33 protein-coding genes are annotated in these 41,797 nt (G+C 73.5%); 18 read left to right on the forward strand and 15 right to left on the reverse strand.

Features of this window, described 5'->3' with window-relative positions; all coding sequences use genetic code 11:
• The first annotated feature begins 63 nt into the window (after positions 1-63).
• Complete coding sequence (locus ACFPP6_RS22205; protein ID WP_382045065.1) at positions 64-1,989, forward strand: serine/threonine-protein kinase; 1,926 nt, start codon at positions 64-66, stop codon at positions 1,987-1,989.
• Positions 1,990-2,295: 306 nt separating this feature from the next.
• Positions 2,296-5,691: a protein kinase gene (locus ACFPP6_RS22210; RefSeq protein ID WP_382045068.1), complete on the forward strand. Its 3,396-nt coding sequence runs from the start codon at positions 2,296-2,298 to the stop codon at positions 5,689-5,691.
• On the opposite strand, the gene ACFPP6_RS22215 is transcribed toward ACFPP6_RS22210, so the two are convergent.
• Positions 5,676-7,283, reverse strand: a complete 1,608-nt coding sequence (locus ACFPP6_RS22215) for a class I adenylate-forming enzyme family protein (protein ID WP_382045070.1) — start codon at positions 7,281-7,283, stop codon at positions 5,676-5,678. The two genes, ACFPP6_RS22210 and ACFPP6_RS22215, sit on opposite strands and share 16 nt — an antisense overlap.
• 132 nt (positions 7,284-7,415) lie before the next feature.
• Here ACFPP6_RS22215 and ACFPP6_RS22220 point away from each other — a divergent pair, with 132 nt between their 5' ends.
• The 4 genes from ACFPP6_RS22220 (at position 7,416) to ACFPP6_RS22235 (ending at position 11,742) form a co-directional block, all read left to right on the forward strand.
• The gene (locus ACFPP6_RS22220; RefSeq protein WP_382045073.1) at positions 7,416-8,615 is read left to right on the forward strand and encodes an amidohydrolase family protein; all 1,200 of its coding nucleotides are present in this window, start codon (positions 7,416-7,418) and stop codon (positions 8,613-8,615) included.
• Positions 8,616-8,621: 6 nt separating this feature from the next.
• Positions 8,622-9,791, forward strand: coding sequence for an acyl-CoA dehydrogenase family protein (locus ACFPP6_RS22225; RefSeq protein ID WP_382045076.1), 1,170 nt, complete (start codon positions 8,622-8,624; stop codon positions 9,789-9,791).
• A gap of 2 nt (positions 9,792-9,793) precedes the next feature.
• Positions 9,794-10,858: an acyl-CoA dehydrogenase family protein gene (locus ACFPP6_RS22230; protein WP_382045164.1), complete on the forward strand. Its 1,065-nt coding sequence runs from the start codon at positions 9,794-9,796 to the stop codon at positions 10,856-10,858.
• 413 nt (positions 10,859-11,271) lie between these two features.
• Positions 11,272-11,742: an ATP-binding protein gene (locus ACFPP6_RS22235; protein WP_382045079.1), complete on the forward strand. Its 471-nt coding sequence runs from the start codon at positions 11,272-11,274 to the stop codon at positions 11,740-11,742.
• A 264-nt stretch (positions 11,743-12,006) separates the two neighbouring features.
• Here ACFPP6_RS22235 and ACFPP6_RS22240 read toward each other — a convergent pair whose 3' ends face one another.
• Positions 12,007-12,930, reverse strand: coding sequence for a cyclase family protein (locus ACFPP6_RS22240; RefSeq protein ID WP_382045081.1), 924 nt, complete (start codon positions 12,928-12,930; stop codon positions 12,007-12,009).
• 102 nt (positions 12,931-13,032) lie between these two features.
• Here ACFPP6_RS22240 and ACFPP6_RS22245 point away from each other — a divergent pair, with 102 nt between their 5' ends.
• Genes ACFPP6_RS22245 through ACFPP6_RS22260 form a run of 4 tightly spaced genes read left to right on the forward strand, consistent with a single transcriptional unit; the run spans position 13,033 to position 17,689 of the window.
• Positions 13,033-13,944, forward strand: coding sequence for an SDR family NAD(P)-dependent oxidoreductase (locus ACFPP6_RS22245; protein ID WP_382045083.1), 912 nt, complete (start codon positions 13,033-13,035; stop codon positions 13,942-13,944).
• A gap of 13 nt (positions 13,945-13,957) precedes the next feature.
• The gene (locus tag ACFPP6_RS22250; RefSeq protein ID WP_382045086.1) at positions 13,958-15,121 is read left to right on the forward strand and encodes an acyl-CoA dehydrogenase family protein; all 1,164 of its coding nucleotides are present in this window, start codon (positions 13,958-13,960) and stop codon (positions 15,119-15,121) included.
• Positions 15,118-16,581: an aldehyde dehydrogenase family protein gene (locus ACFPP6_RS22255; protein WP_382045089.1), complete on the forward strand. Its 1,464-nt coding sequence runs from the start codon at positions 15,118-15,120 to the stop codon at positions 16,579-16,581. Before ACFPP6_RS22250 ends, ACFPP6_RS22255 begins: the two co-directional genes overlap by 4 nt.
• A 34-nt stretch (positions 16,582-16,615) precedes the next feature.
• Positions 16,616-17,689 carry a Zn-dependent alcohol dehydrogenase gene (locus tag ACFPP6_RS22260; RefSeq protein ID WP_382045091.1) on the forward strand — a complete coding sequence of 358 codons (1,074 nt, stop codon included), beginning with the start codon at positions 16,616-16,618 and terminating at the stop codon, positions 17,687-17,689.
• Between the two features lie 49 nt (positions 17,690-17,738).
• Here ACFPP6_RS22260 and ACFPP6_RS22265 read toward each other — a convergent pair whose 3' ends face one another.
• The gene (locus ACFPP6_RS22265) at positions 17,739-18,770 is read right to left on the reverse strand and encodes a GlxA family transcriptional regulator (protein ID WP_382045094.1); all 1,032 of its coding nucleotides are present in this window, start codon (positions 18,768-18,770) and stop codon (positions 17,739-17,741) included.
• 83 nt (positions 18,771-18,853) lie between these two features.
• Here ACFPP6_RS22265 and ACFPP6_RS22270 point away from each other — a divergent pair, with 83 nt between their 5' ends.
• Positions 18,854-20,287, forward strand: coding sequence for an MFS transporter (locus ACFPP6_RS22270; RefSeq protein ID WP_382045097.1), 1,434 nt, complete (start codon positions 18,854-18,856; stop codon positions 20,285-20,287).
• A gap of 91 nt (positions 20,288-20,378) precedes the next feature.
• Complete coding sequence (locus tag ACFPP6_RS22275) at positions 20,379-21,410, forward strand: DUF4395 domain-containing protein (protein WP_382045100.1); 1,032 nt, start codon at positions 20,379-20,381, stop codon at positions 21,408-21,410.
• A gap of 74 nt (positions 21,411-21,484) precedes the next feature.
• Here the strand turns inward: ACFPP6_RS22275 and ACFPP6_RS22280 are convergent, their stop codons facing one another.
• From ACFPP6_RS22280 to ACFPP6_RS22290, 3 genes are read right to left on the reverse strand one after another with little or no spacing between them, the layout of a single operon-like run.
• On the reverse strand, positions 21,485-22,135 hold the full coding sequence (locus tag ACFPP6_RS22280; RefSeq protein ID WP_382045103.1) for a flavin reductase family protein: 651 nt from the start codon (positions 22,133-22,135) through the stop codon (positions 21,485-21,487).
• Positions 22,136-22,185: 50 nt separating this feature from the next.
• Positions 22,186-23,064 carry an enoyl-CoA hydratase/isomerase family protein gene (locus ACFPP6_RS22285; RefSeq protein WP_382045105.1) on the reverse strand — a complete coding sequence of 293 codons (879 nt, stop codon included), beginning with the start codon at positions 23,062-23,064 and terminating at the stop codon, positions 22,186-22,188.
• Between the two features lie 37 nt (positions 23,065-23,101).
• Positions 23,102-25,327: an acetate--CoA ligase family protein gene (locus ACFPP6_RS22290; protein WP_382045108.1), complete on the reverse strand. Its 2,226-nt coding sequence runs from the start codon at positions 25,325-25,327 to the stop codon at positions 23,102-23,104.
• Between the two features lie 159 nt (positions 25,328-25,486).
• Between ACFPP6_RS22290 and ACFPP6_RS22295 the strand changes: the two genes are divergently transcribed.
• Positions 25,487-26,050 carry a Zn-ribbon domain-containing OB-fold protein gene (locus tag ACFPP6_RS22295; RefSeq protein ID WP_382045111.1) on the forward strand — a complete coding sequence of 188 codons (564 nt, stop codon included), beginning with the start codon at positions 25,487-25,489 and terminating at the stop codon, positions 26,048-26,050.
• Here the strand turns inward: ACFPP6_RS22295 and ACFPP6_RS22300 are convergent.
• Both ACFPP6_RS22300 and ACFPP6_RS22305 read right to left on the reverse strand, forming a co-directional pair.
• Entirely contained in the window at positions 25,989-26,678 is a 690-nt protein-coding gene (locus tag ACFPP6_RS22300) for a pyridoxine/pyridoxamine 5'-phosphate oxidase (protein ID WP_382045114.1), read from the reverse strand. The genes ACFPP6_RS22295 and ACFPP6_RS22300 overlap by 62 nt on opposite strands.
• Before the next feature lie 154 nt (positions 26,679-26,832).
• Positions 26,833-28,011 (reverse strand): thiolase C-terminal domain-containing protein, encoded by a 1,179-nt coding sequence (locus tag ACFPP6_RS22305; protein ID WP_382045117.1) that lies wholly within the window; start codon positions 28,009-28,011, stop codon positions 26,833-26,835.
• A gap of 87 nt (positions 28,012-28,098) precedes the next feature.
• Between ACFPP6_RS22305 and ACFPP6_RS22310 the strand changes: the two genes are divergently transcribed.
• A complete protein-coding gene (locus ACFPP6_RS22310; RefSeq protein WP_382045120.1) occupies positions 28,099-29,448 on the forward strand; it encodes an acyl-CoA dehydrogenase family protein in 1,350 nt (449 codons plus the stop codon).
• A 56-nt stretch (positions 29,449-29,504) separates the two neighbouring features.
• Positions 29,505-29,996 carry a nitroreductase family deazaflavin-dependent oxidoreductase gene (locus ACFPP6_RS22315; RefSeq protein ID WP_382045167.1) on the forward strand — a complete coding sequence of 164 codons (492 nt, stop codon included), beginning with the start codon at positions 29,505-29,507 and terminating at the stop codon, positions 29,994-29,996.
• A gap of 122 nt (positions 29,997-30,118) precedes the next feature.
• On the opposite strand, the gene ACFPP6_RS22320 is transcribed toward ACFPP6_RS22315, so the two are convergent.
• Positions 30,119-30,766, reverse strand: a complete 648-nt coding sequence (locus ACFPP6_RS22320; protein WP_168091090.1) for a TetR family transcriptional regulator — start codon at positions 30,764-30,766, stop codon at positions 30,119-30,121.
• Positions 30,767-31,256: 490 nt separating this feature from the next.
• Here ACFPP6_RS22320 and afsK point away from each other — a divergent pair, with 490 nt between their 5' ends.
• On the forward strand, positions 31,257-33,794 hold the full coding sequence (afsK, locus tag ACFPP6_RS22325; protein WP_382045123.1) for a protein serine/threonine kinase AfsK: 2,538 nt from the start codon (positions 31,257-31,259) through the stop codon (positions 33,792-33,794).
• Between the two features lie 63 nt (positions 33,795-33,857).
• On the opposite strand, the gene ACFPP6_RS22330 is transcribed toward afsK, so the two are convergent.
• The 3 genes from ACFPP6_RS22330 to ACFPP6_RS22340 are packed head-to-tail and all read right to left on the reverse strand — an operon-like array spanning position 33,858 to position 36,386.
• The gene (locus ACFPP6_RS22330) at positions 33,858-34,688 is read right to left on the reverse strand and encodes an enoyl-CoA hydratase/isomerase family protein (protein WP_382045126.1); all 831 of its coding nucleotides are present in this window, start codon (positions 34,686-34,688) and stop codon (positions 33,858-33,860) included.
• Complete coding sequence (locus ACFPP6_RS22335; protein ID WP_382045129.1) at positions 34,685-35,149, reverse strand: Zn-ribbon domain-containing OB-fold protein; 465 nt, start codon at positions 35,147-35,149, stop codon at positions 34,685-34,687. Before ACFPP6_RS22335 ends, ACFPP6_RS22330 begins: the two co-directional genes overlap by 4 nt.
• A gap of 4 nt (positions 35,150-35,153) precedes the next feature.
• On the reverse strand, positions 35,154-36,386 hold the full coding sequence (locus tag ACFPP6_RS22340; RefSeq protein ID WP_382045132.1) for a lipid-transfer protein: 1,233 nt from the start codon (positions 36,384-36,386) through the stop codon (positions 35,154-35,156).
• Between the two features lie 135 nt (positions 36,387-36,521).
• Between ACFPP6_RS22340 and ACFPP6_RS22345 the strand changes: the two genes are divergently transcribed.
• Both ACFPP6_RS22345 and ACFPP6_RS22350 read left to right on the forward strand, forming a co-directional pair.
• Positions 36,522-38,234, forward strand: a complete 1,713-nt coding sequence (locus ACFPP6_RS22345; RefSeq protein WP_382045135.1) for an AMP-binding protein — start codon at positions 36,522-36,524, stop codon at positions 38,232-38,234.
• 147 nt (positions 38,235-38,381) lie between these two features.
• Positions 38,382-38,816 carry a pyridoxamine 5'-phosphate oxidase family protein gene (locus ACFPP6_RS22350; protein WP_382045170.1) on the forward strand — a complete coding sequence of 145 codons (435 nt, stop codon included), beginning with the start codon at positions 38,382-38,384 and terminating at the stop codon, positions 38,814-38,816.
• Between the two features lie 33 nt (positions 38,817-38,849).
• On the opposite strand, the gene ACFPP6_RS22355 is transcribed toward ACFPP6_RS22350, so the two are convergent.
• From ACFPP6_RS22355 to ACFPP6_RS22365, 3 genes are all read right to left on the reverse strand, one after another.
• Positions 38,850-39,158 carry a hypothetical protein gene (locus ACFPP6_RS22355; protein ID WP_382045137.1) on the reverse strand — a complete coding sequence of 103 codons (309 nt, stop codon included), beginning with the start codon at positions 39,156-39,158 and terminating at the stop codon, positions 38,850-38,852.
• 681 nt (positions 39,159-39,839) lie between these two features.
• Positions 39,840-40,079 carry a hypothetical protein gene (locus ACFPP6_RS22360; protein ID WP_382045140.1) on the reverse strand — a complete coding sequence of 80 codons (240 nt, stop codon included), beginning with the start codon at positions 40,077-40,079 and terminating at the stop codon, positions 39,840-39,842.
• Between the two features lie 507 nt (positions 40,080-40,586).
• The coding region (locus ACFPP6_RS22365) for a tetratricopeptide repeat protein (RefSeq protein WP_382045142.1) at positions 40,587-41,797 on the reverse strand (1,211 nt) is incomplete at its 5' end.

Raw genomic sequence — 41,797 nt, forward strand, 5'->3', positions numbered from 1 at the left:
TGAGAGACAATGGTGGCTCTGCCAGGGTCGGTTGGTCGCAGAGCTGATTGCCAGAGGGGACGCATGTCGGAGGCGGAGCAGACGCAGGGCACGGCAGGGCGCCTCCTGGCCGGGCGGTACCGCCTCGGGGACGTCCTCGGCCGCGGCGGCATGGGAACGGTCTGGCGTGCCAGTGACGAGACCCTGGGCCGTACGGTCGCCGTGAAGGAACTGCGGTTCCCGGCCAACATTGACGAGGACGAGAAGCGACGCCTCATCACGCGCACGCTGCGCGAGGCGAAGGCCATCGCCCGGATCCGCAGCGCGGGCGCGGTCACCGTCTACGACGTCGTGCACGAGGACGACCGCCCCTGGATCGTCATGGAGCTCATCGAGGGCCGCTCGCTCGCCGATGTCATCCGCGAGGACGGGCCACTGAAGTGGCGTCGGGCGGCCGAGGTCGGCCTTGCGGTCCTCGACGTGCTGGGCGCGGCGCACCGCCAGGGCATCCTGCACCGCGACGTGAAGCCGTCCAACGTGCTCATCTCGGACGACGGCCGCGTCGTCCTCACCGACTTCGGCATCGCGCAGGTCGAGGGCGACCCCTCCGTCACCTCCACCGGCATGCTCGTCGGCGCCCCCTCGTACATCTCCCCCGAGCGCGCCCGCGGCCACAAGCCCGGCCCTCCCGCGGACCTCTGGTCGCTGGGCGGCCTGCTCTACGCGGCGGTCGAGGGCGTCCCGCCGTACGACAAGGGCTCGGCCATAGCCACCCTCACCGCCGTGATGACCGAGCCGCTCGGCCCGCCGAAGAACGCGGGCCCGCTGGCCGAGGTCATGTACGGGCTGCTCGCCAAGGACCCGGAGAAGCGGCTCGACGAGGCGGGCGCCCGCGCGCTGCTGACCGACGCCGTCAACGCCCCCGACGAGCGCCTGCCCCCCAAGCCGAAGCCGGCCGCGCGGGACCTGGACGCCACGCAGGCCATCGCCGTCCCGCCGATACCGGAGACGGCCGTGCCCGCCCGGCCGCAGGCCAAGCCCTCCGTGCAGCGGGCGGGCGAGCCCGTGGCCAAGGCCGCGCACGCGCCTTCGCCGCAGGGGCCGCCGCGTGCCGCGCCCCCGGTCCACGGCGTACCGCGCGCCGCGGGCGCCGACTCCACCACCCGTCAGTTCTCCGGTGACGCCCCCGGCGGGCGGGGGAGCGAGGGCGGCAGCCTGCTCGGCATGCGACAGGGCGGCGCCGTGCGCAAGCCCCTCCTGGAGACGGTGCCGCGGCGGACGCTGGTCGTCGCGGCGGTCGTCGTCGTGCTGGCCGTGCTCGGCACGGTCCTCGCCTTCGCGCTGAGCGGCGGTGACGACGAAGGCGGCAAGGAAGGCAAGTCCGCGACCAGGCACGCGCCTTCGGCCGGGGCCTCGGGCCGGGCGGACGCCCAGGGCAAGCAGGACGGCCAGGGCAAGGCGGACGCCCAGGGCAAGGAGGGCAAGGACCTCAAGGCCAAGTCCGCTTCCGCCTCCGTTTCCGTCTCGGGTGGTCAGGGCACGGACATCGCCGGGTTCAAGCGGATCGAGAACGACGAATACCACTTCGCGATCGCCGTACCGGAGGGCTGGAAGCAGACCGGCACCGCCGGTGAGCACTCGGGCGCCATCTACAGCGCGTCCGGCGGCTTCCCGCGCGTCCAGGTCGACTTCGGCTCCGACCCGAAGTCGGACGCCGCCAAGGAGTGGCGCGAAGCCGACTCCGGCGCCCGCCACACCATGCCGAACTACAAGGGGCTGTCCGTCCAGGAGATCCGCGGCTGGGAGGGGCACGACTACCCGACCATCGCGGACTGGTCGTTCGAGCGCGACCAGAACGGCAAGCGCGTCCAGGTCCTCAACCGCGGCTTCAAGGTCGACGACGAGCGCGGCTACGCCATCATGATCACGTGCGAGAAGGACAAGTGGGGCGACGCCGAGTGCCGGGCGCTGCGGGACGCGGCGTTCAGGACCTTCTCGCCTGAGGACTGACGTCCTCGCTCCTCTTTCCCAGGTGCCTGGATGCCTGGATGCCTGGATGCCTGGGTGTCCGGATGCCTGGGTGTCCGTGACCCGGGAGGTTGGAGCCGACCTTTCTGACGGGTGTGGCGCGACGGACGACACCCCCGTACATCCCCGTAGCCACGTACTGAGCCGTACGCGCCCGAAGGGGCGGGTTCGGCACGTATCGTGAGGTGTCGTGGACGGTACGCAGCCGCAATAGGCGGCAAATTGACCGCTGTTGGCGGTTGTCCGGGCATTCGGGCGAGGTGCGGATCGCGCGCTTGGGGAGGCGTCGTGGACGACTACGCAGGGCGGATCCTGGCCGACCGGTATCGTCTGCCCCTGCCGCCGTCCGATGTCTTCGAACTCGTCGAGACCCGTGCCTTCGACACCTTGAGCGGGCAGGAGGTCCTCGTCCGGCAGATCCCGCTGCCGGAGGTCGTGGACGCCGAGGTGCTGGAGGGTGCTCCGGGTGCCGCGCGCGGCGGGGCGGGCCGTACGCACGGAGCCGCCGGGACCTCCGGAGCCGCCGGGACCTCCGGAGCTGCTGGGGTCTCCGGCGCCGGCAGCGATCCGGCGGTGAGGCGGGCCCTGGCCGCCGCCGCGGCCGCCGCGCAGGTCCCGGATCACCCCCGGCTCGACCAGGTCTTCCACGTCTTCGCCGAGTGCGGCAGCCTGTGGGTCGTCAGCGAGCTGCTGCCCGCCCGCCCGCTGGCCGCGCTGCTCGCCGAGCGGCCCCTGTCGCCCCACCGCGCCGCCGAGGTCGCCGCCGACGTCCTCACTGCGCTGCGTGCCCTGCACGACCACGGTTGGACCCACCGCAACATCACCACGCGCACCGTCCTCATCTGCGACGACGGCCGCGCCATCCTCACCGGCCTGGCCGCCGGCGCCGCCGAGGAAGCCCTCTGCGGCTACAACCCCGTCCCGGACGGCCAGACCCCACCTGCAGGCTTCGACGGCCAGGGCCAGGGCGGAATGCCGATGCCGCGGGGCTCCGGCGGGTCGGCGGGCCGGGCGGCGCCGAGGGGGCCGGGAGACGGCGGAGCCCTGGGCGCGGCCGGGCGCGGGGCCGGATACGGGCCGGGTGGAGGCGGGCCGGGTGGAGGCGGGCCGGGCTTGGGCACGTCGGGATCGGGCGAGCCGGGCCCGAGGCCCGCGCAGTCGCCGTACCGGGACCAGGGCGCCGCGGGCGGGTTCCTGCCGCCGAGCGGCCAGGGAGCACCGGTCAGGCCGTGGCCGCCGGAGGGTTTCCGCCCCCTGACGACGGGCGGACCGGGCGCGGTTCCGCCGACGCCCGGCCGGAACACCGGGCGCCCGGTGCCGGACGGGCAGGGCTTCGGCCGTCCGGGCGCGCGGAGCGCCGGGCTGCCGGGTGGGCAGGGCACCGGCTATCCGGGCGGACAGAGCGCGGGACGCCTGGGTGCGCAGGGCGCCGGGCAGCCGGGTGGCCAGGAGGCTGAGTCGCCGGGGGCCCAGGCCACCGGCTATCCGGGCGGACGAAGTGCGGGCCGCCCGAACGGGCGGGACGCTGGTTATTTCGGCGGGACGGGCACCGGGTTGCCGGGGCCGGGTGCGCGGGGTGCCGGGCAACCGGGCGGGCGGAGTGCCGGGCTGCCGGGTGGTCAGGGTGGTGCTTATGCCGGGGGGCCGGGCGCAGGCTCGGGCTCGGCGGGTGGGCAGGGCGCCGGTCAACCCGGTGGGCAGAGGACCGGGCCTGCGGGTGGGCAAGGCGCTGGGCACGTGGGCCGGCAGGGTGCCGGTCGGTCGGGTGGACCGGGCGCCGGGCGTCCCGCTGGACAGAACCCCTCCCGGCCCGGCGCGCAAGGTGCCGGGCAGGCCGGGCGGGAAGGCGGGCCACGGCAGGTGCGTTCCGCGGCTATCGCGGCCTATCGCGAAGGGGCCGCCCGCGCTGCGGCCGCCCGCGCGGCAGGGAGGAACGCGTCGTCCGCGACACCGACCGGCTCGTCCACGTGGGGCGGCGGCAGCGCCGCCAGCGGCTCCGCCCCGGTGCCCGCACCCCGGCCCGCGGGCCCCCTCCACGGCGCACCCCCCGGCAGGAACCGGCCCCGAGGCCCCTCCGACGGGGCGAACGCCGCCCGCCCGGACGTCCCCGACGTGAAGCTCCCCGGGACGGCCGCCTCTTGGCCCGGCCTTCCCGGCATGACCCCCGGCCCGACCCCTCCTCGCCCCGCCGTCACCCCGCCGCGCGCCCCTGCCGCACCCGAACCCCCACCCCCGCCCGCAGCCCCGCCACCCCGCCCTGCCGTCAGCTCCCCCGAGGCCTCGGCTGCTTGGGGCGCGCCAGGGCAGCAGCCCGGGAGCGCCCTCGCCGCCGAGCGTGCCCGGCAGGCCCGGATGGTCGTCGTGGGAGCCGTCACCGAGCGGTGGGCCCCGGAGCAGGCGTGGCCCGTGCAGGAGAGCTGGCAGCTGGCGCCCCCGGTCGGCCCCGCGGCCGACTTGTGGGCGCTCGGGGCCCTGCTCTTCCGCGTCGTGCAGGGGCACGCCCCCTACCCGGAGGACAGCGCGGCCGAGCTGGTGCGGATCGTGTGCGCCGAGCCGCCCGCGTTCGCCGAGGAGTGCGGCGCCCTGCGCCCCGTCGTCGAGTCGCTGATGCGCAAGGACCCGGCCGAGCGGCCGGAGTTCGAGGAGCTCCGCGGCTGGCTGCGCTCCCTGATCCGCTCCGCACCGGAACCGGATCCCGGCGGCCGCACGCTCACGGTGCCGCCCGCCGAGCCGGAGCCCGAGCCCCCGGCGGAGGACCGGCACCGGCTCCCGGTCGTCCGGCGCAAGGGCGAGGTCGCGCGCCGCAGGCGCGGCAGCCGTTCCATCACGGCCGTGGACACCGCCCCGGCCGCGCACGGCCGCCACAAGAAGACGGCCAAGGACACCGCCCCCGCCGCCCGCCCCGCGGCCCCCCGCACCGGTCACCTGCAGGAGCAGCGCGGTCGCCCTGCCCGCTCGGCGTACGGCCTGGGCCGGTTGCTGCTGGGCCTGGTCCTGCTGCTTCTCCTCGGTGCCGTGCTGTACGCGATGTTGTTCATGCCGCGCGCCGAGGAGAGCGCGGGTCAGGCGGGCCGGGCGCCCGCAGACCTCACGGGCACGGCCGATGCGCGCAGCACAGCGCCCAGTGCCCCGGCCACCGCGGGCAAGCCGGGCGGGAGCAGCCTGCCGGCGACGTCGGCGGCGCCGGTCACGTCGGCCTCGCCGGAGGCGCGGAGCGCCGGCTCCGGCGGCCTCGCCGAGGGCTTCGCGCTGCGTCAGGATCCCAAGGGCTTCACCGTGGCCGTTGCCGAGGACTGGCGGCGCCGGGGGGAGAACGACCGCGGGCAGGTCGTCTACGCAGGCGGGGGCTATCAGCTCATCGTGGTGCCCGGCCGGGACAAGGTGGCGGAGTTCGGCAGCGACCCGATGGCGTACCAGCAGGAGAAGGAGCCCGAGCTGGCGGCGTACCGCTCCTCGTCGTGGTCCGGGGCCTCCGGGCTGCGCCGCATCGACGTGGGCCGGACGGCGTCGGCGGAGGGCACGTTCAACTGGACGGAGAGCAGCGGCCGCCAGGTCTACGTGCGCAACTCGGCCACGATCCTGGGCGGTCGCTACCACCTGCTGCAGGTGATCGGGCCGGTGAACGAGCAGCGCGCGGTGGACCGCTTCTTCGAACAGGCGGCGGCCGCCTACCGGGCGGACTGACCGGGCTCGCCGCACGCCCCGAAGCGCTCCCGCAGCTTGTGCTTGAGCACCTTGCGCAGGGTGTTGTCGCGGGGGAGCCGGGCGACCAGCTCCAGCTGTTCCGGGATCTTGTGCACGGACAGCCCGGCGCCCGTCAGGTGGGAGGCGAGCTCGCCGAGGGTGAGCGGCGCCGTTCCGGGGGTCTGCTGGACGACTGCGCAGACGCGTTCTCCGCGTACGGGGTCGGGCAGTCCGATCACCGCGGCGTCGTCGACGGCGGGGTGGCGCCGCAGGAGCTGTTCGACCTCCTGGGCGGAGATGTTCTCGCCTTTGCGGATGATGACGTCCTTGGCGCGGCCGGTGAGGACGAGGTGGCCTTCGGCGGTGAGGAAGCCGAGGTCGCCGGTGATGAGGAAGCCGTCGGCGTCGAAGGCCTCGGCGGTCTGGGCGGGGTCGAGGTAGCCCCGGCAGACGGCCTCGCCGCGCAGCCGTATCCCGCCTTCGGTGCCGGTCGGCACGGGCTCGCCGTGCGCATCGGTCACGCGGATCTCCATGCCCGCGGGCGGCCGGCCTTCCGTGCGGGCCAGGTGTTCCGCCGTGTCCTCCGGGTCCCCCATGGTGATCATGGGTGCTTCGGTCATGCCGTAGCCGTGGGCCAGCCGGCACCCGAGCTCGCGGACCACCTCGCCGTAGAGCTCCGGCGGCCTGGGCGCGCCGCCGCCCGCCAGGAGCCGGAGGGTGGGGATGATCTTGCGCCCGGGTTGTTTGCGCTGTTCGGCGAGGAACATCGAATAGAAGGCGGTCGATCCGCCCGCGACGGTGACGCCGTTGCGGCGGTAGGCGTCGAGGGATCCGGGCAGGGAGAAGTGCTCCACGAGGAGGGCGGGGAATCCGCGCAGGAGGAGCATCACGGTGTAGTCGGGGCCTGCGACGTGTGCGTAGGGGAAGGCCATGGACCCGACGTCCTGCGGGGTGAGCCGCAGTGCGGCGGCCAGGCAGACGCCGGCGGTGATGAGCCCGCGGTCGGTGTGCAGGGCGCCCTTCGGGGCGGAGGTGGTGCCGGAGGTCCAGTGGATCCAGCGGACTGCGGTGCCGTCGGCGGGCGGGGGCGGGAGCGCCGCGGGGTCCCCTTCGGGCAGGCTGGCGTGGGCGGCGAGGACGAGGGGCGGCACGGGGAGCGCGAGGGCGAGCCGGCAGGCCATGGCGGAGTGGTCGAAGCCCCGCCATATGCCGGGGACGGCGAAGAACCCGGCCTCGGTGGCCCGTAGCGCGTGGCCGACCTCGTGGTCGCGGTAGGAGGGGATGAGGGGCGTCTGCACGGCGCCGAGGCGGGCCAGCGCGAAGGACAGGACGACGGTCTCGATGCGGGTGGGCAGCTGCCAGGCCACCCGGCTGCCGGGGCGCACCCCGAGCGCGTACAGCCCGGCGGCGGTGCGCTCGGCGCGCGTCCGCAGCTCTCCGAAGGTCGTCGTGCGGTCGCCCGCCCCGGGCCCGGTGCCGTCCGGCTCGTCGGCCTGGATGAGGGCCGGTGCGCCGGGGGTCAGCTCCGCGCGGCGGTCGAGCAGCTCCCACAGGGTGCGGGAGGCGGACAGGTCGTCGGCGGCGCGGGTCATGGCGGGCCCTCCATGAAACTGACTGTGCGTCAGAGAAGTGCCGCGAAGCGTAGGCCGTCACGGCTTGTCGGTCCAGGGGGCCGGGGCTAGCCTCATAACTGACTGACCGTCAGATAACGGGAGCGCCCCCCGATGGAACTGCCCCGCATCGTCAGCGTCGACGACCACGTCATCGAGCCCGCCCACCTCTTCGAGCGCTGGCTGCCCGCCCGCTACCGCGACCGCGGCCCCCGCCCCCTGACCGCCGGCATCGGCCGGCTCGAGTACACCGGCGGCAAGTACGCCATCTCCATGGACCCCGACGGGCCGCCCGCCGACTGGTGGATCTACGAGGACCTCCGCTTCCCGTACAAGCGCAACATCGCCGCCGCCGGCTTCGACCGCGACGAGATGACCCTGGAGGGCATCACCCGCGCCGAGATGCGCCCCGGCTGCTGGGACCCCGCGGAACGCCTCAAGGACATGGACCTCAACCACGTCGAGGCGTCCCTCTGCTTCCCGACCTTCCCGCGCTTCTGCGGCCAGACCTTCGCCGAGGCGCACGACAAGGAGGTCGCCCTCGCGTGCGTACGCGCCTACAACGACTGGATGGTCGAGGAATGGTGCGGCGACAGCGGCGGCAGGCTCATCCCCCTGTGCCTCATCCCGCTGTGGGACGTGGACCTCGCCGTCGCCGAGATCCACCGCAACGCCGCCCGCGGCGTCCGGGCCGTGACCTTCAGCGAGCTCCCCACCCACCTCGGCCTCCCCAGCATCCACACCGGCTACTGGGACCCCTTCTTCGCCGCCTGCCAGGAGACCGGCACCGTCGTCAACATGCACATCGGCTCCTCCTCGCAGATGCCCGCCGCATCCCCGGACGCGCCGCCCGCCGTCCAGGCGACCCTGTCCTTCAACAACGCCATGGCCTCGATGGCCGACTTCCTCTTCAGCGGCGTCCTCGTACGCCACCCCCGCCTCAAACTCGCCTACAGCGAGGGCCAGATGGGATGGATCCCCTACGCCCTGGAGCGCGCCGACGACGTCTGGGAGGAACACCGCGCCTGGGGCGGCGTGCGCGACATCGTCCCCGAGCCGCCCTCCACGTACTACTACCGCCAGATCTTCTGCTGCTTCTTCCGTGACAAGCACGGCGTCGCCTCGCTCGACGTCGTCGGCCGCGACAACGCCACCTTCGAGACCGACTACCCCCACGTCGACTCGACCTTCCCCCACACCAGGCAGGTCGCCCTCGAACACGTGCGGGGGCTGGACGACGAGACCGTCCGCAAGCTGATGCGCGGCAACGCCATCCGCATGCTCGGCCTTGACCTCGACCCCCTGGGCGGGTGAGGCGCGATGGACCTCACCCTCACCCGGGAAGAGGAGGACTTCCGCCGGCGGCTGCGCACCTGGCTCCACGACACCCTGCCCGGGCTGCCCCCCGAGCCGCCCGCCGACGACTGGCCCGCCCGCCGCGCCTACGACTGCGCCTGGCAGCGCGCCCTCCACGACGCCGGCTACGCAGGCCTGCACTGGCCCACCGAAGCCGGCGGCCGCGGTGCCACCCCCGCCCAGCACCTGATCTTCATCGAGGAGGCCGAGCGGGCCGGAGCCCCCTACGTGGGCGCCAACTTCGTCGGGCTCCTGCACGCGGGCCCCACCATCGCCGCCGAGGGCACCGCCGCCCAGCGCGCCCGCTGGCTGCCCCCGATCCTGCGCGGCGAGGAGATCTGGTGCCAGGGCTTCTCGGAACCCGACGCCGGCTCCGACCTGGCCTCCTTGCGCACCCGGGCCGTCCGCGACGGCGACTCCTACGTCATCACCGGCAGCAAGATCTGGACCTCCCACGCCGAGGTGGCCGACTGGTGCGAACTCCTCGTCCGCACCGACCCCGCGGCCCCCCGGCACCGCGGCATCTCCTGGATCGCCCTGCCGATGAACGCCCCCGGCGTCACCGTCCGGCCGCTGCGCACCCTCGCGGGGACCGCCGAGTTCGCCGAGGTGTTCCTCGACGAGGTGCGGGTGCCGGCGTCGCACCGCGTCGGCCCCGAGAACGACGGCTGGCGCGTCAGCATGGTCACTCTCTCCTACGAGCGCGGCACCGCCTTCGCCGGCGAGGTCGTCGCCTGCCGCCGCACCCTCGCCCGGCTCGCCCGCACCGCCCGCGCCAACGGCCGCTGGGACGACGCGGTACTGCGCCGCCGCCTCGGGCGCCTGCACGCCGAATTCACGGCGCTGTGGCGGCTCGTCCAGTGGAACGTCAGCGAAGCCGCCCACGCCGCGCGCACCGGCGGCGACGGAGTCCCGGGCGCCGGCGGCTCCGTCTTCAAGCTGCGCTACTCCCAGGCCCGCCAGGAGCTCTACGAGGCCGCCGCCGAGGTGCTCGGACCGGAGTCCCTGGACGCCCGTCAGGAGTGGACGGCGCAGCGCCTGTCCTCGCTCTCCTACACGATCGCCGCGGGCACCTCCCAGATTCAGCGCAACATCATCGCCGAGCGCATCCTCGGCCTCCCCAAGGGGCGATGACCATGGACTTCCGCCTCACCGAAGACCAGCGGGCCCTGCAGGCGGGGATGCGGAGCCTCCTCGCCGCCCGCCACCCCCGCGAGCGGCTGCGTGCCCTGGCCGACCCTCTTTCTCCGGCCGGCCAGGGCGGGCCGGACCCCGCGCTGTGGCGGGCCCTGGGGGAGGCCGGGTTCTTCTCCCTGCGGCTGGCGGAGAAGGACGGCGGGGTGGGGCTCGGCATGCCCGAGGCGGTCCTCCTCTTCGAGGAGGCCGGGCGCGCCCTGCTTCCGGGGCCGCTCGTCGCCACGCACCTGGCCGCGGGTCTTGTCGAGGGGGCGGCCGAGGGCAACTGTGTGGTGACGGCCCTGGACGGTCCCGGAGCGGCCGAGCACCTCGCCTCCGCCGAGGCCGTCCTGCTGCTCGACGGCCCGGCCGCACGGCTCCTGCACACGGGCGCCGGGGGAGCCCCGCGAGCCCTGCGGGCGCGGCCCGTCCGGTGCGTGGACCCCACGACGCCCCTCCACCTCGTACGGCAGCTGCCCCGGGCCCTGGACGGCGGAGCGCCCGACCTGCCCGCCGATGCGGCCCGGATGCGGCGGGAGGCCGCCCTGCTGACCGCCGCGCAGCAACTCGGCAGCGCCTTCCGGGCCGTCGAGCTGGCGGTCTCCCACGCCCGGCACCGCTCCCAGTTCGGCCGCCCGGTCGGCGGCTTCCAGGCGGTGCAGCACCTCTGCGCCGAGATGCTCGTACGCGCCGAACTCGCGCGTGCGGCGGTCTATGCCGCGTCACTCTCGGTGGAGCCCGGCGAACCGGCTGAAATCGCCGCCGCCAAACTGCTCGCTGACAGTGCAGCTGTGCGCAATGCTCGTGACTGTCTGCAAGTGCACGGTGGCCTGGGGTTCACTTGGGAATCCGACGTTCATCTGCACCTCAAACGCGCCTGGCTGAGGCTCCGTCAATGGCAGTCCTCCACTGATTCCGAGGAATTGCTTGCGAATACCCTGCTCGGCGATGCTTCACACATCCCGGGGCACTCTCCGGCGAATGATGCAACGGATGTTCTGGACGCAGAGAATGTCACGGCGTAATGGTCATGGGTGAAATGCCGGGCATGTCATGCCGAACCGCTCGCAGCATGTCGATATCAGGCTGTGTCCCGGACGTTACTCGTGACAGGGCGGAGTCGGGTCCGGGCTCGGGTACCCTCCCTTGAATGCGAGAGGTTCAGAAGCGCGACGGGGCGGAAGTTGCCCATGTGGCGTCGCCGGGCGTGCACATGTCTGATGCTCGTCCCGGAACGGGTCCGAAAGGCCCTCGGTGTTCGAGTCTCCGCAGCACGCGTCGCACAGTATGCAGCAGCCATACTCCTTTGCGCCGGAATATGCCCGAAGCGCTTGTTGGGGTGACTGTGCGTCAACCATGCTGTCTCGGAAAGAGATCACGTTCCGTGATCCCTCGGAGACGCGAGGCGTTGTGTCCGCCGGTACGGATGGTGTGAGCGGTGCAGGTGCTTCAGATGCAGATGGAGGTCCGGGCCGATCCCGCGGAGGTGGGGCGCGCCCGTAGGTGGGCGAGGTCGCGGCTGGCCGGGTCGGGGATAGGCGTCGATGAGCCGCTCGCCGAGACGCTGATCCTGCTGATCTCCGAGCTGGTCACCAACGCCGTGGTCCACACCGGCTGCCCGGCCGTGCTGCGGATGCTCTTCCCGGGTGCCGGCGCCGCCGGGGTCGGCGGCTACGGGGGCACCGTCCGCGTCGAGGTCGCCGACATCAGTGCCCGCCCGCCCCGCCGCAGGTGCGCGGGCGGCGAGGACACCGGCGGCCGCGGCCTGGAGCTGGTCGACGGCCTCGCCGACCGCTGGGGCTGGCAGGCCGAGGGCAGCGGCAAGCGCATCTGGTGCGAGGTCGACCGCACGGGCCCCTCATGGGTCGGCGCTTTCGATGGACCGCGCGCCGTCATAAATCGGGCTTAATCGACAAAGTCCAGACCAGGTGTTGACGTGAAGTGTCCACGTGATCACCCTTGGATGCAGCGATTCGTTGCGAGGGGACGTCGAGAGGCCCACGGTCACCGGGCTGCCTTGGCGAGTACGGGTCGCGGTCCGGCGCAGTCCAGGGCTCCAGCGCCGGAGCCGGCGGCGACGTGCGGTGCCGTGCTCGGGGTGCGCATCGGCACGTCGCCGCCTGCCCACGTCCCTTGGGTCCCTGTCCTGCCGGCCTGTCCGTCCGTCGCGGACTCAGAGCACGGCGACCGGCGCCACGGGCGCCCCCACCCCGCCCTCGAAGGGCTCGGGCGTCGCCGTCAGCAGGAAGGCGTAGCGCTGCTCCTCCGCGCATGCCGCGGAGAGCTCCTCCAGGTTCCAGTTCTGCCCCTGCATCATCCCCATCTCCACGAGGTGGAGTGCGTGCACCGGTAGCCACAGGCCCTCGATCTCCGGTGGGAAGACCTCGAAGCAGAGGGTGTCGTCGGCGACGGCCGCCACGTCCCGGGCGTGGAACCACTCGGGCGTCCGGATCGACAGTCCGGGCGACGAATTCCCGTACGCCCGCCGGTCGCCCGCCAGATAGTGCTGCATGTGACCGGTGCGGACGAGCACGATGTCCCCCGGGCCCACGGCGACCGCTCCCATGGCCTCGGCCGCTTCCAGGTCCTCCGGGGTGACCGCGTGGCCGGGCTCCAGCCGGTCCACGCTCCGGGTGCGCGCCACGTCGAGCAGCACCCCGCGCGAGACGACGTGCCGGGCCTTCTCGATGCCGCTGTAGGCGGCGCGCGTCTGCGCGGTCACCGAGTCCGCGGGCCGCCCGTTGTAGATCCTGCCGCCGTGGGAGACGTGCGGCAGTGCGTCCCAGTGGGTTCCCGCCTGGAGGCCCATGGTGACGGCGTCATCGCTCGTGGCCACTGATTCCGGGGCGTACTGCTGGTTGACGGAGAGCATCGTGTGCAGGGGATTGACCCTGCCGGGAATCAGCCCGGTCTGGATGCCGCGCTGCCGCAGAGGTACGGCCAGGGGCACTCTCCGGCCGGTGAGCACGGTGGCCGCGGCTTCGCGGACGACGGCGTCCGTGATCAGGTTGAGGGTGCCGACCTCGTCCCTCTCGCCCCAACGCCCCCAGTTGTTGACCCGCTTGGCGATCGCGTGGAACTCCGGCGGCAGCGGCATGGACTCCCTCCCCGGATCGGTCCCTGTGCGGGGCTTGTGCCTTCGCGGGCTCTGCCCAAAAATCTAACGGTCCGTCAGATGGAGCGGGAAGGGGCGTGCGCCATGGGGAGCTTCTTGGCCGGAAAGGCGGTCGCCGTCACCGGCGCGGGCCGCGGCATCGGCCGCGCCATCGCCCTCGCCTGCGGGGCCGAGGGGGCGAAGGTCGTGGTCAACGACTACGGCGTCTCCGTCGAAGGGAACGAACCCACGAGCGAGGTCGCCGCCGCAGTGGTCAAGGAGATCGAGGCGGCCGGGGGCGAGGCCGTCGCCGTCGCGGACGACGTATCGGCCATGTCCGGCGGACAGCGGATCGTGGACACCGCCCTCGCCCGCTACGGGCGGCTCGACGGCGTCGTCTGCGCCGCCGGGATCCTGCGCGAGCGGATGCTGTTCAACATGACCGAGGAGGAGTGGGACCCCGTCATCGCCACCCACCTCAAGGGCACCTTCACGGTCTTCCGGGCCGCCTCCGCAGTCATGCGCCGCCAGAAACACGGCACCCTCATCGGCTTCACCAGCGGCAACCATCAGGGCAGCGTCGCGCAGGCCAACTACTCCGCCGCCAAGGGCGGCATCATCTCCCTCGTCCGCAGCGCCGCCCTCGGCCTGCACAAATACGGGATCACGGCCAACTGCGTCGCCCCCGTGGCCCGCACGCGGATGTCCGCCGGCGTGCCGATGGAGCTCGAGGAGATCGGCGACCCCGAGGACGTGGCGGCACTCGTCGTCTACCTGCTCGGCGAACAGGCCCGCGAGCAGGGCGTCACCGGGCAGGTCTACACGGTGGCCGGACCCAGGATCGCCGTGTGGGCTCAGCCCCGCGAACTGCGCTCCGTCTGCGCGGAAGGCCCCTGGACGCCGGAGCGGATCGCCGGCCTTCTACCCCGTACCGTCGGCACCGACCCCATGCCGATGCTCGCCCGCCTGGAGGCGATCGCCGAAGCGGCCGCTGCCAAAGCCCGCCCCAACGCGTGACGGGGAGCCACCCATGGACTTCTCCTTCGGGCCGGAGGACCGGGCCCTCCGGCAGGAGGCGCGCGCCTGGCTCACCGAACACCTCGCCGGGGAGCCGCCTCCCACCGCGGGCCGCGCCTGGGAACGCGAACTGGGCGCCGACGGCTGGATCGGCCTCGGCTGGGACCCCGCAGCCGGCAACTACGGCAACCGCACCGCGCCCCTGACCGGACAGGTCGTCTGGGCCGAGGAGTACTCCCGGGCCGGGGCGCCCGCCCGCCTCGGCCACATGGGCGAGCACCTCCTCGCCCCCACCCTCCTCGCCCACGGCGACCCCGCACAGCGCACCCGCTTCCTCCCCGCCATCGCCCGTGGCGAGGAGATCTGGTGCCAGGGCTACAGCGAACCCGGCGCAGGCTCCGACCTCGCCGCCGTCCGCACCGCCGCCGTCAGGGACGCCGGCGGCCGCACCTACCGCATTACCGGCCAGAAGCTGTGGACCTCCTACGCCCACCGGGCCGACTGGTGCTTCCTGCTCGCCCGCACCACCGTGGGCTCCCACCGGCACCACGGGCTCTCCCTTCTGCTCGTGCCGATGGACCAGCCCGGCCGCATCGAGGTCCGCCCGATCCGGCAGCTGACCGGCGAGGCCGACTTCAACGAGGTGTTCTTCGACGGCGCCGAAGCCCGCGCCGACCACGTGCTCGGCGGGGAGGGCAACGGCTGGCGGGTCGCCATGGACCTCCTCGGCCGGGAGCGCGGGGTGGCCACCCTCGCGCAGCAGATCGGCTTCGCCGCCGAGCTCGCCCGCGTCGTCCGCCTCGCCCGGGAGACGGGAGCCGCAGCGGAACCGGCGGTGCGCGACCGGATCGTACGGCAATGGGCCGACCTGAGGACCATGCGGTGGACGGCCCTGCGGACCCTGGGCGGCACGGGAGTCCCCGGTGCACCCAGCGTCGCCAAGCTGCTCTGGAGCAGCTGGCACCAGCGCCTGGGCGAGCTGGCCATGGACGTGCGGGGCGCGGACGCGGCCCTCGGCCCGCACGACTGGAGCGAAGAGCGGCCCTACGAACTCGACGCGCTGCAGCGGATGTTCCTCTTCTCCAGGGCCGACACGATCTACGGAGGCTCGGCCGAGGTGCAGCGCACCGTCATCGCCGAGCGCGTGCTCGGCCTGCCGAAGGAGCCCCGGCCATGAGGACGTACGGGAACTGGATCGGCGGTAGGTGGCGCACGCCCGAAAAAGGTCACTATTCAGTTGTCAATCCGGCGACCGAGCAGGTCGTCGGGGCGGCGCCGGAGGCGACCCCCGCCGAGGTCGCCGCCGCCGTGACCGCCGCACAGGCCGCGCAGGACGGCTGGTCCCGTACGGATCCGCGCGAGCGCGCGGCCGTACTGGACCGGACAGCGGAACTGATCACCGAACACGGAGCGGAGCTCCTGCCCCTGCTCCAGGCCGAGACGGGCGCGACGGCGCGCGTCACCTCGGCCCTGCAACTGCCCCCGGCGGCGGACCGCTTCCGCCGCTACGCCCGCGGCGCGGTGGAGCCGGCGGTCATCCCGCTGGCGCCGCACCCGGTCCAGGGCAGCCCGCTCGCTCCCGGCGGCCTGGTGGGCGCGGCCGCGGTCCGTCGCCCCGTGGGCGTCGTCGCCTGCATCACCTCCTACAACTTCCCGCTCGTCAACCTCGCGGGCAAGCTCGCGCCTGCCCTGGCCATGGGAAACACGGTCGTCGCCAAGCCGGCGCCGCAGGATCCCCTCTGCTGCCTCCGCCTGGGCCCGATCCTCCGGGAGGCCGGCCTCCCGGACGGTGTCTTCAACATCGTCACCGGCTCGGGACCGGGCGCCGGCCGAGCGCTCGTGTCCCACCCCGGTGTCGACATGATCAGCTTTACCGGCTCCACCACGGTCGGAGGACAGATCGCCGAGGCCGCGGGGAGGTCGATGAAGCGCACCCTGCTCGAGCTGGGCGGTAAAGGCGCGGCCATCGTCCTGGGGGATGCCGACGACGCGGTGCTCACGTCGGCGATCGGGGCGGTCGGTTCGGTCTGGTCCTTCCACAGCGGGCAGATCTGCACGGCGCCGACCCGGGTGCTCGTGCAGCGGGCGCTGTACGAGAAGGTCGTCGCCGGTCTCGAACGTTACGCCCGCGCACTGAAGATCGGGGACCCTGTGGACAACTCCACGGTCGTCGGCCCGTTGATCTCCGCCGCACAGCGCGACCGGGTCGAGGCGTACATCGCCGCGGCCCGCGCGGAAGGCGCCAGGATCGTCGTCGGGGGCGCCCGCCCCGACATCAAGCCGGGTTTCTACGTCGCCCCGACCCTCATCACCGGCGTCTCCCCCGAAAGCCCGGTCGCCCGCGAGGAGTTGTTCGGGCCCGTCGTCGTCGCCCTGCCCTTCGAGGACGACGAGGAAGCCGTCCGCCTCGCCAACAGCACCTCCTACGGCCTCCACGACTACGTCTTCAGCGCCGACTCCGCCCGCGCCTGGGCCCTCGCCGCGCGCCTGCGCAGCGGGAACGTCGGCGTCAACACCCTCCAGCGGCACCCCGAGACACCGTTCGGCGGTTTCAAGGAGAGCGGCGTCGGCAGGGACGGCGGCTCGTTCGGCCTGCACGCGTACAGCGAACTCCAGTCGGTCGTCTGGGCGTCCTGAGCCCGCGCCGCACCCTTCCGAGAGGACCGCAGCCATGCGAGGCGTCATCTTCGACGGAAAGCACCCCCTGGTCGCCGACGATCTGGAAGTCCGCGCACCGGGCCCCGGCGAGGTCCTCGTCGCCGTCGCGGCCGCCGGCCTGTGCCACAGCGACCTCTCCGTGACCGACGGCACCATCCCGTACCCGCTGCCCGTGGTGCTCGGGCACGAGGGCGCGGGTGTGGTCGAGGCCGTAGGGCCCGGCGTCACCCACGTCGCGCCCGGTGATCACGTGGCCCTGTCCACGCTCGCCGCCTGCGGCGCCTGTGGCGAATGCGACCGGGGCCGGCCGACCATGTGCCGCGAGTCGATCGGCAAACCGGCCCGGCCGTTCACCCGCAGGGGTGAGCGACTTTTCCACTTCGCGTCCTGCTCCGTCTTCGCGGAACGCACCGTCGTCAAAGCCGTCCAGGCGGTCAGGATTCCCACCGGCATACCGCTGACCTCGGCGGCACTGATCGGCTGCGGCGTCCTCACCGGCGTCGGCGCCGTCCTCAACCGCGCCCGGGTCGGTCCCGGCGCATCGGTCGTCGTCATCGGCGCCGGCGGGATCGGGCTCAACGTCCTCCAGGGTGCCCGGATCGCCGGAGCCTCGGTCGTCGTGGCCGTCGACGCCGATCCGGGCAAGGAAGCGGCGGCCCGGCAGTTCGGAGCCACCCACTTCGTCGACGCCGCCGCGGTCCCCGACAGCTCGGCCGCTGTCCGCGCGATCCTGCCGACGGGTGCCGACCACGCCTTCGAGTGCGTCGGCGACACCGGACTCGTCCGGCAGGCGATCGACCTGCTCGACCGGCACGGCCAGGCGGTCCTGCTCGGCGTGCCGCCGGCCGGGGCCGAGGCGTCCTTCCGCGTCTCGTCCCTCTACCTCGACAAGGCGATCCTGGGCTGCCGCTACGGATCCTCGCGCCCGCAGCACGACATCGCCCTCTACGCCCGGCTCTACCAGGAGGGGCGCCTCCTCCTGGACGAACTCGTCACCAGGACCTACCCGGTCGAGGACTTCGCGCAGGCCGCGGACGACACCCTGAACGGCCGCGTCTCCCGCGCCGTCCTCACCTTCCGCAGCTGAGCGCGGCCCCCGCCCCGGCCCCGCGCCGGACGCCGCCGCCCCGCCGCACTCAGCGCCGGGCGGCCCGGGTCACCGCACGGAACGTGCGCCGGTAGGCGGTCGGGGAGACGCCGAGCGCCGCCTGCAGGTGCTGCCGCATCGACGCGGCCGTGCCGAACCCGGCGTCCCTCGCGATCTGGTCGACGGAGAGGTCGCTGTCCTCCAGCAGGTGGCGCGCCCGCTCGACGCGCTGCTGCGTCAGCCACTGCCCCGGGCTGATGCCGACCTCTTCACGGAAGCGGCGCGTGAACGTCCGGACGCTCATCGCCTCCTGCTCGGCCATGTCCCGCAGCTGGATGGGCCGGTCCAGCCGTCCCAGAGCCCAGGCGCGGGCCGCAGTGGTCGTCGCGAGCTGGGGTTCGGGAACCGGCCGCTGGATGTACTGCGCCTGGCCGCCGTCGCGGTGCGGTGGGACGACGCTGCGCCGGGCCACCTCGTTCGCCACGGCCGTGCCGTGGTCGCGCCGCACGATGTGCAGGCACAGGTCGATGCCGGAGGCCACGCCTGCCGACGTCAGGACGTCGCCGTCGTCGACGAAGAGCACGTCGGCGTCCACCCGGACGGACGGGAACATCCGCTGGAAGTGCTCCGTGCTGGTCCAGTGCGTGGTGGCGGGCCGGCCGTCGAGGAGGCCTGCGGCCGCGAGGATGTACGAACCGGTGCAGATCGACACCATGCGCGTGCCGGGGCGTATGCGGGCCAAGGCGGCGGCCAGGTCGTCGTCGAGCCGGCCCTCGTCGTACGGCAGCCCGAACTCGTAGGAGGCCGGGACGACAATCGTGTCGGCCTCGGCCAGGGCTTCCGGGCCGAGCTCGACGTTGATCGAGAAATCGGCGTCGGTCTGCACCGGCCCGGCCTCCAGGGCGCAGGTCGTCACCTCGTACAGCGGGTCCCCGGAGGACGTCCTGGCCTTGCCGAAGATCCGGTACGGGATGGACAGTTCGAACGGGATCACGCCGGCCAGGGCGAGCACGGCCACGCGGTGCGGCGGCGCGTCGGGATGCCGGTCGGAGCGGGTGATCCCCGCCGTCTTCTGCGTCATTTCCGGCGCCTCCCGCAAGGCTTCCGTGCTGCTCGGTCCGGCGTGATCGGATCCGGCCGGATCGCGTGGCCCGATCCTAGCGGATGCTGTCCTTTCGGCCACTCGTCCGGCGGGAAGCGCCTCCTGATGCTGATGACGTGACCCACGCAACCGGACTTCCCACCCCACCGGAGAGCCCCTCCGACCGCCCGGAGCCCCCCGTGCGCCCCGAGCCCGCGGTGTCCCCGGGCTCCGCAGCAGGCCCCGGCCGGCGCCGCCCGCGCCTCCACCGCGCGTGGTCCGTGGCCGCCGTCACCTTCGTGACGATCATCGGCGCGGCCGGCTTCGCCTCACTGCCCGGCCTGCTGATCGAGCCGCTCCACGGCGAGTTCGGGTGGTCGCGCGGCACGATCGGCTTCGCCGCTTCCGTCAACCTCGCCCTGTACGGCCTCACGGCTCCGTTCGCCGCCGCACTGATGGACCGGTTCGGCATCCGCAAGGTCGTCGCCTGCGCCCTGACCGTGATCGCCGCCGGTGCCGGGCTGACGGTCTTCATGACCGCCGCGTGGCAGCTCGTGCTGTGCTGGGGCGTGCTCGTCGGCCTCGGCAGCGGCTCGATGGCCCTGGCCTTCGCGGCCACCGTCACCAACCGCTGGTTCACGGCCCGGCGGGGACTGGTCACCGGAATCCTCACCGCCGCCGGAGCGTCCGGGCAGCTGGTCTTCCTCCCGCTGCTCTCCTGGATCGTCGAGCACCACGACTGGCGGCCCGCCGCCGTGACCGTCTCCGTCGCCGCCCTCGTCGTCGTGCCGTTCGTGTGGCTGCTGCTGCGCGACCACCCGGCGGACGTCGGCCTCGCCCCGTACGGCAGCGATGTCCCCGTGCCCAAGCCGGCCCCCGCGCCCGGTGCGGCGCGGCGTGCGGTCAAGGCGCTGCTGGACGCGGCCCGCACGGGGCCGTTCTGGCTGCTCGCGGGGACCTTCGCGATCTGCGGCGCCTCCACGAACGGTCTGGTGAAGACGCACTTCGTGCCCGCCGCGCACGACCACGGCATGCCGATGACGGCCGCCGCGGGCCTGCTCGCCGTGATCGGCGTCTTCGACGTCGTCGGGACCATCGCCTCCGGATGGTTCACCGACCGGTTCGAGGCGCGCAGGCTGCTGGCCGTCTACTACGGGCTGCGGGGTCTGTCCCTGATGTTCCTGCCGATGCTGCTGGCGCCCTCCGTCCGCCCGCCGATGGTCTTCTTCATCGTCTTCTACGGTCTCGACTGGGTCGCCACCGTGCCGCCCACCATCGCCCTGTGCCGCGAGCACTACGGCGAGGACAGCGCGATCGTCTTCGGCTGGGTGCTCGCCTCCCACCAGGTCGGCGCCGCAGTGGTGGCCTTCCTGGGCGGTGTGGCCCGTGACGCCTTCGGGTCGTACGACGTCGTCTGGTACGCCTCGGGTGCGCTGTGCGCCGTGGCGGCCCTCATGGCCCTGGTCATCCGCAGGCGGCCGCATGCGACCGTGCGGGTCGCAGTGGATCCGGCATAAGCTCCTGTATCAGGTCAAGCAGGGGTCAATCGGTCGGCAAAAGCAACCTCTCAGCCCTTGGGGGAATCTCTCCCTGGGGAGAGGGGCAGTGATGACACAGCACACTGAGCCGGACACCGCACCGGACGCGATACCGGACGCCGCACCGGCCGACGCGGAGACGGGGGCCGAGCCCGAGGAGACCCCTCGGGCGCAGAAGCGCGTCATGCACCCGGACGGCTTCGGCGCGGCGTTCTGCACGTCGATGGCCGCGCTGTGCGCAGAGGCCGCCGTCGCCGGGACCATCGGCGTCCTCGTGCTGCTCTCGCGCGAGCACGAAGGCCTGCCGCACGGCCTCCTCGTGATCGCCGGGCTCGTGTTCGCCGTCGCCCTGCTCGGCGTCCTCGTCAGCGGGTTCGTCACGGCCGTCGCCGTGATGCCCGCACTGGCGCTCGCCCGTACGGTCGCCCGCCGCCCGGGCCGCCGCGAGGGCCCGCTGTGGAACGCGGCCGCGGTGCCCTTCGTGTCGGCCGCCGCGGTGGCCGTGTTCGGCGGAGTGTCGGCCCTCGGCAGCCTCTCCCCGGCGGCCCCGCTGAAGTACCTCCTGTGGTGGGCCTGCCTCACGGCCGCCCTGCTGCCCGCCACCCTGATCGCCGGAGCCGCAGGCCGGCGCATCCGGGAAGGCCGGCCTGTGCGCATGGCCCGCAGGGTCGCGCGCGACGGCGTCATCGCATGGCTCGCCGTGGGGGCCGTCGGGGCCGCCGCCTACGGAACCGGAGCGGTCGAGGTCTACCAGCCGCCCAGGCTCGACTCGGCGCAGCTCGCCGGCGTCTGGACCGACGGCCGTGACGGTACGGTCAAGCTGTCCGCCGACGGCACGGCCGTGGCCGACGGCCTCGACAACTACGTGTGGGACGGCACCGGCAAGGACAGGCCGAAGGACTGCGACGGCTCGGGGACGTGGAAGCCGGTCAAGGACAACGGGAAGGTCCGGGGCCTGTCGCTGCGCATCAGCTCGTGCGAGCTCGGTCGCAACTGGAGCGTCAGCGGCACCGGCAAGGAGCCCCGGCTCTTCCACGAAATCGGCAAGCCGGGCTCCGGCAAGCGGTACGTGCTGACAAAGGTCGTCGGGCACAAGAACTGACGAAGATCGTCGGGCACAAGGACCGGCAAAGGCCGTCGGGCACAGGAAGCGACCGCCACGGCGGGGCCCGGCGGTCACGGGTCGAGCGCGGTGAACGTTCCGAACGTGCTCTTGTAGAAGACCAGTGGCCCCTCCTGGGCCGCGGCCGCGGCCTCGTCCGCCCCCAGCGCCTCGACGCGCCCCACGACGATGAGGTGGTCCCCGCCCGTGTGCACGGCGTGCACCGTGCAGTCGGCCCACGCGAGCACGTCCGCGAGCAGGGGCGACCCCGTTGCGGGCGAAGGGCCGTGCCGTACGCCCGTGAACTTGTCCGCAGCCTGCGCGCCGCTCACCGCGAAGGCCCTGCAGAGCGCGCTCTGCCCGGCGCCGAGGACGTTGACGCAGAAGACCCCGGCGCGGGCGATGCGCGGCCACGTGGTGGACGTGCGGCCGACCATGAAGACCACGAGCGGCGGATCGAGGGACAGCGAGGCGAAGGACTGGCACGCGAAGCCCGCGGGCGGTCCGCCGTCGGCGCCGGGGGCGGTGATCACGGTGACGCCGCCGGGGAACCGGCCCAGGACGCGGCGCAGCTCCCGGGGAGCGGGTGGAGGCTGCTCGTCCGCCCGGACGGCGCGCAGCTCCGGCCGGGGCATCGGGTCGGGCGGCGGCGCCGCGGGGGCCGGGGTGCCGGCGGGGCGCAGATAGCGGACGGCGAGGGCGGCCATGCCTGCGTGTCCCATCATGAAGGGCATTGAATCTGATGGCCCGTCAGTTTTGAAGGTTCCCGGGCCCGCTAATGCCCCCGGTAGGCGGGACTGCGGTGTTCGAGGAAGCTCTTGACGCCCTCCCGCGCGTCCTCCGTCGTCATGTTGATCTCCTGGGCGGCGGCCTCCGCGGCGAACGCCGCCGCGCGATCGCTGTCCAGTGAGGCGTTGACCAGCTGCTTCGTGAGAGCGAGGGCCCGCGTCGGCCCCGTGGCCAGCCGCTCCGCCCACGACAGCGCCGTGGCCGTCAGCCCCGCCCCGGCCACGACGCGGTTGACCAGCCCCATCCGCTCCGCCTCGGCGGCGGTGAGCGCGTCGCCGAAGAACATCAGTTCCTTCGCCCGCTGCGGTCCCACCAGCCGCGGCAGCAGATACGCTCCTCCGCCGTCGGGAACGAGGCCACGGCGCACGAATACCTCGACGAAGGTGGCGGATTCGGCCGCGAGGACGAGGTCGCAGGCCAGCGCGAGGTGCGCGCCCAGCCCCGCCGCGGTCCCGTTCACGGCGGCGATCACGGGCTTCTCGCAGTCCAGCACGGCGGCGATCAGCCGCTGCGCGCCCCGGCGGATCGTGCGCGCCACGTCACCGGGCAGCCGGCCCGAGGCGACGGAGGCCGCCGACACGCCCGGAACGGCCGGGTCCATGGCGCTGGACGCGGTGGCGCGCAGGTCGGCGCCGGCGCAGAACGCCGCGCCCGTGGCCGTGATGACGACGGCCCTGACGGCCGGGTCGGCCGACGCCCCGGACAGCTGGGAAATCAGGAGTTCCCGCTGCTCGGGGGCTATGGCGTTCATGACCTCGGGGCGGTTGAGCGTGATCCACGAGACCCCGTTGTCAGTGGTGTGGAGTATCACTGAGTCATCGGGGCCGCCGCGGTCGAGCGGCTTGTCACGGGGGGAGAGGGACATGGGGGTTCTCCTGCTTCCACGCGCTGCCGCGCGCTGTTCAGTGGCAGAAGGCGAGCGCGTCCAGGGCCACGGCGCCCTGACCGCGCTCGAGCACCACCAGGGGGTTGATGTCGAGTTCGGCGAGTGCCCCGCCCAGTTCCAGAGACATGCGCTGGACACGCAGGACGGTCTCCACGAGCGCGTCCACGTCGGCCGGGGGCGCCCCCCGGACGCCGTCCAGCAGGGCGCGTCCGCGCAGCCCTTCGAGCATGGCGCGCGCGTGGTCCTCACCGAAAGGCGGCACGGCCACCGCCGTGTCGTGGAGGACCTCCACCAGCGCCCCGCCCAGGCCGACGGTCACCGTCGGGCCGAAGAGGCTGTCGGGCGAGATGCCGACCACCATCTCGACGCCCCGGCCGACGAGTTGGCAGACGAGGACGCCGTCCAGCGGCAGCCCTTCGTAGCGCGCGATGTCGGTGAGCTCGCGGTAGGCGTCGCGGACCTGGCTGGCCGAGGTCAGGCCGATCTTGACCAGGCCCAGCTCGGTCTTGTGCGCGAGCTGCGGTCCCGAGGCCTTCATCACCACCGGGTAGCCCACGAGCCCGGCCGCCCGCACGGCCGCCGCCGCGCTGGTCACCAGCTGCTCGCGGGGTACGCGTATGCCGTACGCGCGCAGCAGCTGCTTTGCCGCGTGCTCGCTGAGCTGCTCGCCCGGGCGCATGAGTTCCTGCGCCTTGCGCGCCGAGGGGGACGGGGTGCGGGGCGCGGTGTCGAAGGGGGAGCGGTAGGCCGCGGCGAAGCGGTGGTGGCCGAGGTAGGCGCGCACGGCGGTGACGCAGTTGGAGAAGGTGCGGAAGGTGGCCACGCGCGAGGAGCCGAGGAGGGTGGTGCGATAGGCCTCCTCGGTGCCCACGGGGGATCCCCAGACCACGCAGACCAGCTTGTCCGTCTGCTCCGCCGCGTCGGCGAGGTCGCGCACGAGCCGGTCGCTCATGGGCGGGAAGGGCCCCGGGACGGGGCAGATGAGCACGCCGATCGAGGGGTCGTTCAGCAGCGCGTCGATGATCTTGCGTCCGCGCCGGTCGCCGACGGGGTGGCCGCCGCAGTCCACGGGGTTGGCCACGTTCAGGTACTCCGGGATCCACTGGTGGAGCTCGGCCTGCTTGGCGGCGGAGAGGGCGGGGAGCGCCAGGCCCGCGGCCGTGGCCAGGTCGGCGAAGTGGGCGCCGGTGCCGCCGGATATCGAATAGACGGCGACGCCGGGGGCCCGCGGCGGCCGGGCGCGGGCCAGCAGCGCCGCGGTGTCCTGCAGCTCGTCCAGGCTGTCGACGCGGATCACGCCGAACTGCCGCATGGCCGCGTCCACCACGTCGTCCGCGCCGGTCAGCTTGCCGGTGTGGGAGGCGGCGGTGCGGGCGCCGGCCTCCGTCCGGCCGACCTTGACGGCGACGACGGGCACCTTGTGCCGGGCGGCCCGGTCCGCGGCGAGCAGGAAGGCGCGGCCGTCCTTGAGGCCTTCCACATACGCGGCGATGGCCCCGACCTCGGGCCGGGTGGCGAAGTAGGAGATGAAGTCGGCGCACTCCAGGTCTGCCTCGTTGCCCGTGGGCGCCCAGTGCGAGAGCCGGATGCCGAGCTCCTGGAGGGCGAAGACCGGGCGGCCCTGGTGGCCCGACTGGGTGATCAGGGCGATGGCGGGGCCGTCGAGGTCGTCGCGGAAGCGCTCGAAGGCGTTGAGGTTGGTGTTCGGGCCGAGGAGGCGGACCCCCGAGCGCCGGGCGGCATCCGCGAGGGCGGCCTGGGCCGCGGCGCCCGCGGGGCCGGTCTCGGCGAATCCGGCGGCGAAGGCCACGGCGAAGGCGGCTTTCGAGCCGTCCAGCTCCTCCAGGACGGGGAGCGGGTCGCCCACGAGGAGGACGGCGAGGTCGACGCGTTCGGGCAGGTCGCGGACGGAAGGGTGGCAAGGGATGCCGAAGACGGACGTACGGGTGGGGTGTACGGGGTGCAGGCGCGCGCCGACCCGCTCGGACCAGGCGATGAGCTGCCGGGTGATGCCGGTGTTGGGGCGGCCCTCGGCGTCCGAGGCGCCGATGACGGCGACGGTCTCGGGGCGGAAGAGCCGGTCCAGGTCGGGTATGTCCGAGCGCAGTGGCCTGCCGCTGACGTCGGTGTCATCGGTGCCGTCGGCCGTGCCGTGGACGGCGGGGCCCGGACGCTCGCCGCAGGCCACCACGCGGGCCGGACGGGAGGTGGTGGTGAGGGTGCCGTGAGTCGATCCAAGCATCGTGTCTCGTCCACTCCTGCTCAATGGCCGACAAGCTGACGTATAGTCAGGCTACCTAGCTGACGTTCTGTCAGGAATGGCGCTGCGGGCAAACAAACGGAGGGCGGGGACGGGAAAACTCCGGGGGAAACGGGCGCGGAATACAAGGGGGTCGGCGAATTGCACGCGAATCGTCCGCCGGCGTCAGCGGCGCCGCGTTCCGCCGGACCGCCGGTACCGCGGTTCGACGTCCCGGAAGCGGACGCCTTCACCCGGCCCTACTGGGAAGCGGCGGGCCGGGGCCGGCTGCTCATACGCCGCTGCCGCGCGGCCGGCTGCGGGCTGGCCCACCACTACCCCAGGGAGTTCTGTCCGCGCTGCTGGAGCGAGGACGTGGTCTGGGAGGAGGCGAGTGGCCGGGCCGCGCTCTACACCTGGTCGGTCGTCCACGTGAACGACCTCCCGCCCTTCGGCGCGCGGGTGCCCTACACGGCGGCCGTGGTGGACCTCGCCGAAGGGCCGCGGATGATGACCGAAGTCGTCGGGTGCGAGGAGAGCGAGCTGCGGATCGGCATGGCGCTGACGGTCCGGTTCAGGGAACTGGATGGGGCGCGGCCCGCAGGCGAACCTCCCCTGTGCATACCGGTGTTCGGCTCTCTTCCCGGTGCCGGTCCGGAAGCGGTCAGGGCCAGAGGAGCTCGGTCGTCCAGCCTCCTTCCGCAGGGGGACGACGGCGGTAGTTGAGGCGTACGTGCCGGCGCCGGGCGTCACCCTGGAAGAACTCGACTTCCTGCGCCTCCAGGACGTACAGGGTCCAGCTGCCGACGGGGGCGCCGGGCTCGCGGCGGGCCCGCTCCCAGGCCGCGTCGGAGGCGCGCTCCAGCTCCTCGTACGACGCCAGCACCTCGCTCTGCCTGCCCACCAGTGCCGCCGCCAGTGCACCCGTGGAGCGCCGGGCCAGGTCCGCCCGGCTCTCCGCGGCGCCCGCGGCGGTTACCGTCCCCTGGATGCGGACCTGGCGGCCGACCGCCGCCCAGTAGAAGCCCAGGGCCGCCTCCGGCCGTGCGGCCAGCTCCCGGCCCTTGCGGCTCGTGCGGTGGGTGGCGAAGTGCCAGCCGCGCTCGTCCGCGTCGTGGAGCATCAGTGTCCGCACGGAGGGCCGGCCGGTCGCGTCGGCGGTGGCGAGCGTCATCGTGTGCGGCTCCGGCGTCCCGGCACCGGCGGCCTCGATCAGCCACTGCTGGAAGAGGGGCAAGGGGTCGGCGGGGGCGGAGGCCGGGTCGAAGCGCGGCAGCTCGGTGTCCCACACGGGCAGGGAACGGAGGAACTCGTGGAATTGCTGCCGGCGGGTGCCGTCCGGGTCGTAGCTCATGGGTCCATCCAACACCGGCGCGCCCCGCACGGCGCCGTTGCCTGCGGCCCCGTCTCGTACGGCCCTGCTCCTTGCTGTCCCGTCTCGTGCGCCCCGCCTCGTATGGCCCGCCTCGTGCGGCCGGCCTCGTACGGCTCGGTCCTGTGCAGTCCGGTCAGTCGCGGGCCAGGATCACGGTCCCCGCCGAGCAGAACCAGCCGCCCGTGCCCGACGCGACGGCGATCCGCGGGAGCTCCCCGTCCGGCCTGCGCACCTGGCGCCCCTCCTCGGCCTCGCCGCGCAGCTGCCGCACGGCCTCGACCAGGAGGAACAGGCCCCGCATCCCGGGGTGGCAGGCGGAGAGGCCGCCGCCGTCCGTATTGACCGGCAGCGCGCCGCCCACCGTCAGCCTGCCCTGCTCGGCGAAGGCGCCGCCCTCGCCCTTGGCGCAGAAGCCGAGGTCCTCCAGCGTCACGAGCGTCATATAGGTGAAGGCGTCGTACAGCTCGGCCACGTCCACCTCCGCGGGGGTGACGCCCGCGCGCTCGAAGGCCAGCCGCCCGGAGCGCGCGGCGGGAGAGACGGTGAAGTCCTCCCACTCCGACATCGCCGTGTGGGACACCGCCGTGCCGGCTCCCAGCACCCACACGGGCGGCCGGGCGGCGTCCGCGGCGTACTCCTCGGCCGCAAGCAGCACGGCGCAGCCGCCGTCCGACCGGATGCAGCACTGGAGCTTGGTGAACGGGTCGGCGATCACGGGGCCGCCGAGGACGTCGTCCACGGTGATCGGTTCGCGGTACATGGCGTGGGGGTTGTGGCGGGCGTTGGCGCGCGCCTGGACGGCGATGCCGGCGAGCTGTTCCGGCGTGGTGCCGTACTCGTGCATGTGACGGCGTGCGGCCATGGCGTACTTGGCGACGAGCGTGTGCCCGTAGGGGGCTTCGAACTGCAGCGGGCCCCGGGTGCCGTAGGAGAGGCCGGCGGTCCGGCGGCCCGCCTTGAGGTCGGCGCGGGCGGTGGAGCCGTAGACGAGGAGGACGGCGTTCGCGTGTCCCGCGGCGATGGCGTCGGCCGCGTGGGCCGCCATGACCTCCCAGGTGGCGCCGCCGACCGAGGTCGAGTCCACCCAGGCGGGGCGCAGGCCCAGGTGGTCGGCGATCTCCATGGGGGCCAGGGTGCCCAGGCCGGCGGAGGCGAGTCCGTCGACGGCGGAGCGGCCGAGCCCGGAGTCGGCCAGGGCGCGCCGGGCAGCTTGCGCGTGGAGGTCGTAGGGGGTGGCGGAGTCGACCCGCCCGCAGTCCGAGAGGGAGATGCCGAGAACGGCGACCTTGCGTGCGCGGCGGACGGAGGCCATGAACTGACGCTACATCAGATAGGGGGTGGGAAAGTCGGGTTGCCGGATTTAGGATGACGGCCCGTCAGATCCGGGAGGGCGTGTCCCATGGATGCCGCATTCACCGAGGAGCAGGGCGAGATCCGGCGCACCCTGCGCGAACTCCTGCTCAAGCGCTGCGGGCCGGACGGCGTCCGGGCCGCGGTCCGCACCCGGGCCGGTTACGACGAGGCGTTGTGGCGGCAGCTGGCCGAGCAGCTCGGGCTGCCCGGGCTCGCCGTCGGGCGACGCCACGGAGGTGTGGGATGCGGCCCCACGGAGCTCGCCCTGGCCTGCGAGGAGACGGGCCGCGTGCTGCTGCCCTCCCCGCTGCTGGCCACGGCGGGCCTCGTGGCCCCCTTGGTCGCCGGGCTGGGCACGCGCACGCAGCGGACGGAGCTGCTGCCGCGCATCGCCTCCGGCGAGCTGACGGGCGCGCTCGCACTGCCCCGCACCCCGCTGCCCGCGGCGCTCGGCCTGACCGGGCCGGGCGACGGCGACTGGGCCGGGGGCGGCAGGGCGGGCGGCGTGCAGGCGCGGCCGGCCGGGGACGGGCGGGGCTGGCTTCTGTACGGTGACGCGGCGCAGGTCCTCGACGGGCACAGCGCCGGAGTGCTGCTGGTCGCCGCCCGCACGGGTGGGTACGTCCGCGGTCGCACGCTGCTGTTCGTCCTGCGGCCGGAGGTGGTCCGCGGGGTGCGCCGCACGCGGCTGACCGCGCTGGACGAGACGCGTCCGCAGGCCCGGATCGAGCTGCGGGACGCGGAGGCCGATCTCCTCGGCCGCGCGGACGACGAGGTCCCGGCCGCGCTGGCCCGGCTGGGCGGGAGCGCTGCGGCGATGCTGGCCGCGGAGGCCGTCGGCGCGGCGGACCGGGCGCTGGAGCTGACGGTCGAACACGTGCGGACGCGTGTGCAGTTCGGGCGGCCCATCGGTTCCTTCCAGGCTGTCAAACATCGCCTGGCCGATCTCTACGTGTCCGTGCAGGCGGCGCGCTCGGCGGCTTACTACGCGGCGTGGGCGGCGGGGGCGGGTGCCGGGCCGTCCGCAGAGGGCGACGGCTCCGCTGCGGGCGCAGGGACAGGCGCAGGGACAGGCGCAAGGACGGAAGAAGGCGTACGGAAGGCAGAGGGCGTGCGTGCGGCAGAAGATGCAGAGACGGCAGAGGACGTACGGGCGGCCGGAGACGCCGGCGTCGCCCTCGCGCAGGCCCTGGAGACGCTGCGGGCGGTGACCGCGGAGGCCGTCCAGCTCCACGGCGGCATCGGGGTGACGTGGGAGCACGACGTGCAGCTGTACTTCAAACGGGCTGCTTCGGACGCCCTGCTCTTCGGACCTCCGGAGCGGCTGCGCGCCCGGGCGGCGGAGCTCTCCGGGCTGTTTGCCGGGTGCCCGGAGCGGGAAGCGGTGGCTCCGTGAACGGCACTGCGGCACAGCGCAGGCAGCGTAGGCAGCGAGGGCACCGCAAGGAGCGTCTGGAGCGCGTGGTGCAGAGGCTCTCCTCGACCCGTACGTTCGCGCGGATCGCGCCGCACTGCGTGCCGGCCCTGGACCGTGCGGTGCACCGTCTGACGGGTGGCAGGACGCTGCTCAGCGCCCGCCTGCTGCCCGGCCTGGTGCTCACGTCGACCGGCGCGCGGACGGGACAGGCGCGGCGTACGCCGCTGGCCTGCATGACGGAGGGGCCGAAGGGGAAGCCGCCGACCGGGTGGGTGCTGGTGGGGAGCAACTTCGGGCGCCCCGGTCACCCTGCCTGGACCGCGAATCTGCTGGCGCACGCGGAGGCGGAGATCAGCTGGAGGGGGCGGGACGTGCCGGTGCGGGCCCGGCTGCTGCGGGGTGCGGAGCGGAAGGCCGCGTGGGAGGCGGTGGTGGCGTTCTGGCCGCCGTACGCGCGGTACCAGGCGCGCGTGGACCGGGAGATCCGGCTGTTCCGGCTGGAGCCGCGTCCGGACGGCCGGGAGTGAGGGAAAGAGCCGAGGGAGAGGGGCTGAGGGGAAATCACTGCGGCGGGCCCCCTCCGGGCCCGGCCGGAGGGGGCCCGCCGCTGCGATGACAGGACGTGCAGACGTGCGAGGTGCCGGAAGCGCTACCTCGTCGGCTTCTTGCCCGTGATGCCCAGGTGCACGAGGAGGGCGAGGTTGGGCTTGAGCTCGGCCTGCTTGACGCCCCAGCTCTGGAAGCCCTTCTGGTGCGAGGCCACCGCGGCGAGCATGGCGACGAGCGACCCGGCGACGGCCGCGGGGTTCACGTCCTTGTCCACCTTGCCCTTGGACTGGAGCTCCTTGACGGAGTCGGTGAGGGAGTTGGTGACGGCGTTGAGGATCTTCATGCGGATCTTGTAGAACCGCTTGTCGCCCTCGGCCGCCCCGAGGTCGACCACCCGCAGGATGGCGTCGTGCTTGCGCCAGAACCCGAGGAAGCCGTCGACGAGCTCTTCGGCGGCCTGCCAGCCGGACTTGCCGACCCAGGAGCGGCCGGCGACCAGCTCGGTCAGGCTCGCGCCCTCCTTGGCCATCTCCTCGGCGATCTCGAGGACCGCGCCCTCGACGTCCGGGAAGTACTGGTAGAAGGTCGCGGGCGAGGTGCCGGCCTTGCGGGCGACGTCGATGACCTTGACGTCTCGGTAGGGAGAGGAGCTGAGCATTTCGCTGAGGCAGTCGAGCAGCTTCTGCCGCGTCGCCTGGCCGCGTCGCCCGGCCACGCGGCCGTCGACGGTGCGTACTTGTCCTGTCATGCCGTCAGCTTACCGAGGGGTGATCGGAGCGCGATTCGGCCGCATGCAAATGGGGGCAGGGGTGTGGAGTGGGGTGTAAGGCCAGCTCAGAGGGGTTGTGGGGGACCGCGGGAAGATCGCACGGGATTGGCCCGTACCGGTGAATCCTCTTATCAACAGGCTGTGGACAACGTCCTTCGGAGACCCTTCGCACGGTTGTCCACAGGTCCCGCGGAAGACCGCGGTCCCCCGCTAACGTGGCAGTCGTGACAACACCCCGCGGGCCATGGCGGAAGCTCCCGGGGGCGGCGGCGGATCGCGGACGGGAAGCGGGGGTAGGAGGCGCGGGGCGAGGCGTTCCGCATGTGGTGGAGAGAGGGTGAAGCGCGACCCGGGTTCGCCACCGCGTCGTTCGCCAGGAAGAATCAGCATGCGTACCCCGGGATAATTCGCGGTGAGACGCTGCACGGGGCTGAAACCCTTCAAGCCCCGACGGGGAGGTGGCAGGTCAGTGGTGGAGCAGCTTACGCAGCACGACCCGAGACGGATCGGCCCGTTCGAGGTGCTCGGCCGACTCGGTGCCGGTGGCATGGGGCTGGTCTATCTCGCCCGCTCGGCGTCCGGCCGGCGGGTGGCGATCAAGACGGTGCGCACGGAGCTCGCCGAGGACCAGCTCTTCCGGGTCCGCTTCACGCGCGAGGTCGAGGCGGCCCGCGCGGTCAGCGGCTTCTACACCGCCGCCGTCGTCGACGCCGACCCGCGCGCCGCCGTGCCCTGGCTCGCCACCGCGTACGTGCCCGCGCCCTCCCTCGAGGAGATCGTCAACGAGTGCGGGCCCCTGCCCGCCCAGGCCGTGCGCTGGCTCGCGGCCGGCATCGCCGAGGCCCTGCAGTCCATCCACGGCGCGGGCCTCGTCCACCGCGACCTGAAGCCCTCCAACGTCCTCGTCGTGGAGGACGGCCCGCGCGTCATCGACTTCGGCATCGCCTCCGGCGTCTCCAACACCCGGCTGACGATGACCAACGTCGCCGTCGGCACCCCCGCCTACATGTCCCCCGAGCAGGCGCGCGACTCCCGCAGCGTCACCGGCTCCAGCGACATCTTCTCCCTCGGCTCCACCCTCGTCTTCGCCGCCACCGGCCACGCCCCCTTCCACGGCGCCAATCCGGTGGAGACGGTCTTCATGCTGCTCCGCGAGGGCCCCGACCTGAGCGGCCTGCCCGACGAGCTGCGGCCCCTGATCGACTCCTGCATGCAGATGGCCGCCGAGCACCGGCCCAGCCCGGCCGACCTGCAGTCCGAGCTGGCCCCGCACCTCTTCGCCTCCGGCGGGGGCGACGACAGCGGCACGGCCTCGGCCTGGCTGCCGGACAACGCCGTCTCGCTCATCGAGCAGCGGCGCGCGGGCCAGCGGCCGGCGGCCGCCGGCGCCGGCAGCCGCGGGCGCGCCCGGGCGGCCGTCCCGCAGCGCCCCGCGCAGCCGCCCACCCCCGCGCCCTCCTACGACCAGTCGCCGGCCCCCGCCGCCCACAGCGGCCCCGCCTGGGGGGACGGGCGCGGTGCGGCCGGCACCGGCCGTTCCCCGGCACCCGTCGGGCACGACCCGCGCGGCGGCCTGAGCACGCCCCACGACTCCCGCGCAGGCGCCGGCACCGCCCCGCTCGCCGCCCCCGGCCGCTACCCCGCGGCGCCCGCGCACGACGGAGCGGTACGGCTGGCGGGGGCGCAGGTCCCCATCGGCCCCGGCCCGCGCGTCGCCGACGGCCGCGACACCCGCTCCCCGTCGGGCACCGGGCCCGCCACGGGCTGGGTGCGTCCGCCCGCGGGCGTGGCCGGCGGCGGGCCCGCCCCCACGTCCGTCCCCGCCCAGACGACCGGCGCCGCGGCCGACGGCACCACCAATGCGCCCGGCGACCAGGGGCGTTGGCGGCCCTGGCGGTTCCGCATGTCCAACGACGTCTGGGGCACGCCCACGGTGGCCGGCGAGCTGCTGTACGTCACCTCGTTCGAGGTGCACGCCCTCGATGTGGCCACCGGACGGCGCCAGTTCAAGACCCGGGACGTGGCCTGGGCCATGGCCGTCACCGACGGCCGCATCCACGCCTCCGACGGGCCCACCCTCTACGCCCTCGACGCCTCCGACGGCTCCGAGCGCTGGCGGCTCGCCACCGACGGCTGGGTCTACTCCCTGCGGGCCGACCGCGGCACGGTCGTCACGGGCACCCGCGGCGGCGGCGTCCAGGCCTGGGAAGCCGCCAACGGCGAGCTCCTGTGGGAGATGGGCGGCGCCCAGACCGACTTCGAGACGCCCGACTGCGGCCCCCTCGTCCACGACGGCACCGTCTACGTGTGGGCCGACGCCCGGCTGCGCGCCCTCGAAGCCCGCACCGGCGCCGAGCGCTGGTCGTACCCCGTGGGCGACACCGCCTCCTGCGGCGGCGTGCCCGTCCGGCTCCTGACGGGCCCCGACGGCGTGGTGTACGTCGCCGCCGGTACGCGCGTGCTCGCCATCGACGTGGCGCGCGGCGACGTGCGCTGGCGCTTCGAGGCGCCCGCCGTCTTCCTGAGCCCGCCGGCCTTCGCCCCCGGCCCCGCGGTCACCGGAGGCGGCGTCTACATCGCCGACTACCTGGGCACCGTCTACGCCCTGGACGCGGCCACCGGCCGTGACCGCTGGCGCATCGCCACGGAGGCCCGGCAGTCCACGGAGCCGGTGCTGGTGTCGGCCGGTTCCATCCACCTGGGCAGCGGAGGGGCGCTCTACACCCTGGACGCGGTCACCGGCACGCCCAAGTGGCGGTTCGCCGCGGGCGGCGATGTGGTGGGCGCCCCCGTCGTCGCCGACGGCCGCATCCACTTCGGCTCCGCCGACCACTGTCTGTACACGGTGGACGCGGCGGGCGGGCAGCTGCGCTGGAAGCTCGCCACGGGCGGCGAGATCACGGGCTCGCCGGTGGTGGCGGGCGGCGTGGTGTACGCGTGCAGCAAGGACCGCTGCGTGTACGCGCTGGACGCGGCGAAGGGGACGGGCATGTCCTCCCGGCGGTGAGGGCCTCCCCTTGGTGTGGCGGATTCCCGCGCCTCGTGGGGTGGTGATTCCCGCGCCGCCGGTTCAGCGCAGGCGGTGCCCCCGCTCGCGTGAGGCGAAGAGCTGCGCCTGCTGCTCCGGCGGCAGGCTGCCGAGGGAGATCAGGTGCGGGGCCAGCGAGAGCGCGCGCTCCAGCGCGGCCTCCTTCGCCGCCCACAAGGCCCGCACCGTGCCCTGTACCGCTTCCGGCGGGCAGGCGGCGATGACGGCGGCGGCGCGCAGGGCGGCGTCGACGGCCCCGCCGGGGGCGGTCAGCTCGGAGACCAGGCCGATCTCGTACGCCCGCCGCGCGGAGAGCCGCTCGGCGGTGCCCATCAGGGCCAGTCGGGCGGCCTCGCCGAACGGCATGCGCTGCGTCATGTGGATCGCCTCGTAGGCGCTGACCATGCCGTAGGTCGTGTGCGGGTCGAAGAACGTGGCGTTCTCGGCGGCCACGACGAACTCCGCCTCGCCGAGCAGGTAGAACGCCCCGCCGCACGCCATCCCGCCGACCGCCGCCACGACCGGCTTCCACAGGTCGCACGACTTGGGGCCGACGGTGCGCAGGGGGTCGTCCAGGGAGTAGGGCGAGCCCGGCTGGGGGACGGTGGCGGAGCGGTCGATGCCGGTGCAGAAGGCCCGGTCCCCGGCACCGGTCAGTACGACGGCCCGGACGTCGGCGTCGAAGCGGAACCGGCGCCAGACGGCGGCGAGTTCGGCGGCGGTCGCAAGGTCGATGGCGTTGTGGCGTGCGGGCCGGTCGAGGGTGACGAGGGCTACGCCGTCCGCGCGTACCTCCGTGCGGACGTCGGCGCGGGCCTCCGCAGGCGTCCCTGCACCGGCCGGCGCGTCGCCGCTCGCGCCGTCGCCGCTCATGACTCCTCCAGCAGCCACCGCGGCACGACCATGCCGCCGGCGAGCCGTGCGAAGGTCACGCGCACGGGCGCGCCGATGCACAGGAGGGCGGGGTCGACGGAGTCGATGTCCGCATCGGGTGCCGCCACGAGGTTGCCGGGGATGCGGAGGTGCGGGGCGTCGGCCAGTTCCACGACCACGACGTTGTACGGGGCCCGTGCCGCGTAGGCGGGCAGGAGCGGCGGGTGGGGCAGGACGTACGACCAGATGCTGCCGCGGCCGGTCATGCGTCGCCATGAGCTGTCGAAGGACGCGCAGTGCGGGCAGCACGGACGCGGCGGGAACCGCAGCTCACCGCAGCGGGCGCAGGCCTGCATGCGCAGCTCGCCGCGGGCCGCGAACTCCCAGAAGGGCGCGCCGTCGTCGTCGGGCTCGGGCGCCAGCAGGCCGTTGTCAGTGGTGCCCCTCATCATGGAGGACATGAGGTCAACTCCTCAGCAGCAGAGCCGAAGTGGGCACGCCCTCGCCCGCCGTGACCAGGCATGTCGCGGCGCCGGGCACCTGCGCGGTCGAGGTGCCGCGCAGCTGGCGGACGCCTTCGGTGATGAGGTTGAAGCCGTGGACGTAGGCCTCGCTGAGCCCGCCGCCGCCGGTGTTCACCGGGAGCCTGCCACCGAGTTCGAGGGCGCCGTCCTCGGTGAAGGCGGCCCCCTCGCCGCGGCCGCAGAAGCCGTAGCCTTCGAGGGAGAGTGGGATGAGCGGGGTGAAGGCGTCGTAGATCTGGGCGACGTCGACGTCGTCCGGGCCGAAGTCTGCCGTCTTCCACAGCTGCCGGGCGGCGGTCCAGGAGGGGCCGGTGAGCGGGTCGTCGTTCCAGTAGTTGACCATGCCGTGGTGCTGGGTCGGCAGCCCCTGGGCGGCGGCGTGCACGTAGACGGGGGAGCGGCGGCAGTCACGGGCGCGGTCGGCGGAGACGACGACGCAGGCGAGGGCACCGTCCGTTTCCAGGCAGTTGTCGAAGAGGCAGAGCGGCTCGCTGATCCAGCGGGAGGCCATATAGGTCTCGCGGGTCAGCGGGCGCCCGTGCATGATCGCGGCGGGATTCCGGCGGGCGTGGTTGCGGCAGGCCAGGGCGACGTTGAAGAAGTGGTCGCGGGTGGCGCCGTACTCGTGCATGTAGCGCCGGGCGAGCATGGCGATCTCGTCAACCGGGCGCAGGAGGCCGTACGGGCGGGTCCACTGCGCCGGGGTGGGCAGCTGCCTGCGGGTGTCGGTCCAGGGGCGGGGGCCGGAGCCGCGCTTGCGGGAGCGCCAGGCCACGCCGACGGAGGCCTGCCCGGTGGCGATCGCGGTGGCGAGGTGGGCGACGGTCGCGCAGGAGGCGCCGCCGCCGAAGCCGGTCCTGGCGAAGAAGGTCACGTCGCCCGCGCCGACGGCCTTGGCGATCTCGACCTCGTCGGTCTCCTCCATGGTGTAGGAGGCGAAGGCGTCGACCTGGGAAGGGGGGATGCCCGCGTCATCGAGCGCGGCGAGGATCGCGCGGCAGGCCAGGGTCTTTTCTGAAGCATCGAGCCGGCGGGCGAAGGGGGTCTGTCCTATGCCGACGATCGCGGTGGCGTCCTTGAGCGCCGTGGCCGCCGTGGCCGCCGGGGATGCCGTCGGCGCCTTGGCGGTCGTGTGCGCCGTCGGTGCTGCCGGTGTCGTACGTCTCGCGGCCATCGTCCCCTCCGTCGCGTCGGTGCTCCGGTTGCTCCCCCTGCTACCGCTGCTGCCCCTGCTGACAGCGCGGAAGGCTATCGCTAATCTGACGAACAGTCAGCAGTGGGCGGGCCGGGGCGGCGGGAAGGGCACGCGATGCGCGGAGACCTGGAGTTCATGTCCATACCCCGGCTGGTCCGTACGGCCGCGGCGCGCTACGGCGACCGCGAGGCAGTGGTCGAGGGCCGGACCAGGGTCGGCTACGAGCAGCTCGCCGCCCGGATCGAGCGGGCCGCCGCCGGTTGCCTCGCGGCGGGTGTCGAGGCCGGGGACCGCGTGGCCGTCTGGGCGCCGAATACGCTCGACTGGATCGTCTCCGCGCTGGGGGCCGTCACGGCCGGCGCGGTCCTCGTCCCGGTCAACACCCGGCTCAGGGGAGCCGAGGCGGTGCAGGTGCTCGCGCGCACCCGGGCGAAGCTGCTCTTCGTCACCGGCACGTTCCTCGGCACCTCCTACGTCGCCGCCCTGCGCCGCGCGGCGGGCGCTACGCATGGTGCCGGTGCCGGCGTCGGCGTTGGCCTTCGCGATGCCGGCGCAGGTGCAGGCGGCGTCGGCGGAAGGCGTGGCAAGGGTCGTGACCGGCGCCCGGACGTCCCCCTGCCCGGGCTGCCGCACCTGCAGGAGGTCGTGGTGCTGGCCGAGGACGCGCCGTCCGGCTTCCGGACGTGGAAGGAGTTCCTCGCGGCGGGCGACGCGGTGCCGGCCTGGGCCGTACGGGCGCGGGCGAACGCCGTCGGCCCCGACGCGCCGTCTGACGTCATCTTCACCTCCGGCACCACGGGCGAGCCCAAGGGCGTGGTGGTCACCCATGCCCAGAGCCTGCGCACCTTCGCGGCCTGGAGCGATCTGGCCGGGTTGCGGAGAGGGGACCGCTATCTGATCGTCAACCCCTTCTCGCACACCTTCGGCTACAAGGCAGGCGTCCTCGCCTGCCTGATGCGCGGCGCGGTGATGGTGCCGCAGGCCGTCTTCGCGGTGGACGCGGTGCTGGCCCACGTCACCGCGGAGCGCATCACGGTGCTGCCCGGTCCGCCCACCCTCCTCCAGGCGCTGCTGGACCACCCGGCCTGTGCCGCCGGTGTGCTGTCCTCGCTGAGGCTGGTGGTCACGGGGGCGGCGGACGTCGATCCGCGGCTGGTCGGGCGGCTGCGGGACGAGGCCGGCGTCCCCACGGTGCTGACGGCCTACGGGATGAGCGAGGCCACCGGCGTCGTCACCATGTGCCGCCGCGACGACCGCGCCGAGGTCGTCGCGGGCACGTCCGGGCGGGCCCTGCCGGACACCGAGGTCAAGGTCGTGGGGGCGGGAGGTAAGGCGCTGCCGCCGGGGCGGCCGGGCGAGGTCCTCGTGCGCGGGTACCAGGTGATGAAGGGCTACTTCGAGGACCCGCGCGCCACGGCGGAGACGGTCGACGTGGACGGCTGGCTGCACACCGGCGACATCGGTGTGCTGGACGGCGAGGGCAATCTGCGGATCACCGACCGGATCAAGGACATGTTCGTGGCCGGAGGCTTCAACGTCTATCCGGCGGAGGTGGAGCGGACGCTGGCCGGGCACCCGGGCATCGCCGAGGTCGCGGTCGTCGGCGTGCCGGACAAGCGGCTCGGCGAGGCCGGCAAGGCCTTTGTGGTGCTCAGGGGCGGCGGGCCGGCCGTGTCGGCCGAGGAGCTGATCGCCTGGGCGCGGCACGAGATGGCCGCGTACAAGGTGCCGCGGGAGGTGGAGTTCGTTCCCGTCCTGCCGCGCAACGCCTCCGGCAAGGTGGTCAAGCGCGGATTGCGGCAAGCAGGCGGAATGGCGGCCGAATAACGGGGGAACGGCGGCGCGGTCACCGGTGCCGAGTGGACCTGAAGACCAAGCTGAGTGGACCGGAAGACGCAAGGACGCGATCCGGAAAACCCAGCGGGGCTCTCCCGGAGTCCCGGAATCCGCACGACCGTGAACGAGGTGGACGCGATGCCGCTTTCCGTCGAAGAGCGTGAGAAATTCCTGGTCGGCCCGCATGTTGCGGCGCTTGCCGTCGATTCCGGCGAGGAAGGGCGCGGCCCGGTGAACGTGCCCATTTGGTACGTCTACCGTCCGGGCGGTGAGGTCGTACTCGTCACCGGCCGCGCCTCCCGCAAAACACAGCTCATTGCCGATGCCGGGCGATTCACGCTCTTGGTGGACCAGACGTCTCCGACGTACCGGTATGTCTCCGTCGAGGGCGAGCTCGTGTCGGTCGAAACGGCGACGAAAGAGCTGGCAAGGGAGATCGCTGCCCGTTACCTGCCGACGGAGTCGGCGGTGGAGGCGCACGTCGAGAGCATCATGGCCGCCCCGGAAGCGGTCGTGGCGATCAGGATGCGGCCGCGGCACTGGCTCTCGGCCGACCTGGGTGGCGCGAGCTGAGCTGCAGCGCCGCTGCCGCTGCAGCAGCCGTCCCTAGCGGGACGCTCCGGCGGAGCCGAGCCCGGGCGCCAGGGTGCTGTGGTCGTCGGACCCGCCCGTGGTGTGGTCGTCGGCGCCACCGGTGGTGTGGTCGTCGAAGCCGCCCGTGGTGTGGTCGTCACCCGGGGCGGCCGCGCCGCCGCCGAGCGAGTGCACGAGCTGCACGGAGGCGGACGGAACGCCCTTGGTGGTGTGGTCGTCGGCGCCCGCGGCGGCTGCGGGGCCGGCCGTGGCCAGTGCTCCGGCGGCGGTCAGGGCGGCTATGAGGAGGGCTTTCTTCGTGCGCGTGCTGGTGGCGTTCATTTCCGACCTCTCTGATTCGGGGGGTGTAATGCGGTGGTGTTGCGCATGCCAGCGAACGTAGCGGGTGAGGACGGCCGCGTCCGCGGTTCGGACGGAAGTGTGTGAACTCCGGTCCGTTTGTTTGCAGTTGGGCGCCATGGGCGCATGACCGCAGGGGCCGGCGTCGACGGCTTCCCCTCCGTGCTGCCGACGCCGGCCCCTGACAGTCCCCCGTTGGTGCTTCCGTGTTCAGTTGTCGTGCACTTTCCCCCGTTCACCTTCTTCAGTTGTTCTTCAGTTGTTGTGCGTCCCCCGTGGTGCTCCCCGTGCTGTTCCTCGTGCTGTTCCCCCGTGGTGTTGCTGTGCTTTCCCCCGTTGCGATGGCGCCTTTCTTCCCGTCCGACGCCCCCGTTCCGCTCATGCGCCGGACGACCCCCGTTGAATCCCCCGTGGAAATCCGCCGTCGGATCTCCCCGTCGTGCATTCCCCCGTGCTTTCCCCCGTCGTACGTTCCCCCGTACGGCTCCCCCGTCGTACGTCCCCCGTACGTTTCCCCCGTCGTGCGTCTTCCCCGGGTACGTTCCCTGCGGTACTTCCTCCCCGGAACGTCCCCGTGTCGTGCTCTCCCCCTGAGGCCCCCCGGCCGGAGGGTTCCTGGCCGCCGATGTCTTCGGTCAGAAACCCCCCGTCCCGGGAGCCCGATCAGATGAGCCCGGTTTTGGGCTTGTCCCCCGTGGCGTGGTCGTCCATGACGACCCGGTCCTCCGTCGGGAGGGGTTTCTTCTTGACGGCGCTCTTGTCCTTCATGACGATCGGCTCACCGATGGTGGCGTGGTCGTCCGGCGGAGGCGCGAACTGCTGCCCTGCCGCGAACGTCCCGCCGGTGGCGTGGTCGTCCTGCGGTGTGGCCACGCCTGGCGTGAGCTTCCGCTCCTCGCTCATAGCGATCAACTCCGATGGGTCGGTGCGAGTCGTGTGGCGTGAGGGGTTGGTGCTGGGATGCAGAACCCGCCCGGCGACTCCCCCGATGGCCGCCGGACGGGGACTGGGGCTGATCACCCCTGAGGTGAGGCCTCACCTACGACCCGTCTGCCCCCCGACGCGACGGATCGACATGACTCAGACTGCCGTGTCGCGATAAACGATCGATGAACGGGCACGTGACAGCGTTTTTCCGGGGCCATGTGGCCCTTGTGGGCGGCTCCCGGAGGGGGGTTCGAAGCCTCGTACGGAGCTTCGAAATCTTCGCTTCCGCTTTGTGTGCCGGTCGCACTTATCTATGCGCTACCCCGGAGCGCAGAGTTCCATCCTCGCCGGACGGACCTCTTGCGCCGCCTTCCGGGCGGAAGCCCTCGCCGCCGCGTGCCGCCGCGCGCCGTAGCCCTCCGGCGCCGCCGCATCCCCGGACCGCCGGGCCCAGCAGCCCCGCGCCGGCCGGTCGGCCGGCCTCTAAACGGTCGTAGCCACCGACAGCAGATCGCGCACGTCCGCCGCCTCCGACGACCCCAGCTGCTCGTAGATGGCCAGCGCCTCCGTCCAGCAGGCGCGCGCCCGGCCCGGCTGCCCCAGGGCGTCGAGCGAGCGCCCCAGGACGGTCAGGACGTTGCCGCGCCGCCACTCGCCGCCGATGCCGCGCAGCTTCAGCGCCTGCTCGGCGTGGTGGGCGGCGGCGGTCGGCCGTCCGGCCGCCAGGTGGACCTCCGCCAGCCGGTAGTGCGTCATGCCCTCCCAGAGCCGCTGCCGGTTGTCGACGAAGATCGGCATGGCCTCGTTCAGCTGCCGCAGCGCGTCCTCGAACCGGCGGGCGTGGGTGAGCACCAGCCCGTACGTGTACAGGCCGTTCGCCAGCCGCCAGCTGACGTTGATCTCGCGGTAGATGGCGAGCGCCTGCTCGGCGAGCTCGACCGCCGAGCGGGTGCGCCCGGTGTCGAGGTGGACGCGGGCCAGGTTGCTGAGCGCGCTGGCCTCGCAGGGCCGGTTGCCGTCGGCCCGGAAGCACTCCAGCGCCTGCCTGATGTACGCCTCGGCGTCCTCGTGGCGGTGCTGGTAGATGGCGATGATGCCGCGGTTGTTGGAGGCGTAGCCGCACGGGATGGGGTCCTCCGTGGCGCGGCCGAGGAGGACGGCGTGCAGGGCCTGCTCGTCGGCCTGGTTGAAGCGGCCGGCGAGGCTGTGGACGTGCGTGAGCACCGTCCGGGCGCGGCCCTCGGCCCGGGTGTCCCCGGCCGCCTGCGTGGCGGCCAGCAGCGCGGTCGCGGCCTGTTCGTAGAGGCGGGAGTCGGCGCCGGACTCGGCGAGGTCCTTGGCGGCCAGCAGCAGGTCGACGGCGCGGCGCAGGGTTTCGCCGGAGGCGGTCGCGTGCTGGCGGACGCAGGCCAGCAGGCACCCGGCCTCGGCGAAGAGCCAGTCGCTCGCCGCGCCCCGGTCGGTGAAGACGAGCCCGGGGTGGGTCGTGGGCGTCAGGTGGGCGAGGAGCTGGTCGCCGGGGCGCTCCAGGACGTACACCCCCGCAGCCGTCGCGAGGTAGAAGTCCAGCAGCCGCGAGAGGGCTGCCTCGCGCTCCGCGGGGGGCTGTTCGTCGCGTTCGGCGCATGCACGCGCGTAGAGGCGTACGAGGTCGTGGTAGCGGTACCGGCCGGGTGCGGCGGACTCCAGCAGGG

The sequence above is a fragment of the Streptomyces aureoversilis genome (assembly GCF_042657885.1).
GTDB lineage: Bacteria > Actinomycetota > Actinomycetes > Streptomycetales > Streptomycetaceae > Streptomyces > Streptomyces aureoversilis.

Excerpts from the sequence above, each read along its gene's own strand:
- ACFPP6_RS22260 (WP_382045091.1), top strand. The coding sequence starts at position 16,616 with ATGCGAGGCGTCATCTTCGACGGAAAGCACCCCCTGGTCGCCGACGAT.
- ACFPP6_RS22225 (WP_382045076.1), top strand. The coding sequence starts at position 8,622 with ATGGACCTCACCCTCACCCGGGAAGAGGAGGACTTCCGCCGGCGGCTG.
- ACFPP6_RS22350 (WP_382045170.1), top strand. The coding sequence starts at position 38,382 with ATGCCGCTTTCCGTCGAAGAGCGTGAGAAATTCCTGGTCGGCCCGCAT.
- ACFPP6_RS22245 (WP_382045083.1), top strand. The coding sequence starts at position 13,033 with ATGGGGAGCTTCTTGGCCGGAAAGGCGGTCGCCGTCACCGGCGCGGGC.
- ACFPP6_RS22360 (WP_382045140.1), bottom strand. The coding sequence starts at position 40,079 with ATGAGCGAGGAGCGGAAGCTCACGCCAGGCGTGGCCACACCGCAGGAC.
- ACFPP6_RS22335 (WP_382045129.1), bottom strand. The coding sequence starts at position 35,149 with ATGTCCTCCATGATGAGGGGCACCACTGACAACGGCCTGCTGGCGCCC.
- ACFPP6_RS22220 (WP_382045073.1), top strand. The coding sequence starts at position 7,416 with ATGGAACTGCCCCGCATCGTCAGCGTCGACGACCACGTCATCGAGCCC.
- ACFPP6_RS22250 (WP_382045086.1), top strand. The coding sequence starts at position 13,958 with ATGGACTTCTCCTTCGGGCCGGAGGACCGGGCCCTCCGGCAGGAGGCG.
- ACFPP6_RS22265 (WP_382045094.1), bottom strand. The coding sequence starts at position 18,770 with ATGACGCAGAAGACGGCGGGGATCACCCGCTCCGACCGGCATCCCGAC.
- ACFPP6_RS22330 (WP_382045126.1), bottom strand. The coding sequence starts at position 34,688 with ATGAGCGGCGACGGCGCGAGCGGCGACGCGCCGGCCGGTGCAGGGACG.
- ACFPP6_RS22270 (WP_382045097.1), top strand. The coding sequence starts at position 18,854 with ATGCTGTCCTTTCGGCCACTCGTCCGGCGGGAAGCGCCTCCTGATGCT.
- ACFPP6_RS22255 (WP_382045089.1), top strand. The coding sequence starts at position 15,118 with ATGAGGACGTACGGGAACTGGATCGGCGGTAGGTGGCGCACGCCCGAA.
- ACFPP6_RS22320 (WP_168091090.1), bottom strand. The coding sequence starts at position 30,766 with ATGACAGGACAAGTACGCACCGTCGACGGCCGCGTGGCCGGGCGACGC.
- ACFPP6_RS22310 (WP_382045120.1), top strand. The coding sequence starts at position 28,099 with ATGGATGCCGCATTCACCGAGGAGCAGGGCGAGATCCGGCGCACCCTG.
- ACFPP6_RS22280 (WP_382045103.1), bottom strand. The coding sequence starts at position 22,135 with ATGATGGGACACGCAGGCATGGCCGCCCTCGCCGTCCGCTATCTGCGC.
- ACFPP6_RS22215 (WP_382045070.1), bottom strand. The coding sequence starts at position 7,283 with ATGACCCGCGCCGCCGACGACCTGTCCGCCTCCCGCACCCTGTGGGAG.
- ACFPP6_RS22345 (WP_382045135.1), top strand. The coding sequence starts at position 36,522 with ATGCGCGGAGACCTGGAGTTCATGTCCATACCCCGGCTGGTCCGTACG.
- ACFPP6_RS22205 (WP_382045065.1), top strand. The coding sequence starts at position 64 with ATGTCGGAGGCGGAGCAGACGCAGGGCACGGCAGGGCGCCTCCTGGCC.
- ACFPP6_RS22305 (WP_382045117.1), bottom strand. The coding sequence starts at position 28,011 with ATGGCCTCCGTCCGCCGCGCACGCAAGGTCGCCGTTCTCGGCATCTCC.
- ACFPP6_RS22300 (WP_382045114.1), bottom strand. The coding sequence starts at position 26,678 with ATGAGCTACGACCCGGACGGCACCCGCCGGCAGCAATTCCACGAGTTC.
- ACFPP6_RS22290 (WP_382045108.1), bottom strand. The coding sequence starts at position 25,327 with ATGCTTGGATCGACTCACGGCACCCTCACCACCACCTCCCGTCCGGCC.
- ACFPP6_RS22230 (WP_382045164.1), top strand. The coding sequence starts at position 9,794 with ATGGACTTCCGCCTCACCGAAGACCAGCGGGCCCTGCAGGCGGGGATG.
- ACFPP6_RS22285 (WP_382045105.1), bottom strand. The coding sequence starts at position 23,064 with ATGTCCCTCTCCCCCCGTGACAAGCCGCTCGACCGCGGCGGCCCCGAT.
- ACFPP6_RS22340 (WP_382045132.1), bottom strand. The coding sequence starts at position 36,386 with ATGGCCGCGAGACGTACGACACCGGCAGCACCGACGGCGCACACGACC.
- ACFPP6_RS22275 (WP_382045100.1), top strand. The coding sequence starts at position 20,379 with ATGACACAGCACACTGAGCCGGACACCGCACCGGACGCGATACCGGAC.
- ACFPP6_RS22355 (WP_382045137.1), bottom strand. The coding sequence starts at position 39,158 with ATGAACGCCACCAGCACGCGCACGAAGAAAGCCCTCCTCATAGCCGCC.
- ACFPP6_RS22240 (WP_382045081.1), bottom strand. The coding sequence starts at position 12,930 with ATGCCGCTGCCGCCGGAGTTCCACGCGATCGCCAAGCGGGTCAACAAC.